A 57,671-nucleotide genomic window follows, 5' to 3' on the forward strand; every position below is an offset into this window, starting at 1 on the left:
GCGCAGCAAAGCGCAGCTTGTGCACGACGAAGCCCTCGTGAGCGATGCCCAGGCTTCGGTCGAACGTCAGCCAAGCATGATCGAGGAAAGCAAGGCAGAGGCGGCGCGTATCACGGCTCAGCTTGTCTATGCCCGTCAGAACGCACAGCGCTATCATAACCTGGCCCAGACAGGGGCAGGCTCCAATCAGGAGAAGCAGCTGACTGACGCTTCCATGAGGGAGATGGAAGCCAATCTTCGCAGCATGAATGCACGTATCGCGGCGGCGGAAGCGATATTCCCATTCTGCGCGCGCGGCACGAAGCGTCGCTCAAGACGCTCGAGATCGACCGGGCCATCATCAGGCAGGACGAACTCAATCTCTCCTATACCGAGATACGGGCACCTTTCGACGGTATGGTCGGTGAAAAGACAGTGCAGTCAGGCAATTATGTGGCTCCCGGCGCGGCCTTGATGGCTGTCGTGCCCATGGATCAGCTCTGGATCATGGCAAATTATCGCGAAATCGCTTTGCGCCACATGCGGCCCGGTCAGCATGCACGTATCCATGTAGACGCCTATGACATGGATCTGGACGGTATTGTCGACAGTATTCCTCCGGCTTCCGGCGCGGCCTTTGCGCCTATCGCACCAGAAAATGCCACGGGAAATTTCACCAAGATCGTGCAAAGATTGCCGGTGAAGATCATTGTCGCTCCCAATCAGCCTTTGGCCAAGCTGCTGCGCATGGGGTTCTCGGTCGAAACGAGTGTCGATACGCATCTCGAGAACGTGGTTGATGAGCAGCAGCATAGTGCGTCGGGGATCACGGCCCGATGAGGCGCTCTAGGCGTGTTACTGCGGCGTGGTTCGCGACGGCCCTGCTTGCAGGGTGCACGATGGGGCCCGATTTCAGGCGCCCCGATGTCATAGCGCCAACGCATTATGGACAGGAGCCTCAGGGGCTGGCAGGTGCGACCTATGGCGGCCCAGTCGACACAGCCTGGTGGAAGCTTTTCAACGACGCTGAACTCAACCGGTTGATCGAACGCCTTGCGGTGCAGAATATCGACCTGCAACGCGGTATGCAGCGCATTCAGGAAGCCCGGTCGCAGACGCGTATCGCCGCTGCGCAGGGCCTGCCCAATATGAGCTGGGCGGGTTCGTACACGCGCACACATCAGAGCGAAACGGGATTCATCTCTCTCGTGCAACCGAGAACGGGTGCGCCCAACGAATATGACTTCTTCCAGAACACGCTGGGCGCCTCATGGGATCTCGATCTTTTCGGGCAGATCAGGCGAGCGGTCGAGGCACAGCATGCCACGCAGGAAGCCGCGGTCGAGGCGCGGCATGGTCTTGCTCTAAGCACGCTGCAACGCTCGTCACCTCCTATATGCAGCTCAGAGGCGTGCAGGACCAACTTGCTATTACTGAACGCCATCTGGCAGTGGCCGACCATGATGTGGCGCTTGTCGCTCCCGCTTCGGCAATGGTGCTGCAACTACGCTTGACCTGGCGCAGGCGCGCACCGAACAGGCCAACACGGCATCGGCCCTGCCTACTCTGCGCAATTCCGAGAGCGCGTTGATCAATGCCATCGGGTTATTGCTCGATGAGCCGCCGCGCAGTCTCGCTATCGAGCTGGCGCGCCGTGATGGCACGATGCCGATTGTCGTCCCGGCAGCCCCTATCGGGCTCCCCTCGGCGCTTGCGCGCAGGCGTCCCGATATCCGCGAGGCCGAGGCACGCCTTCATGCAGCCACTGCCGGGGTTGGGGTGGCGATTGCAGCGTTCTATCCTGACATCACCCTGACCGGACAGATGGGCACCCAGACTCTTTCAGCGGCCAATTTCTTTTCGCTTCCGTCTCGCCAGTTTGCCACTGGTCCAACGCTCTCCGTACCGCTTTTTGAAGGGGGGCGCCTGCGCGGAACGCTGGCCCTCAGGAAAGCCGAGCAGAAAGACGCGGCACTGGCTTTCCATCAGACGGTCATGACAGCGTGGAACGAGGTGGACAACGCCTTGACGGCTTATGCGCAGGCCCAGAAGCGCCTGATCCAGACCGAAATAGCCTGGCAGGAAAGCCGGAATGCTGTCGCGATTGCCCAGCAGCAATATCGTGAGGGCGCCGTTGACTTTCTTCAGGTGGATATGGCCGAGAGCACGGCGCTGGAAGCCGAAGCAAATTTCTCCGCCAATCGCATTCAGATAGCGACGTCTTTCGTTTCGCTCTACCGGGCACTCGGTGGTGGCTGGGAATACCCCGCGTTCACAGAGAAAAATTCTTTAAAACCAACTGGATAAAGCGATCCTCTCTTATGAAATGGGAATTCTGCTTCCCTTGGGTAATATCTTAGAATTCCATTTCAATTATTTGTTTTTAAACGATTATACTATTTCAGGCGAAGTCTGTCCGGGCATAACCACGCTCGGGAGAACTCAGACATAGAATCAAAGGGATAGACGAGAGAGTCAAGGTGATGTCATAAGGCGGCATGATCGGACGTTCTCATATCGTTCTTGGTGTTGCCTCCGCCATCACGGCGTCGTCAATGGGGTATCTACCTCTTTCATTGATGAGCCTTTGCGCAGCCGGGCTCGGTAGTCTTGCGCCTGATCTCGATACGGAAAGATCGCTCCTTGGCTGCCGTATGATCTGGATCTCGCGACCGCTTTCCCGCCTGTGCGGACATCGCACGCTTACCCATTCCTTTTTCGTGCCGGTTCTCGCCGCTTGGGCGCTGCTTCACTTCGAAGGTGCGCCGTCGCTATACTCTGCGTGGGGTGCGTTCCTCGTCGGGTATCTCAGTCACATTGTCGCTGATCTGATGACCGGGGGCTGTTGGGCGCTTTATCCTTTATCGAAACACAGGGTTTCGCTCTGGCCGTATGCAAAGACCGGCAGTTTCAGGGAATATCTCCTTCTCGTCTGCTGCCTGGGTCTGCTGAGTTGCGTCACCTATCACTATCTTTCCCGTAATCTGCTTCATGACGGGTACAGAGTGCAGCGCCACGCCTTCATTGCCTAAACGGGCTCAGGCAACTAAGAGCAGCACTGAAAATCAGCCATTCCGGAGCCCGTCATGTCCTCTCCCGATCGTCTGCCCATTCGCCGGGCACTTCTCTCCGTCTCAGACAAGGCGGGGCTGATCGCGCTCGGCAGGGCGCTCGTCGCGCAGGGGGCGCAGCTTCTCTCGACCGGCGGCTCAGCCAAGGCGCTGCGCGATGCCGGGCTCGATGTGACCGATGTGTCCGACCACACCGGTTTTCCTGAAATTCTGGACGGTCGCGTCAAGACGCTTGTACCGCAGATTCATGGTGGCATTCTGGGGCGTCGCGACCTTGCGGCGCATCTTGCCCAGATGGACCAGCACAACATCGTTCCGATCGATCTTGTCTGCGTCAACCTCTATCCTTTCGCTGCAACAGTAGCGTCAGGTGCAGGCGTTGAGGACTGCATCGAGAATATCGACATCGGCGGCCCCGCCCTTATTCGCGCTGCGGCCAAGAACCACCATCACGTCGTCATTCTGACGGAGCCGGCACAATATGCAGCGCTCATTGAAGCACTGAACCAGGGCGGTTCTACCCTGCAGAGCGTCAGCTTTGGGCCGGTGCCGCCTACGCCCATACTGCTGCGTATGATTCCATGATCGCGGCATGGTTTGCCGGTCAGCGCGGTGACGCGTTGCCCGAGACCATGACGGTGAGCGGCGCCCGCCGCGAGTTGCTGCGCTACGGCGAGAACCCGCATCAGAATGCGGCCTTCTACGTCACGTCAGAGAAGCGTTACGGCATTGCCACTGCGACCCAGATCCAGGGTAAGGCGCTGAGCTATAACAATCTCAATGATACCGATGCTGCTTTCGAGGCCGTCGCCGAGTTCGACAAGCCGAGTGTCGTGATCGTGAAACACGCCAATCCCTGCGGCGTCGCCAGTGCCGAGACGCTCGAAGCCGCCTGGAAATCCGCGCTGAAATGCGATTCGGTTTCGGCTTTCGGCGGTATCGTGGCGCTCAATCGCCCGCTCGACGAGGCGACAGCAGAGCAGATCGCGACGATTTTCACCGAGGTGATCGTCGCACCCGATGCGACAGAGGGCGCAAAGACCGTTCTGAGCCGCAAGAAGAATTTGCGTCTGCTGCTGACGGGTGGTGTGCCTTCGGCGATCTCCGAGGGGCTGACGTTCAAATCGGTTGCTGGCGGTTTTCTCGCCCAGAGCCGTGACGCGGGGCAGGTGACGGAGGCCGATCTGCGCGTCGTTACCAAGCGTGCGCCGACCGAGGCCGAAATGGCCGATCTGCTTTTCGCGTTCCGTGTCGCCAAGCACGTCAAATCCAACGCCGTGATCTACGCCAGGGATCGCGCGACGGTCGGCATCGGCGCCGGTCAGATGTCGCGCGTTGACTCAGCCCGTATCGCAGCGCGCAAGAGCCTGGACGCTGCCGAAGCCGCAGGGGAGGCCGTTGCTTTGACGCAGGGTTCCGTCGCAGCTTCTGATGCGTTCTTCCCCTTCGCTGACGGGCTTGAGAGCGTGATCGCTGCGGGTGCCGTCGCTGTCATTCAGCCGGGCGGGTCGATCCGTGATCAGGAGGTGATCGATGCAGCCGATGCGGCCGGCATAGCGATGGTCTTTACCGGTATGCGCCATTTCCGTCACTAACGGTCAGGGCGACGGGTCGAAAACAGGAGGCAGAATGGGTAATCGGGTGCAGAGTCTTTTCGCATCGATAGGGCTTGCAGCTCTTATTGGCGGCTTTACAGGTGCGGCCTCGGCCGCAACGACACTGCCAGCCGATACCGTCCTGCCCGGTAATTGCGTGTTCGATCTTGCCAGTTTGCCGCGCTTCTCCGGCAAGATAGAGCGCCTGCTGCCCGGCACCCAGGGAGATGCCGTTGGTGCCCTTCTGACGGATGGCACCGAAGTCGAAATGCCGCCTGGTCTCGCCGCGCAGGACCATCATCTGCGTGCAGGGGTCACGCTCGTCGTAAAGGGATTGGTCGCGCCGTCACTGCATCTGGTGCGTGCCTTCGCGCTGAGTGGAAAGGCGGATCTCTGCGCTTCTCCGATGCCCGAGTTGGTCACTTCAGCGCCCCCAGCCAATGCAGAGGGTCGTATTGTGAGGTTGCTTCATGATGGTGACGGCGCTCTTAACGGCGCGGTGCTGAACAACGGCACTGTGTTACGCGTACCCGCCTCTGGCGCACGCACCAGTTTTCTGACTCTAGGGGCGCCTATCTATGCCGATGGCTATGGTTATCAGACCGCTTTCGGCAAGCTGGTAGTGGCTCGTCGTCTCGGGCCGGATCGGTTGCAGGCAGTTCATGTTTCCGACGAGCCGCTCATTCCGCGTGGTGCTCCACCGGGCTCTGCCGGTTACGATCAGATCGACGCGCCTGGCGGCGGGGAATAGGGTTGAAAATACCCCGCCCTATCTTGGGCGGGGTATCTCGATTCAGACGATGTCTGATTCGCGCAATGCCAGAGTGAGGCAGGGCGAGAGCGGGAGAATGGGCGCGACCGTAGCCTGAAACGCGTGATAGAGATCGGCTTTGTCAGGATAGACCTCGGCCGAGATACGTCCCTGTGCATCGACCTCGTTACGCCAGCCGCCATGTTCCTGGTCGATCAGCGTCTCAGCGATATAATCCCAGAGTTTGCGGTACCATGTTTCATAGGCGGGGCTCCCCGTTCGTTTGAGAAGGTTGACCGCAGCAGTGACGGCTTCGGCCTGCACCCAATGCGCACGTACCGTCACATGCGGTTTGTGATCCCAGTCTATCGTATAGATCATGCCCGGCCTGCCATCAGGCGCCCAGCCGTAACGCAGGGCAGCATCGAGCAGTGCCCGCGAATCATGCAGCATCCATCCGGGGGCAACGCCCTCGCGGCGCAGGAGGGCGGCTTCGACCTTGACCGTCAGATGCGCCCATTCTGCGAAGTGCCCCGGTGTCATGCCGTAGGGACGCAATGAATCCGTTGGCTTGTCTTTGTTGTAGTCGCGCAGCAGCACCCAGTCGCGGCTGAAATGCTCGGGCATGCAATAGTCGTGACTGCCCGCAATCTCGTGCACGAAGCGATGGACGATGCGATGGGCGCGCTTGAGCCATTCATCATTGCCGGTGATGTCTGCAAGAGCGAGGCAGGCCTCGGTCGAGTGCATGTTCGCGTTCGCCCCGCGATAATCTTCCTCATCGCTCCAGTTACGCGCGAAGCTCTCGCGCATGACGCCTTCTTCTTCCGACCAGTAATGCGTCTCTAGAATTTCGGTGGCGAGGGAGAGGAGTTTCTCGCCCCCCTCGACGCCGAGCAGCGTTGCAGAGGACCCGGCGAGCGCGACGAAAGCGTGCAGATAGGCCTGCTTTCGATTATCAGGCGCCGAGGGCGTTTCGAACCAGCCGCCATGATCCTTGTCATGAAGCGGGCCGAGCAGGGCGGCGACGCCATGGCGCACCAGCGGCAGACAACCGGGAATGCCCTGCAAGGTCGCCATCGAGAACGCATGGACCATACGAGCCGTCAGAATGCCGTCCGGCTGGGCATCATTGGGCAGGGAGCCGTCACGCCCCAGAGCGCCGAAGCCACCCTCCATGCGCGAGGCCTGGGCAAAACGCAGGAGACGACGCCCTTCAGCGGCGAGCCAGAGGCGATGGGCAGAGCGTCGGACCCAGCTTGTTTCGGGCAGGAGCATGGGGGAGAGGAGATCGGTCATTGTGCCATCCTGTCGAGTAATCGTTTTGATCAACACGCAGGGAGAGGGACGGGGTTGCGATTTAGCTGTGTGATTGCCGTGCTTCCGCCTCGCACGGGTTATTTACCATCAATAAGTCACAAGAATTCACTGTCGCTCTTGAAGGGGTAAACTTAAGATGGGCAATGCTGCACCAGCGAAGCAAAAATTTTTGGCCCGAGAATATCGGGTCGACTCAAGGACCACAGACTAGAAGAGTCTCTCGAGCAGGATGATCAGAAGAACAATGCCGCCGTCAAAATCTGCCAATGCTCAGGATCTCGCGAGCTTCGGCAAGCTTCCTCTTGCCGTCGCCCGAAACAAGGGTATCTGGCCGCGGCCAAGCCATCAGCATGTCCTGGTCGCGTGTGCCCGTTGGGAGACCGATAGCGTTGTCGAATGGCTCGGCTATCATCGGTCGATCGGTTTCGATCACGTCTATCTTTACTGCAATGACGATGATCCCTCGGCGCTCTACGAAGCGTGATGCCCTTCATGCAGGGGTCTACGCCCTTTGTGACCTTTCATCATTATCGCTACCAGGGCGAGCAGTTGCAGATGTATCGCCATTTCCTCAGGCATTATGCCCATGAGACGAAATGGCTGATGTTTCTCGATCTGGACGAGTTTGTCTGCCTGCCCGGCAGCAATGATATTGCCAGCGTCAGCGCCCGTTTCGGAGCGGACCACGACGCCATTTATCTTAACTGGTGCGGTTACGGTCATTCAGGCCACAGCAAGAGACCCGGAAACGGCATCCTGCGCAATTACACGAAGCGTGAAATCGGGGCGTCGCCTTTCACCAAGATTCTGGCCAAGACGGGGGCCGTTTCCTACCGCTTGTCCTATGATAACCCTTTGGTCGCCATCCATCACGATCTCTTCGCTTTGGGCGCGCCTTTGCGCGCCTGCAATATGCTCGGTGAGTCGATGGAGGGATATTATGAGAATTTCCCCGCTAATGCCTGGGCATTTCTGAATGCCGATAACCGACGTGTGAGGCTGGTCGAGGCAGGGTATGTTGCTCACTTCAACATCCGTTCGGATCAGGATTTTGCCCGACGGGTCGAGCGCGGTTGCAAGGGCGATTTCGGCGCACAGGTTCATTGGCGTGAGAGAAACGCCGATGAGCGCAAAGCCTACCACGCCGACACCAACGCCGTGACCGATCTCTATCTGAGCGAATACTGGAAGTCGCTCATAGGCAAGGGCATCGAGACGACCCTCATTCCGGGCTCGATCTGGCCGTTACTGTCTGTCGGCAAGCGCGCAACGCAAAGTTCTACCCTCCATGACGGATCACGCGACGAAGATGCCTGTCGCGCCGTTTCCGGTCGCCTGACAGGCGCCCGCAGCACCATACCGCGCTGGGCGACAATCCCTGGTGGATGGTCGATCTGGGTGCGCTCAGCCATATTCATGAGATCATGATCTTCAACCGCCTTGATGGCGTGCTGGAGCGGCTGTCAAGCTTCAAGGTTGAAGTGTCGCATGACCGTTTTTTCTGGAATACGATTATCGACCGTCGGAATGGCCCGGTTTTTGGTGGTCTCGATGGCACGCCATTCGACTGGCGCGACGAAGCGGGGGTTCTGGGGCGCTTCGTGCGTGTGACCGTGCCGGGTACGCAGGTCTATCTTCAGACTGACCAGATCGAGATTTATGGGCGACCGTTTTCGATTGCCGAGTTCGAGAAGCAGCGCAAGCCGAGCGCGGCCCTGACCTGATTGCGCGATACCCGTACCGTGTCGTCCGTCCATACGGAGGGGCGACACGCCACGACGCTTCACCTATAGTCGGGCCGATTTTTGCCCGTTATTTCTTCTACGCTCCCTTGGCATTCGAATAAACGCTCCCATCTTCAAATCATGACATTGCGAGGACTGCCATAACGGGGTTCGCGCCGTCGCAACTGGCCGCCTTCACGGGGCATAGGAGCATTGCGAAATCATGAATATTGAGAAATTTACCGAACGAAGCCGCGGGTTTCTTCAGGCGGCATCAACGATTGCCTTGCGTGATTACCATCAGCAGCTGACGCCTGAGCATCTGCTCAAAGCCCTGCTCGATGACCCTGAAGGCGCTGCCTCGGGTCTTATTCGCGCCGCAGGTGGCGATCCCGAAATCGTGCGAAAGGCGAATGACGCCGCGCTTGCTCGGCTGCCAAAGGTGCAGGGTGGTGGCGCTGGTCAGCCACAGGCAACACCCGATCTCGTGCGTGCGCTCGATACCGCCGAGCAGGATGCCCAGCGTTCGGGTGACAGTTTTGTCGCGCAGGACAGGCTCCTTGTTGCGCTTGCTGGAACCAAATCAGCGGCAGGACAGGCTCTGACGGAAGGCAAAGCAGACGCCAAGGCGCTCGAACGTGCTGTTGTCCAGCTACGCAAGGGCCGGGTGGTTGATAGTGCGAATGCTGAAGCCGGTTTCGATGCACTCAAGAAATATGCACGCGACGTCACGGCTGTGGCGCAGTCTGGCAAACTCGACCCGGTGATCGGGCGTGACGAGGAAATTCGCCGCGCCATTCAGGTCCTGGCTCGCCGTACCAAGAACAACCCTGTACTGATCGGTGAGCCGGGTGTGGGCAAGACGGCCATCGTCGAAGGTCTGGCCCTGCGCATCGTCAATGGCGATGTGCCCGAGGCACTGCGCAACAAGAAGCTGCTTTCTCTCGACATGGGGGCGCTCGTCGCCGGAGCAAAATATCGCGGGGAGTTCGAGGAACGCCTAAAGGCGGTTCTGAAAGAGATCGAGAGCGCCGAAGGGCAGGTGATTCTGTTCATCGACGAGATGCATACGCTTGTCGGCGCGGGGCGCTCCGATGGCGCCATGGATGCCTCGAACCTCATCAAGCCTGAGCTTGCGCGCGGTGTGTTGCACTGCATTGGTGCGACGACACTGGATGAATATCGCAAATATATCGAAAAGGATGCGGCGCTTGCCCGTCGTTTCCAGCCGGTCTTCGTCGGTGAGCCCTCGGTTGCCGACACGATCTCGATCCTGCGTGGCATCAAGGAGAAATACGAGCTGCATCACGGTGTGCGGATTACCGATGGCGCGCTCGTTGCGGCCGCCACCCTCTCCAACCGCTACATCACCGATCGTTTTCTCCCCGACAAGGCGATCGATCTGATGGATGAGGCGGCGAGCCGCCTGCGCATGCAGATAGACAGCAAGCCTGAGGCGCTGGACGAACTCGACAGGCGCATCATCCAGCTCAAGATCGAGCGCGAAGCGATCCGCAAGGAAGATGACAGTGCGAGCCGCGAGCGTCTGGTAAAACTTGAGGTCGAACTGGCTGATCTGCAGGAACAGTCCGATACGCTGGGTGCTGCGTGGCATGCGGAGAAGGATCGCGTCAACGCGATCCAGAAGCTCAAGGAGCAGCTCGACCATGCCCGCTCAGAAGTCGAAGTCGCCCAGCGCAAGGGCGATCTCGGCAAGGCGTCTGAGCTTATGTATGCGACCATCCCCGGTCTTGAACGCCAGATCGAGGAAGCCCAGCAGCGTGAACAGAAGGAGGCCGATCAGGCCGGTCTGTTCAGCGAGGCCGTGACCGATCAGGGCATTGCTTCCGTCGTTTCGCGCTGGACCGGTGTGCCGGTGGACCGGATGCTCGAAGGCGAGCGTGCCAAGCTGGTACGTATGGAAGACTCGTTGCGTGAACGCGTGGTGGGTCAGGAGCCCGCGCTCAAGGCCGTGTCGAATGCCGTTCGTCGCGCGCGCGCCGGGTTGCAGGACCCCAATCGTCCGATCGGCTCTTTCCTGTTCCTTGGTCCGACCGGCGTGGGCAAGACAGAGCTCGCCAAGGCGCTCGCCCAGTTCCTGTTCGACGACGATCGCGCCATGCTGCGCGTCGATATGAGCGAGTTCATGGAGAAGCACGCGGTGTCTCGCCTGGTAGGCGCGCCTCCGGGCTATGTCGGTTATGAGGAGGGCGGTGTGCTGACCGAGGCCGTGCGTCGCAGGCCGTATCAGGTGATCCTGTTTGACGAAGTCGAGAAGGCTCATGAAGATGTTTTCAACATCCTGCTGCAGGTGCTGGATGACGGGCGACTGACCGATGGTCAGGGTCGTGTGGTCGATTTCCGCAACACGATCATTATCCTGACGTCGAATCTGGGTTCGGATATCCTGGCCAACCAGCCGGATGGTGAAACGACCGATCTGGTTCAGGCGCAGGTCATGGCGGTCGTGCGTAATCACTTCCGTCCTGAATTCCTTAACCGACTGGATGAGATCGTTCTTTTCTCGCGCCTGCAGCGTGTCGACATGAATCGTATCGTTGCGATTCAGCTCACGCGACTGCGTAGCCTGCTTGAAGAGCGTAAGATCACGCTCGATCTGGATCAGGCAGCCGATGACTGGCTGTCTGAGGCTGGCTATGATCCGGTCTATGGCGCCCGTCCGCTTAAGAGGGTCATCCAGCGTAGCCTGCAGAACACGCTGGCCGGGCTTATTCTTGATGGTTCGGTTCTCGATGGCCAGACTGTGCATGTCTCGGCCAACGACAGGGGACTGGTCATCAACGGCCAGCAGGCCGATTTCGACTGACGGTGCACCACGCCCCCGATGTCATTCGGCAGCGGTGGAGTGATTGAAGAAGGCGTGAGATCTCAGGGTCTCACGCTCTTTTTCTGACCGTCATCCAGGCCGGCTCTTCCCCCGGATCTCCTGACGCGGCGCGCGCTAGGCCTTATCGAGATGGGGCAGGAGACCATTTGTTGACCGCCAGAGCGCTCGGATCTTGATACGCGCCCGTTATCAGGGGAAGATAAAGGAGCTCAGGAACCGGATTGCGCAAAAGGCTGCGCCGCAACGCCCTAGCGGTAGAGGGGCAGACCGGTTATGTTAGGCGCTTGTTGCGAGTAGGAGCGTCACGCCAGCATGTCCGAACAGATCCGTCCGACCGAGTTGCCTGAGAACCTCGATGGCGAAGCGATTATGGCGCCTCATCCATCTCGGTTCTCAAGGGGCTCGATGCGGTACGCAAACGCCCCGGCATGTATATCGGTGACACGGATGACGGCTCGGGCCTGCATCACATGGTGTTCGAGATTATCGATAACGCGGTGGATGAAGCGCAGGCTGGCCATGCCACACGCTGCGTTTTGACGATGAATGGCGATGGGTCGATCAGCGTACGCGATAATGGGCGTGGTATCCCGACCGACCTGCATGAGGAAGAGGGTGTCAGCGCGGCTGAAGTCGTTCTGACCAAACTCCATGCTGGCGGCAAGTTCAACCAGAATTCCTACAAGGTATCCGGCGGTCTGCACGGCGTGGGTGCTGCCGTGGTCAACGCGCTCTCCGAGTGGATGGAAGTACGCATCTGGCGTAACGGCACAGAGCATTTCATCCGCTTCCAGCATGGCGAGCGTGACGACGCTCTTGCCGTTATCGGTGCCAGCGATGAACCGCGCGGCACGCTGGTGACGTTCAAGCCGAGCAAACAGACCTTTACCAAGGTCGATTTCGAGTTCGGCATTCTCGAGCGCCGCATGCGTGAACTCGCGTTTCTGAACTCCGGCCTCGAAATCGTGCTGCGCGACGAGCGCCATGCCGAGAACAAGGAAGTCGTGTTCTGCTACGAAGGTGGTCTGAGCGCCTTTGTCGAATATCTCGATGCCAGCAAGACCTCGATTGTCACCCCGCCGATCGTCGGGTCCATCGATCATGCCGAGAGCGGCATCAAGGTCGAGTTCGCGCTCACCTGGAATGACAGCTTTCATGAGACGATGCTGTGTTTCACCAATAACATTCCGCAGCGCGATGGCGGCACGCATCTGGCCGGCTTCCGCCAGGCCCTGACACGCATCGTCGGCAAATATGCCGAGACGGGATCGTCGAAAAATTCGGCCGCACTGACTGGCGAAGACATGCGCGAAGGCATGACGGCCGTCCTTTCGGTCAAGGTGCCCGACCCCAAATTCTCGTCGCAGACCAAAGATAAGCTCGTTTCGTCAGAAGTGCAGCCGGTAGTGCATGTGACGGCAGCTGACTCGATCGGTCACTGGTTCGAGACTCATCCGCGTGAGGCCAAAGCCATCATCGCGAAGGTGAACGAAGCGGCAGCCGCCCGTGATGCCGCCCGTCGTGCGCGTGAGCTGACACGCCGCAAGGGTGTGCTCGACGTTTCTTCGCTGCCGGGCAAGCTGGCGGATTGCCAGGAGCGTGACGCGAGCAAGGCCGAAATCTTCATCGTCGAGGGTGACTCCGCGGGCGGGACGGCCAAGCAGGGGCGCGATCGCCGTTTCCAGGCCATTCTGCCGCTCAAGGGCAAGATCCTGAATGTCGAGCGTGCGCGCTTCGACCGTATGCTCGGCTCGGCCGAAGTTGGCACGCTGATCACCGCGCTCGGTACCGGCATCGGCCGCGGCGATGTGGAGCAGGGCGGTTTTTCGGTCGAGAAGCTGCGTTACCACAAGATCGTCATCATGACCGATGCTGACGTCGACGGCTCGCATATCCGCACGCTGCTTCTGACTTTCTTTTTCCGCCAGATGCCGGAGCTGATCGAGAAGGGCTATCTCTACATTGCGCAACCGCCGCTCTATCGTGCCAAACGTGGCAATGAAGAGCGTTATCTCAAAGACGATGCCGCTCTGGAGCAGTATCTGCTCGACAAGGCGCTGAACAACGCCACGCTGACTCTGGCCGATGGTCAGGTGCTGGCGGGTGACGCGCTCATGGAGCGCGTCAAGGCGATGGGACAGGTGGCCAAGACGCTCACGGCGCTTGCTTCCAAGATTCCTGTATGGGTGCTTGAGCAGGCCTATGTCGCCAAGGCTCTCTCGCTTGGTCATGAGCAAGCGCAGGCGTGCGCTCCTGCGCTTCAAGCCCGCCTTGACGCGGCGTCACCGGTCAATGAGCGCGGCTGGATGGTTGTCCCGACCGAAGAAGGCGGGCTGCGTCTGGCGCGTACCGTTCGTGGGGTAGGCGAGGTCTATACGCTGGATGCGGCCCTGCTTCGTTCCGCAGAAGCGCGCTGGCTGGCTGGTGAGGGTAGTCGTATTGCCGATGATTTCGACGGCGTGGTCAGGCTCGCTCTCGATAGCCAGGCGACTGAACTTACAGGCCCGGCGATGGTTTTCGATCGCGTGGTACAGCAAGGTCGCAAGGGCCTAGCCATCAACCGCTTCAAAGGCCTTGGCGAAATGAACAACGAGCAGCTGTGGGACACGACACTCGATCCGGCCACGCGTATTCTGCTTCAGGTCAAGGTCGGAGATGTTGAAGAGGCCGGACAGGTCTTCTCGACGCTTATGGGCGACGTGGTCGAGCCCCGTCGTGACTTCATCGTAGGTAATGCCCAGAAGGTCGCCAATCTTGACGTATAAGGCACTCGGCGCCCTCCTGCTTCTGGCTGCCACGGTGCCGACCGGGGGCGCGGCTTACGCGGCAAATGTCGGCGAGGGCAGTGCGGCGACGACCGCCGTCAATGCCGGGCAGACGACGGCGGTGTACCGAGTATACAATCACGGGCTGCACGTAGTGGATGCGACCGCCGATTACAAACTGACCGACTGGGGCTATGGTATCCGCACGACCATTCATGCCGGTGGCTTTCTGAGTATGTTCCTTCGTATGGATATCCAGAGCACCGCACAGGGTCGCTTCGATCATGACCACGTTCAGCCGACCGGGTATGAGAGCACTGGCTATTCCCGTGGCAAGCATCGCAACGTGGTGCTGAATTATGCCAATGATATGCCGCAGATCGTGACGCTCGATCCGACGGAAAGCGATCGGGAGGCGGTGCCACAAGGCGATCTCTCTCACGCCATGGATACGTTGAGCGCCATGGCTTATCTGCTCGAAAATGTGCGTCACACCGGCAAATGCGATGGGAGCGCGCAGGTGTTCGACGGGCTCAGGCTGAGTGCCATGACGTCGCACGGTCCCTTCAAGGGCGAGGTGCCGTCTTCATTCGGTCAGAAATTTACCGGCACGGCGCTTCGATGCGACTTCGTAGGGCAGCAGGAGGCGGGGTTCATCAAGGACTCATCGCATCTCGAGGTCATGAAAGCTCCACATCCCGGCGCTGCCTGGTTTCAGGACCTGCCAGGCGTTGGATTGACTGCCGTGAGGATCGAATTCGAGCACCCCAAGCTAGGCCCGATGATTGCAGTGCTTGATCGGCAGCCGACGACGCAGCAATAAGTCGCTCAGTTCGGGCGTGACAGATCGTAGATCAGACGCGGTAGCTCTGCGACGCAACCGGCAATCGCCGTGGCATGTGCTGCCATGCTGCGGTCGCCATAGCCCCAGCTTGCGAAAAGCGAGGGCATCGGTACGCCCATAGCGGCCCTGATATCGTTCTGATGGTCGCCAATCATGATGGCGCGCGTCGGCTCACCACCAATCAGGCGCACGGTCTTGCGAATATGATCGGGATCGGGCTTGCGCGTGGGAAAACTGTCGCCACCGCCAATGGCGTCGATCAGCGGGGCGATACCCAGCTGTTCGGCAATCGCCTGAGCGGCCTTGACCGGCTTGTTCGTGCAGATCACGCAGGCAATGCCTCGTTCACGCAGTGTCTCCAGTATTTTCACCGTATCGGGGAAGAGCCGGGTCTTCTGCGTCGCACGGGGCTCGTAGATGTCGAGAAAGCGCCTGGTCGCTTCGTCTCGGTCGATCCTCTTCTCATCGCCGCCATAAATGAGCAGGCGGTCGACGAGACGACGTACCCCGTCGCCGATCATGGCCCTGACGGCCGCTTCATCCGGAGATGGAAGATCGTAGGATTTCAACAATTCCGCGCCGCTTTCGGCAAGGTCTGGCAGGCTGTCGATGAGCGTGCCATCCAGATCGAAAACAGCGGTTTTGATTTCGGTGCTCAACGAAGTTTCCCTTTGATCGAAGGCGGATGCAATAATCGGCAACCGGAAGTGACAGCGGTGGCGTTTGACAGGGCTCGGCTGGGTTGGCTACGCCACGTAATGATATGACATCACTTTCCTTTTCCGACGGCCAGACCGTCCGCCATCACAAACCCACGACTGCCGTCATCCTGGCTGCCGGCCTCGGAACGCGCATGCGCTCATCGCTTCCGAAGGCGCTGCATCCGCTTGGCGGGCGCCCGATGATTGCCCATCTGATCGAAACGGCCAGATCTGTTTTTGATCGTATCATTGTGGTGGTCGGCCCCGATATGGCAGTGCTTGAAAAAGCTGCGTCTCCTTGGCCCTGCGTCGTGCAGACGGACCGTCTCGGCACGGGGCACGCGGCGCGTATGGCAGAGGATTTTTTCGGCGAGGGCGATGTTGCGATCCTTTACGCCGATAACCCGCTTATTACCGCCGAAACCATGCGTGCCCTGCTCACGACACGCCGCCAGGAGGGTACGTCACTGGCGTTACTGGCCATGCGCCCCGCTGAGCCAGGTCGCTATGGACGTGTAATCGAGCGCGATGGCTGCGTGCAGGAAATCGTGGAATGGAAAGACGCCACAGAGGCTCAGCGCGCTGTCACCCTGTGCAATGCGGGTGTGCTGTGTGCCGACTCTGCCGATCTGAGGCGCTGGCTCGGTGCGTTGCGCAACGAAAACGCCCAGGGTGAATATTATCTGACAGATGTGGTGGCACAGGCAGCCTCAGAGGCGAGCGTACATCATGTCGAGGCCCCGGCAGAGGAACTGGCGGGTATCAATTCGCGTGCCGAGCTTGCCGTGGCAGAGGCCAGTCTGCAAAAGCGCCTTCGTCTGGCTGCGATGGAGGCAGGGGTAACCCTCGTCGCACCCGAGACGGTATTTTTCAGCACCGACACGCTGCTTGAGGCCGACGTTGTCGTCGAGCCCAATGTCGTGTTTGGACCCGGTGTGACGGTGCGTAGCGGCGCGCGTATCAGGGCGTTCAGCCACCTTGAGGGTTGTGTTGTCGGTAGCGACGCCTTGATTGGTCCCTATGCCCGCCTGCGCCCCGGTACGACATGCGGCAAGGGCGCGCATGTCGGCAATTTCGTTGAACTCAAGGCGACACAGCTGGGCGATGGGGCCAAGGCCAATCACCTGTCCTATCTGGGCGACAGCAGCATCGGTGCACGCACGAATGTCGGCGCAGGAACCATCACCTGTAATTATGACGGTTTCTTCAAGCATCGTACCGTGATCGGTGAGAACGTGTTTGTGGGTTCTGACGCCATTCTGGTGGCGCCGGTCACGATCGGTGACGATGCCCTGATCGCGGCAGGAAGCGTGATTACCGAGGATGTGGAGCCCGGCGCGCTTGCCCTGGGCCGGTCAAGGCAGACGAATAAACAGGAGCGCGGGCGCATGATCAGTGACTCGCTGCGCGCAAAGAAGGAACAGGCTGATGTGCGGAATTTGCGGCGTCGTCGGGCATCGGAATGCCACTCCGCTTATCGTCGAGGCGCTGCGTCGCCTCGAATATCGTGGCTATGATTCAGCCGGTATCGCCAGCCTCGTCGACGGGCAGATTTCCCGTCGCCGTGCGGCAGGAAAGCTGGATAATCTTCAGGCCGTTCTCGATGTGCAACCGCTTTCCGGCGTGACGGCCATTGGTCACACACGCTGGGCGACGCATGGACTGCCCAATGAAACCAATGCCCATCCGCATGCAACCGATCGCGTGGCGATCGTGCACAACGGCATCATCGAGAATTACGAGGAACTCAAGGCCGAGATGCTGGCTGTGGGCCGTCAGTTCTCGTCCGAAACCGATACGGAGTGCGTGGCGCAGCTCGTCGATTTCTACCTCGATCAAGGGATGTCGCCGCGTGACGCTGCCAGCAAGACGCTCGGCCGTCTGCAAGGGGCCTACGCGATTGCGATGATCTTCGCCGGGCATGAGGCTGATGATCGGCGCTCGTCACGGCGCACCTCTTGCTGTCGGTTTCGGCGAAGGAGAGATGTTCCTCGGGTCGGACAGCCTGGCTCTGGCTCCTCTCGCTCGCAAGATTGCCTATCTCGATGATGGCGACTGGTGCGTGTTGCAGCCCGATAGCGTCGAGTTTTTCGACTCAGCCAATCTGCGGGTTCAGCGTCCTGTCCAGACCATCGCACTTATGGCCGGTACGGTCGGCAAGGACGGCTATCGCCATTATATGGAGAAGGAACTCCACGAGCATCCGGTGGTCATCGGACAGACGTTGCAGCGCATCATCGACCCGGTGACGCGCGCGATCAATCTGCCGGCATTTCCCTTCGATCTGGCCGAGCTGCCGCGTGCAGTGATTACGGCCTGTGGCTCGGCTTTCTACGCCGGTCTGGTTGCCCGATACTGGCTCGAGGCCGAGGCACGTCTGCCGGTCGATATCGATGTCGCGTCGGAGCTGCGCTATCGCAACCCGCCGCTTACGCCCAAGGGCATGGCGCTGATGATCTCGCAATCGGGCGAGACAGCAGACACGCTGGCCGCCATGCGCAGCCTGCGCGAGCGCGCGCAGCACATCGTCTCGATCCTCAATGTCGAGGGCAGCACCATGGGGCGCGAAAGCGACGTGGTGCTCGGTGTGGTCGCAGGTCCCGAGATCTCGGTCGCCAGCACGAAGGCGTTTACGGCACAGCTTTCGGTTCTCGCGGTGCTGACCATCGCTATTGCACGCGCCCGCGATACGATGTCGGCCAAGCGGGAGGGCGAGCTGCTGGCCTGCCTGCTCGATCTGCCGTCACGCGCTGCCGAGGTCTTTTCGCGGGCTGGGGCAATTCAAGCCATGGCCGCAGCCGTCGCCGAGGCGCGCGATGTGCTCTATCTCGGGCGCGGCATCTGCTTTCCTGTCGCTCTCGAAGGGGCGCTCAAGCTCAAGGAAATTTCCTATATCCATGCGGAAGCCTATGCGGCTGGTGAGATGAAGCACGGGCCGATCTCGCTGATCGACAAGGATGTACCGATCGTCGTCATCGCGCCCTCGACCATCCTGTTCGACAAGACGCTGTCGAACATCCAGGAGGCCAAGGCCCGTGGCGGTCGCATCATGGCTTTTACCGACGAGAAGGGCGCCCAGCGCCTGAGCGGTATCGCCGAGCATATGGTCATCCTGCCTGATGTCGATCCGTTTGTGGCACCGATCCTTTACACAATTCCCGTGCAGATGCTCGCTTATGAAGTGGCGCTGCGTCGCGGTACGGATGTCGATCAGCCCCGCAACCTCGCCAAATCGGTGACCGTGGAGTAATCTGCCGTCATAACAGGGCAGGGAAGATCGACATGGTGGGAACGGGACCGACGATACTCATCCAGGGCGCTGGAGTGGCCGGGCTCGTGACCGCCGTAACCCTTGCCGAACGCGGCGCGCAGGTAACGCTTTACGAAGCGGGGCCGCGTATCGGCAGCGGCGCCTCGTGGTTTGCTGGCGGTATGCTCGCCCCCTGGTGCGAAGCAGAAGCGCCCCGGAAGAAGTGACCCGTGACTCGCTCGCGTCACTCGCGTGGTGGGCAGATCATGTGCCCGGTGTCATCCGTAATGGCAGCCTCGTTGTCGCACCGCCGCGCGATCAGGTGGAGCTTACGCGTTTCGGCAAGCGGACCAGCCATTTCGAAACGCTGGGCTCAGAGGCCATCGCCGCACTCGAGCCCGATCTCGCCGGCCGTTTCGACCGGGCGCTGTTTTTCGCTGAAGAGGGACATGTCGATCCGCGTATCGCCCTTGGGCGTCTTAAGGAGCGTCTTCTGATGCTGGGCGGTCATATCAGGCTCGATACGTCGGTGGTTGAGGGCAGTTTCGACTGGGTGGTCGATTGCACCGGCATTCAGGCGCGCGGTACCGAGCCGGACCTGCGGGGTGTGCGCGGCGAAATGATCCTCGTGCGCTGCCCTGATGTCACGCTTCATCGCCCCGTGCGTATGCTGCACCCGCGTATCCCGATCTATATCGTGCCGCGTGAGCACGGTATTTTCATGGTGGGCGCCACGATGGTCGAGAGCGATGACGGGCGTGAGATCACCGTGCGTGCCATGAGCGAGCTGCTCAATGCGCTTTATACGCTGCACCCGGCCTTTGCCGAGGCGGAAATCATAGAAGCCAATGCGGGTATCAGGCCGTCTTACCCGGATAATGTGCCGCGCGTTCATCGTGAGGGCCATCACCTGTCGGTCAATGGCATGTATCGTCACGGTTTCCTGCTTTCTCCCGCGAGAGCTGCGGAAGTGGCGGAGATCATCTTTACACAAGCTGCCTGATCCTCGCCACAACAGGGGCGTTTCATGCGGTGCGAGGGAGCGTCGGGCTGTTTCAGTCAGGCAGCCCGACGCAATCAGAAATAGGAGAGAACTGCCATGCAGATCATGGTGAATGACGAGACGAAGCTCATTGCGAGCCGCTTCCTCTCCGAAGCGCTGATCGAGCTCGGCTATGGCGAAACGAAAGTAGCGACAGCAGTGGACGGCGTTTTCGTGCCTCGTTCGGCGCGGGGAGGCAAGGCGCTGGAAGAGGGGGCAAGGCTCGAAATTCTTGCGCCGATGCAGGGGGGCTGACCCATGCGTGTTTACGACGTCGATTTCTCATCGCCGCTCATGCTGGGCACCGCGCTGTATGACAGCCCCGCCATTCTCGCAGACTCCGTACGGCGCGGTCGCCTGGCGCGGTAACGGTTTCGCTGCGGCGGGAATCTGCCGGTCTGCAGGCAGGGCAGGCCTTCTGGGAGCTTGTACGTGGTTTCAATGTCCCTGTTCTGCCGAATACCGCCGGGTGTCACACGGTGCGCGAGGCGGTGACAACCGCCCAGATGGCCCGTGAGGTATTCGACACCGACTGGGTCAAGCTTGAGGTTATCGGTCAGGGCGATCTGCTGCAGCCCGACGTCTTCGCTCTTGTCGAGGCAGCGCGTATCCTGAACGAAGAAGGCTTCAAGGTCTTTCCCTATACGACGGAAGATCTCGTTGTGGCCGAGCGTTTGCTGCGTGCCGGCTGCGAGGTGCTCATGCCCTGGGGTGCACCGATCGGGTCCGGCAGGGGGCTGAACAATCTCTTCGGGTTGCGCGCCCTGCGCGCCCATTTCCCGGAAATTCCGATGGTGATCGATGCCGGAATCGGGCGTCCATCCCATGCGGTGACGGCGTTCGAGCTGGGCTATGACGCTATTCTGATCAACACGGCGGTCGCAAAGGCGGGTGATCCTGCCGCGATGGCCGAGGCTTTTCGTCTAGCCTGCGAGGTCGGGCAGTTGGCAAAAGCGGCAGACCCGATGGACGAGCGCGACATGGCCGTTCCTTCGACGCCCACTTTAGGCAAGGCAAGTTTCGCATCATGAGTTCATTGCTCCCATCCCCGATCTATCCGGTCGTCGATCATCCGCGCTGGGTCGAGCGTCTTGGTGCTGCCGGTGCACGGTTCATCCAGCTGCGCCTCAAGGACCTCGAGACCGAAACCTTGCGAGCACAGGTAATTGAGGGTCAGGAAGCGGCTGCGCGTCATAACGTGCGTCTTGTTCTCAACGATTACTGGCAACTCGCTCTCGAACTCGGCATCGACTATATTCACATCGGGCAGGAAGATCTCGATACAACCGATCTCGACCAGATAAGAGCAGCCCGTATTGCCTTCGGTATCTCGACCCATTCCCATCAGGAACTCGAACGCGCCTTGTCTGTCCGACCCGACTATGTCGCTCTCGGCCCGATCTGGGAGACGAAGCTCAAGAAGATGATCTGGGAACCTCAGGGCGTCGAGAAGCTGGCAGAATGGCGTCGTATCATTGGCCCCGACATGCCGCTGGTCGCGATTGGGGGCATTACCAGGCCCGCGCGCCGTCCTGCATCGCGGCGGGTGCCGATAGTGTTGCGGCGGTTTCCGATTTCATCGCATCGGAGGATCCCGAAAATCAGGTGGAGGCTTGGTTGAAGGCATGTTCGGGCTGAAAAGCGGTAATATTTCCTTTAAATCGGGGTGTCGCCCTCGCGGAGTCGTGAGGATTCGCGTATAGAGTTTTCATCTTGCAGGAAATAGGGGAGAACACGCGCGCATGATGGTGACGGGACTGGCTGCCATTATTCTGGCGCTGGCGCTTTTGATGGTGCTCATCAGCGCAGTGCAGCCTTTGGCCCGTCGGCTCGAGGTATCGGAGACCGTTCTTCTTGCCCTCGCCGGTATCGGCATTGGCGCGGCAGCCGACCTTCTGCTGCGTTCTTCCCTGACCGAGATTTTTGACGGCGCCGCCGAGACGCTGCTCTATTTTCCGATCAACAGCGAAGCCTTTCTCCTCATCTTTCTGCCCATACTGGTTTTTCAGGGCGCGTTGGCAATCGACGTGCGTCGCCTCGCACATGAGACAGCGACAGTACTGCTCCTTGCCGTCGTGGCGGTGCTTGTCTCGACCCTGACCATTGGCGGTGCGCTTTATCCCTTTGCTGGTCAGTCCATGGTGGTCTGCCTGCTTCTGGCTCGATCGTTGCGACCACCGACCCGTCAGCCGTGGCCGGGATCTTTCGTGAGATCGGCGCCGCATCGCGTCTGACCAGACTGGTCGAAGGGGAGGCGTTGCTCAATGACGCTGCAGCTATTGCCATATTCTCCATTCTTCTGGCTTCCGTCACATCGCATCGTCATATCGAGCTCGGCGAGACAGTTATCGACTTCCTGGCCTCATTTGGCGGGGCAATCGTGGTGGGTGTCGCGGTCGGGCGGCTAACGCTGCTGATGATCGCAGGGCTAGGCGGCTCTGTGGCGGCCGAGATCACGCTCACGCTCGCTTTGCCTTATGTCGTGTACATCATTTGCGATGAATTTCTCGGTTTCTCCGGTGTGGTGGCAACGGCAGCATCCGGGTTGACGCTCTCGGTTTATGGGCCTTCCACGTTCCGGCCGCAGGTCTGGCGTTTTCTCAACGAGCTCTGGGTGCAACTCGTCTTCTGGGCGGGCTCACTCGTTTTCGTGCTGGCTTCGATGCTTGTGCCGCGTCTGTTGATTGGTATGACGCGCTGGGACTGCGTGCTTATTCTCATTGCAACGGTCGCCGGTCTTCTCGCCCGAGGGGCGGTAGTGTTCGGGCTGCTGCCGATCCTTGCCGCTGCCAAGCTTTCGCCCCCAGTACCCGCACCGTTCAAGACCACCATGGTCTGGGGCGGGTTACGCGGCGCCATCACGCTCGCTCTGGCACTGGCGGTTACTGAAAATCAGCGCGTCTCGACCTCGACGGCCCATTTCATCGGGATCATCGCGACTGGTTTCGTGCTGATCACGCTGCTCGTCAATGGGACGACGCTGCGCTATCTCGTGGTGTTTCTCAAGCTCGATCAGCTTCCGGCCATCGATCAGGCCATGCGTCATCAGGTGTTGAGCAGCGGTCTCGCTCAGGTGGCCGAGCGCACCCATGCGCTCGCCGATGAACTCGGTTTCGGTTCTGGCACACAGCAGACCATTATCGGGCAGATCGAGCGTCGCGCGCAGGAAGAGAGCGAGGCCAATACATTTGATACGGCACTTGGAGACAGGCAGCGTGTGACGCTCGCCCTGATAACCATTGCCAATCGGGAACGCTCGCTTCTGCTTGACCTGTTCCGTATTCGCGGGCTGTCGCGACGCGTTATGGAAACGCTTCTGCGCTCGTCCGAGGCGATGGTAGATGGGGCGAGGCTTGAAGGGCGCTATGGCTATGTGCGTGCCCTGCGTCGCCGTTTGCGTCCGACGATGCGCTTTCGCGTGGCCCAGATGCTGCATCAGCGTTTTCATATCGACAAGCCGCTGATGTACTGCATGTCGGAGCGCTTCGAGATGCTGGTTATCGCCCATCTGGTCTCGCTCTCGCTCATGCGCTTCATGCATGAGCGTCTGGAGCCGACGCTGGGCAACCGTATTGGTGAGATTGTCTCCGAGGTTCTGGGGCGTCAGCGTCGCATGCTAGACGATGCGCTCGAGATGATGCGTCTGCATTATCAGGGATATTCCGAGGCGCTCGAAAGCCGCATTCTGCATCAGATTGCACTGCGGCTTGAGGAAGAGGAATACGACGAACTCCTTTCCGATAATCTCGTCAGTGAAGAGCTGTATCGTGAGCTGCTGAAAGATGTCGAAAAGCGTCAGGAGCGCCTCGAGAAGCCGCTACGCTTCAATATCAAGAGCGGCATCGAGCAGCGGCTTCGTTCTTTTCCGGCTTTTCGTGGCGTGCCCGACGGGGTGTTGCACGATCTGGCGATGAATATTTCCCTGCGTTTTGCGTCACCCGGTGAGGTGCTTCTGCGCCGCAACGGCAAGATCAAGGTGATTTATGCCGTGGTGGCGGGTCTCGCCGAGGTGCACATCGCTGAGCAGGATGTGCAGTTCGGGGCAGGGGATCTGATCGGGGCAGCGTCGCTCATCAACCAGACGCAGTCGCGTGGCACGGTTCGGACGATGCAATTCTGTCATCTCTTGGCCATCCCGTCGAATTTGTTCATGCGTCTGGTCGAGGAATATCCGATTGTGCGCCGCACGATCGATGAGCGCGCAGAGGCGCGTCTCGTTGAAGGGCACAAGCTGTCTCTGGTGCTCGGCGGAAACAAGGAGCCTTTCATCCCGGCGCGTGAACTCATCAGATCAGGCGATAAGGACGCCAAACCCGACTGATCACGAGCAGTAGAACGGATGCGCCGCATCTGCACATATCTCGCCGCGAAAAACGTCATGATCACTGGCGATGTAGTTTTACCTTCATGAACCGATGATCTTGGCCAGTCTGCTGGCTCGACCGACTTCTGCTGGGCGGAGCGGGGCGAGAATTTTGGACATCTGAGCGTCTGCAGGATCTACGGGTGTTGATCGGCTCGAAACGACGGTGAAAAAAAAGGGGCCACTCATCGTCCACACCGGGCCCAATCGCATGCTCTGGCTGTGTTGAGAGTTGTGTCGGAAAGACTCTGCTTGTGGATAATTCCTGTCGTCTGATCTGGAGCCAGGACTGCCGCACGGCAGGCAAACTCCCTTCTGAAGCGAATAAATAAAAGTTCGATAAGATATATTATGCCAACTCGTGTGTGGGGATCATAGACAGCCCGAAAGCTGTCTATGGCGTTTGTCATCAATTTTGGCTTCCGCGGTCACGCCAGCGCGTAGCTTCCAAGCTCTGCGCTTGTCTGGCTGTCGACTTCCTTCAGGATCACACCGTAGCCCCACAGAGCGCCCAGATGTTCCAGCGTCAGCCTTGCATCCGTAGGTTGCAGAAGCTTGCCGGGTCTCGTGCGATGCTCGAGGCGCAGAATGCGGTCGCCTGTCAGATCGGCGCCAACAATTTCGATCTCCTCGGCCAGCAACCCTGGATCGTATGACGAAGCGACCGAACGCCGTATGTCACGATAGCCCGCCTCATCGTGAATCGCGTCAACCAGCAGATAAGGCTGAGACAGATCGTCTTCGAGGCGAAAAAGACGAAAATCGCGCATGACCTTGGGAGAGAGAAATTGCTGCACAAAACTCTCATCGCGATATTCTGCCCAAGCATGATGCAACGTACCGACCGGATCGAGATTGCCTGCGTGGTCGGGAAACCACAACCTGTCCTCTTCCGTAGGATCGGTGCATACACGGGCGATATCGGTCATCATGGCGAAGCCAGCGCATAGGGATTGAAGTTCGGCCCTCCCCCCTCATCGAAGCCCCTCTGGGTGATGACGTTACTGGTGGAATGGATAACCTCCAGTATCGCGGCATCGTCGATCAGTTTTTTGTCGTGCAGGCGATGCATGATGAAATTATGCACCCATGTGGCGCAGCCTTCATTCATCAGCTTGGCCTGAGGCTGCGGGTAGAAATATTGTGAGATCAAGCGCACGATACGAATAATCTCGCGTTCCCAGTTCGCCAGTCTGGGCGCATTTTTTTCCAGGAAATAGAGAATATTCTCCTCTGGCAGGCCGAGAGCCGTGATCTGGTCGCCTGAATCCGCGGTGTCATGAGCTGGTTTCTGCCCCTCTGGCAGGGTACGCCAGAGATCATTGAATTGCTCATCCTCATAAGCGCGTCGCTCGCGGGCGCGCTCTTGCTCCTGACGCAGATCGAGACGCTTGCTGCCAGTGTGCCGGTCGACCCCTTGGTTTTGCAGGGCATGAGCAGCGTCCAGAATGCGCTCGACGGCTTTGATGCCATATCTCTCCTCGCAACGGGCGACATAGCCACGAGCAAATTCGAGATAATCCAGAATCTGCGTTGAATCCGTCCACTCGCGGAACAGGCGGTTGTTCTTGAAGAAATGATTATGGCCGAATGCTGCGTGAGCAATCACCAGCGCCTGCATGGTCGCGGTGTTTTCTTCCATCAGATAGCTGATGCAGGGGCTCGAATTGATCACGACCTCATAGGCCAGACCCATCAGCCCGCGCTTATAGGCGTTCTCATGCGAGACAAAGCGCTTGCCCGCTGACCAGTGCGGATAGCTGATCGCATGCCGTGTGAGGTATAGACGTCGAGCATCTGCTCGGAGGTGATGATTTCGATCCGGTTGGGATAGGTGTCGAGTTTGAGCTCCTCGCTCGCTATGCGGTCGATTTCGCCATAGCAGTCGCGCAGGATCGGGAAACTCCAGTCGGTGCCTGTATAGAGCATGCTCACTCCCCTGCCCGTTCGGTTGTCCGACGGGCAAAAAGATCTCTGAAGACCGGAAAAATATCGCGTCGGTCCTGCACCTGACGCATGGCGAGGTGGGGCGTGCTATCGGCAATGATTTTATAACCGCGCCAAAGATCGGTCTCGCTACGCAAAAGTGCCCCGCTGATACTGACCTCGACATAGGCGAAATACTGCACGACCGGCAGGATAGCTTCGGTCATCAAGCGGTTGACCTTGCTCATATCGGATGAAATATTGTCGCCATCCGACACCTGCGCGACATAGATATTCCATTTATCGGCGGGATAGCGTGCGTGCTGCACGTCATGCATGAGGTCGAGTGCTGTCGAGACAACGGTGCCGCCGGTGCGCGGATCTGTGAAAAACACGTCTTCATCGACCTCCTCCGCAGTTTCGGCGTGGCGGATGAACACGATTTCGAGCTTTTCGTAGCGTTTTTCGAGAAAGACATGCAGCAGCATGAAGAATTGCTTGCCCAGCTCCTTCATTTTCTCGGTCATGGAACCCGAGACGTCCATGATGCAGAAAATTACCGCCTGAGTGGTCGGCTTGGGCACTGGCGTGAAGCGGCGATAACGCAAATCGACCGGGTCCACCCAGGGAATACGTGCCAGTCGCTGACGCAGAAGGTTTCTGCTCTCGCGCAGCTCCTGCAGACGCAGGAATTGCGTATCCGATAACGGGCGTTCTTCCTCAAGTGCCGTAATTTCGGTTTCTATCTCGATCAGTTCCTGAGGTTTCGGGCGCTTGAGCCCGATGCGCCGCCCCATGGAGCGTCGCATGGTGCGCCCGAGATCAATCTGCGAGGGAGAGCCGTCGCTCGTCAGGCCAGAGCGACTTGTAGCGAGCGATGAGGTCGCGGCGACTTCACGTTTGACGAGATCGGGAAGCTCCAGATCGTCAAAAAACAGATCGAGAAACTCTTCGCGTGAGAGAACAAAACGATAGGAATCCTCGCCGCCGCCCTGATCGCCGGCACCGCTCCCCTCGCCGCCTCCCTCACCTGCGCCTCCCGGCGGGCGGCGCAGGCGATCGCCCTTGACGAACTCCTTGTTGCCGGGCAGTACGAAACTACGGGCTCCAGCACTGAAATACCTGTGAAAACTGGGCTCGTGCAGCACATCTGCCGGGATCGAGACCGCGCTATCCTGCCCGATCTCGCGAATGCGCCCTGCGCCGCGGCGTCTCGCACCGCTGTCTGTATGGCTTGGCGCGCCCTCGTCAGGACGCGCTGGCGGTTTTCGGTGTTCTTGCCGTGCGGGTTCGGGCGCCTGTCTATGATTTCCATGAAACGCTCCGTTATCGAGAGATCAGGCAGACTGCTTGACGCGCATATACCATTCGACCAGACGCCTGACCTGACGCTCGGTATAGCCACGCGCGGCCATACGGCTGACGAACTCGTCATGTTTGCGTTCGCTGGTGCTGTCTTTTTTCGAGCCGAAGCTGATGACCGGCAGCAGATCCTCGACCTGGCTGAACATGCGCTTCTCGATGACGTCGCGGATTTTCTCGTAGCTCGTCCATGAAGGGTTATGTCCTCCATTTGCAGCTCTTGAGCGAAGCGAGAACTTGACGACCTCATTTCTGAAATCCTTCGGGTTCGCGATGCCCGCCGCTTTTTCGGTCTTGCTCAGTTCGGCATTCAGCAGGTCGCGATTCATCAACTGACCGGTATCGGGGTCCTTGAAGTCCTGATCCTCGATCCAGGCATCGGCGTAATCGAGATAGCGATCAAAGAGATTCTGACCGTAGTCATTATAGCTTTCCAGATAGGCTTTCTGGATTTCATTCCCCAGGAACTCGGCATAACGGCGAGCCAGATCGGATTTGAGTGATGCCAGATAGGCGGCCTCAATCTCTGCAGGAAACTGCTCGCGACGCACGGCCTGCTCGAGCACATACATCAGATGCACGGGGTCGGCCGAGATCTCGGAAGGGTCATGATTGAACGTGGCCGAGAGCACCTTGTAGGCGAAGCGGGTCGAGATGCCTTCCATCCCTTCATCGACACCGGCGCTGTCCTTGTACTCCTGCATGGCGCGCGCCTTGGGGTCGGTCTCGCGGATGTTCTCGCCGTCATAGACGCGCATCTTGGCGAATTGCGTTGAATTGGGGTGTGATTTGAGGCGCGACAGAACGGCAAACTGGGCGAGCATTTCCAGCGTATGCGGCGCACAGGGCGCTTCCCCGAGGGCTGAAGACTGAATCAGCTTTTCGTAGATTCTGGATTCTTCGGTGACGCGCAGGCAGTAAGGCACCTTGATGACGCAGACACGGTCGAGGAAAGCCTCATTGGTGCGGTTATTGCGGAAAGACTGCCACTCGGCTTCGTTCGAATGAGCCAGAATTACGCCGGTAAAGGGGATAGCGCCGATATTCTCGGTACCGACATAATTCCCTTCCTGCGTTGCCGTTAGGAGAGGATGCAGCATCTTGATCGGCGCCTTGAACATCTCGACAAATTCGAGAAGTCCCTGATTGGCCCGGTTCAAACCACCTGAGAAGCTATAGGCATCGGGGTCGTTCTGGCTGAAATGTTCAAGCTGTCGGATATCGACCTTGCCGACCAGCGCCGAGACATCCTGATTATTGTCGTCACCCGGCTCCGTCTTGGCGATGGCAATCTGGCGCAGTTTCGACGGGTTAAGCCTTACGACCGTGAATCGCGAGATATCGCCGTCAAAATCCTCGAGGCGTTTGAGCGCCCAGGGGCTTGCAATGCCGGTCAGAACGCGACGGGGAATATTATATTGATCGAGCAGGGATGCCCCGAAACGCTCCGGGTCGAACAGCCCGAGCGGACTTTCGAAGACGGGGCTGATTTCCTTGCCCGCCTTGAGCACATAGATCGGCTCGCGCTCCATCAAGGTCTTGAGACGTTCGCCAAGTGAGGATTTGCCGCCGCCGACCGGGCCGAGCAGATAGAGAATCTGCTTGCGCTCCTCCAGCCCCTGAGCGGCGTGGCGGAAGAAGCCGACAATCTGCTCCACCGCATCTTCCATACCGTAGAAATCGGCGAAGGCAGGATAGGTGCGTACGGTGCGGTTCATGAAAATGCGGCTCAGCCGCGGGTCACGTGAAGAATCCAGCATGACCGGCTCGCCGATGGCCTTGAGCATGCGCTCCGCGGCGCTCGCATAGCTGCTGGGGTCTTCACGGCAGAGAGACAGGTAGGAAGCCAGCGACATCTCTGTTTCCCGACGTTCCTCACGAAAGGAAGAAGCCAGCGTAAAGACGTCCGAGAATGAACTCATGACTCATATGCTCCGATGGAAGCCTGCCACTGGGCCGGGGGGCGAAACGGTCATACCCACCGAAAGACATGCAGGCGATAAGTCGGGAAGTCAGGCTATGGGAGACGACAATAGGTGCGGAGGCATGGGCTGCTCCGACATTAAAAAGACTGGCCCGGTAATACCGGAATTTCAGGGAATTCACGCGATGTCTAAAAGGACCGGACTGACCCGATACGATGACGCTATCGCGATGTTGAACTGCGCTTCAACAAAAAACTGGTTAATCGGAGAAATATTTAGAGGCTGAGAACCATGCCGTCATATCCGGGCTCGATGCCCTCGGGTAGCACGCGGCGCAGCGTCTGATAATCGAGACCGGGCCCCATATGAGTCAGGATCGTCCGCTCGGGCTTGAGCCTTTTGCACCATTCGATCACCAGATCGACCCAGGCATGGGCCACATGCGGCTCGTATTGAAAGCAGCCGACGACCCAGGTCCGGATGCCTTCCAGACAGGCCAGCGAGTCTTCGCTCAGATGCTCGACATCGGTAGAATAGGCGAAATTGCCGCAGCGGATTCCCACGGTCGGAATGCGATAATGCCTTTGTTCGAAGAGCTGGATATCGAGATCGCAAACGTTGAGTCGGTCGGTCAGGGTAATCGGGTGCGGGTCAGGCACGGGCCGGAAAAATCCGGTCCCGCTCCAGGGCCGAAAAGCGTAACTGTAGCGCGCTTCGAGCTCTTCCATGACCGTCTCGGTGGCATAAAGCGGCAATGGCGCATCAAGCATACGGTTGATGGCGCGCAACTCGTCCAGCCCGGCAACATGATCGGCATGTTCATGGGTATAAAGCACCGAATGAACGATACCGATCTTCGCACGAAGTAGCTGGGCCCTCAGATCAGGCCCTGAATCGACCAGAAGCCGCTTGCCGCTATCGGCCTCGATGACGATGGACGAGCGTGTACGCTCATTGCGGGGCTCGGATGGGTCGCAAGCGCCCCAGATCCCTGCCCCGTCTGCGCCCCCGACCATGGGCACACCGCCAGATCCACCGCAGCCGAGAATCGTGACTTTCATGCGGCGCGCCTGAACAGCGTGTAGAAATTGGCTGTGGTCAGATCGGTAAGGGCCTCGATTTCCATGCCGCGCTCCTGCGCCAGACGCGCGGCGGTGTAGGCGACGTAGCCCGGCGTATTCGGTTTGCCGCGCTTGGGCACAGGGGCGAGAAAGGGGCTATCCGTCTCGACGAGAATCCGGTCCTGCGGCATGGCGCGCGCCACGTCGCGTATCGTCTCGCATTTCGGAAAGGTCAGCAGCCCGGAGAAGCTTATATAACCACCAAGTTCAATGGCCGCCCGCGCGAGAGCCATGCCGGACGCGAAGCAATGGAGCAGGAACGGGAAAGCAGCTTTTTCATGCTCGTCGCGCAATATGGCCGCAACATCGTCATCGGCTTCGCGTGCGTGGATGACGAGCGGCAGTCCGGTCTTGCGTGCCGCCGCGATATGCACGCGAAAGCTCTCCGCCTGGGCCGCGCGCATCGGCAGGGCACCATGCAGATAATCGAGGCCAGATTCCCCGATGCCGATGACACCATCAGGCTCTGCCAGTCGCTCGATGGTCGCGACATCCGGCAGGGTCTCTTCATCGACATGATCGGGGTGGGTGCCGATGGCGCACCAGACACGCAGATCGGATGTATCGAAACGCGTGAGATCGATCTGGGTCTGTGCCCGCGACAGCCGCGTTCCGATGGTCGTCATGCCCGAAAGCCCATGCTCTCTTGCCAGAGCAAGGGCGGCGGGAACGTCATCTAGACGGTCGAGATGGCAATGGGTGTCGATCAGACCGGTCATGCGGTGTTCCCTCACGCAGCGCTTTCAGGCTCGACATAACGCGGGAAGAGACCCTGTGGTGCGGGTAGGGCAATGCCAGCTTCGAGACTCTCGGCGAGGGAGGCGAAATCGCGCTTGTCCTGTGCGACCCCAAGCTGGATCAGCAGCTTGTCCATCGTACCCGGCATATAGGGCTGAAGCAGGATGGCGATGTGGCGCAGCGCCTCATGCAGAACGCGCAGCACCGTTGCCATACGCACGAGATCGGTCTTCTTGAGCGCCCACGGAGCCTGACGGTCGATATAGGAATTGCAGGCGCGGATAAGCTTCCAGACTTCCTCAAGCGCATCGGTCAGGGCAAAGCGTGCAAGCTGGCCGCGCATGAGATCGGGCAGAAGCGAGGCACTGGCGAGCAGGGTCGTGTCATCCTCGCTGAGCGTATCGAACGCAGGCAGACTGGCGTCGCAGTTTCGGGCGATGAGGCTCAGCGTGCGCTGCGCCAGATTACCGAGATCATTTGCCAGTTCGACATTCAGACGGTTGATGAGCGAGCGTCGGCTGAGATCGGAATCTCCGCCAAACGGCACTTCACGCAGCAGGAAGAAGCGCACAGGGTCGAGGCCGAAGCTCTGCACCAGATCGCGTGGGTCGATCACATTGCCGACCGATTTGCTCATCTTCTCGCCTTCGATCGTCCACCAGCCATTGGCATAGACCGACTGTGGCAGGTCGATCTCGGCGGCCATCAGGAAAGCAGGCCAGAACACGGCGTGAAAGCGGATGATGTCCTTGCCGACGATATGCGCCGAGGCGGGCCAGTATTTCATGTGCTCGGCGTTTTCGTCGGGATAACCTAGTGCCGAGAGATAATTGGTCAGAGCGTCGAACCACACATACATCACGTGGCCCGGATCATTAGGGACAGGGATGCCCCATTTGAAGCTCGTGCGGCTGATGGAAAGATCTTTCAGCCCCTGTTTGACGAAGCTGACGATTTCATTGCGTCGGCCGGACGGGCCGAGAAATTCCGGGTGCTGCTCATAGAGCCCCAGCAGGCGGTCTTCGAATGCAGAAAGACGGAAGAAATAGGAGGGCTCGCGCACCCATTCCACCGGCGCGCCGGTAGGGGCCGTCTTGCGGCCGTCAGCGTGTGAGGTCAGCTCGTCTTCGGAATAGAAGCACTCGTCACGAAGGGCGTACCAGCCTCGTAGGCATCGAGATAGATATGGCCGTTCGCAGCGACCTTCTCCCAAAGAGCCTGAGCCGCTGCTTGTGACGCGGTTCGGTAGTACGAATGAAATCGTCATAGGAGATATCCATGGCGTCGGCCATGCTTCGGAAATCTGCGGCAATGCCATCCGTGAAACTCTGTGTATCGACACCGGCAGTCTGCGCGGCCTGCTCGACTTTCTGACCATGCTCGTCCGTGCCGGTCAGAAAGAATACATCCTTGCCATCCAGACGATTGAATCGCGCCAGAACATCGGCAGCGACAGACGTGTAGGCATGGCCGATATGCGGTGCGCCATTCACGTAATAGATGGGGGTGGTGACGTAATACCGTGAAGTCATGGGGCACTCGCTATGGCGGCTGCCTGTCTGACAGCCTGATTCTTGTCCAGATTGAACCGTTCGGTCTCGCGCTGAAGCGCCTGAAGGGATGAGAACGCCTCTGCGGCCTTGCTGGCCCCGATCAGCTTCCCCTGCCCGGCCAGTTCTCTGGCCCGGTTCGCAAGGCCTTCTCCTAGCAAAGAACAGAGCACGGCAAAACCATCATCGTGACGCAACAGGCTTGCCAGAGCTTCCGGGTCTGCGCTTTCGCCGGTCTCCAGCATGGCATCGGCCAGATGGCGAGCGGTTCTGTCCGTTCCCTGATCGGTTGCCAGTACGCGCCCCGGCGCGCCATGCGCCTGATCGGCCAGCGTGTCGAGTTCGGCACCGCTCCGGCCATGGTGTCTGAGCACCTGCCTTGTCTGTTCCGTTGAGAGCGTATCGAGCGCCAAAAGGCGACAGCGGCTTCTGATCGTCGGCAACAGCGCCGCGGGTGTCGGGCAGGTCAGAAAGAAGACGGTCTGGTTGGGCGGCTCCTCAAGCAGTTTGAGTAGCGCATTGGCGGCATTACGATTGAGCGTTTCGGCCGCATCGACGATCACGACGCGCCAGGCACCGTCAGCAGCGGTATGATGCAGGAAATCCTGCACCGGGCGCACGTCGTCTATGACGATCTCTTGGCGCATGCGCTTGCGTTTCTCATCCATGCGTCGGGTGATCAGTAGCAGGTTGGGATGGGTGCCTGCGCTGATCTGGCGGCCCGCCCGGCTCTGGAGATCTACGCCGTTCAGCAGAAGGCGCGCGCAGGCAAAGGCAAAGCGTGTCTTGCCGATGCCAGTCTCCCCGTGGATCATCCAGCCATGATGAAGCCTGCCTGACTCATAGGCCTTTCTGAACAGGGCCAGCTCGGCCTCGTGGCCGAAAAGAGGCAAGGCGGCAGGATGGTCCGATGCCGTCATGACGGCAGATAGGGCGTGACGATAGAGAGAATAGCGTCGGCCACCTGATCGGGCGCGCGGCGCGCATCGACACGTTTGACGCGCTGAGGTGCTTCGCGCGCCACCTTGTCGAAACCCTCGGCGATGCGTTCATGAAACGCCGCCTCTTCCTGCTCGTAGCGGTCGAGCTTGCCCCCTCTTGCCGCTACGCGAGCCGCTCCGAGTTCGGGCGGTACATCGAGCATCAGCGTCAGATCGGGCTCGCAAGCCAGCAACCCACGCAGCGAGCGAATGAAATCGAGGCTCGCTGCATCGCCGCGTGCCAGACCGTAGCCTTGATAGACGAGCGTCGAATCATGAAAACGGTCGCAGATCACGATCTCGCCACGCGCAAGTGCCGGCAGGATGAGGCTGTCGAGATGGTCGGCTCGCGCTGCCATATGGGCAAGCGCCTGAGCACGCTGGGAGAGGGGCGCCTCGCTGAACAGGATCAGCTCACGCAGCGCCTCTGCACCGGCTGACCCGCCGGGCTCACGTGTGAGATGCACCATGTGACCCCTCTTTGTGAGTGTCGCATGGAGCAGGCGGGTCTGGGTCGATTTGCCCGCCCCTTCTCCGCCCTCGAAGGTAATGAAAAGCCCGCTCACGCCTCAGCTATGCGGCACGGGTTTGGGGCCATGGCCAAGACGCGCCAGAGCCCGCCCGACCAGACCGAGGCGCGGCACGGCGCTGGCGGCAACCAGATCGAGACGGATATCAGGCATGCCCTGATTTTGGAGCACGAGTGCGCCGATGGTCTGACCCGCCATGACAGGCGCAATGGCAGGAGACGGATATTCGACGCTGATCCTGCTGCGCTGCTGCCAGCCATGCGGCAGGGTCAGTACGATATCGCGCGTGCCAACCAGGGCAACCTCGGCGGCCTCACCCATATAGACCGGCATGTGATCGACTACCTGACCGTGATGGAACAGGGTGACATTCTCGAAATTGGCGAAGGCCCAGCCGAGCAGGCGCTCGCCCTCATGGGCACGTTCATTCATCGAGCTTGTACCGTTGATCGTCATGATGATGCGTCGGCCATCACGCTTGGAACTGGCACAGAGTCCGAAACCACCAGCGTCGGTATGGCCGGTCTTGAGACCATCTGCGAGGCCCTTATCGACCAGGACGTTGCGATTGCCCTGCTTGATATTGTTGTAGGTGAACTCGGTGGCCGAGAAGAGATGATAGAATTCGGGGTAGTCGCGGATCAGATGCATGGCGACACGGCTGACGTCGCGTGCGCTCATATATTGCGATTCATCCGGCAGGCCGGTGCAATTCATGAAATGGGTGTTCGTCATGCCAAGCTTGGCAGCGGTCTGGTTCATCAGATTGACGAACTGCTCTTCAGATCCGGCAATGCCCTCAGCGAGCACGATACAGGCGTCATTGCCCGACTGGATGACCATGCCCTCGATCAGATCGGACACTGTGACGCTCTGACCGAGCGGCACGAACATTTTCGATCCCTGCGTGCGCCATGCCTTTTCGCTGACCGGCAGGGACTGGGTGAGCGTCAGATGTCCGGCGCGCAGCATGCCGAACGTCACATAAGCCGTCATCATCTTCGTCAGTGACGAAGGCGGCATGTGTTCATCGGCCGCTTTTTCGAGCAGGGTTGCGCCTGTGTCGAAATCGATGATGCACGCCCAGCGGGCAACCGTATCGAGCGGGCCGATCGGGGTGGTGGCAGGCGAGGCACTCGGCATGCTGGGGCTGCCGGATGAGGCTGCCGCCGCGCTCGCCGCGACTTTTCCGCGTCGCGGGCGTGCGAAAGCAAACTGAGTTGAAACGGCTAACCCAGCCGCACCCGAGAGCAGAAAACGTCTTGTCCGCACGTCAACACCTTATTTGGCCACGATATGTGCGCCCGTACCACCGCACTGGCGCGCCTGAGCTAATGCCCTATCCGCCTCGGGCACGGTTGTGAAGGGGCCGAGTGAAACCATCCACGGCAAAGTGCCCGCGCCGCCAGTCTCCTGGGTGATCTCTGCCCCGCATTGTGCGGCAACACGTGCGGCTGCGGCATGACCCGAGAAACTGCCGAGTTCGATATGATAGAGCGGCGTCTCTGCCACGCCCTGCATGATCGTTTGCGGCATTTCAGGCAAAAGCAGAGTTCTTGCGCCTGTCTGGGTGTCGCCCGGTTTCATGCCCAGCGTGCGTGTGCTGCCATCATCGAGCGATTGCGCGACGATCGCCTCACGCGGGGCTGCCGCGATGTCAAGTTTCGGTGCATCGGGATTGGACTCGGCAATCTGACGGCTGAGCGCTTCATCCTCGATGATCTCAACGGGGGTTGGCGCATCACTCATGCCGAGCAGGCTCGCAACGCGTGGAGTTACCGCCAGCATGCGCCCTGCCGCTGCAGGCCCGCGATCGTTCAGCCTGATTTTCACAATCCGGCCATTGGCAAGATTATGTACGCTTACAATCGAAGGAAGCTGCAATGTCTGATGTGCGCCGGTCATGGCCTGTGCCGACCAGATCTCGCCATCAGCAGTGAGACCGCCCTTTGGAGGAGGCTGGATGACAGCCAACCCTGTTTCCGTTATGCCGAAACGCTCGGCGGGATAGAACCACGACTCACTGCCCTGCCAGGCCTGTCCCACGATGTAGTGAGGGCTGGCTTGCCTGGCCACTTCCTGATGGTGGCACCCGGCGAGGCCCGCTCCTGCTGCGAGAAAAGAAACGAACGCCTTAACCGATTTCATAGCCGAGCAATCCCACACCGAGCGCATAAAAATCTGACGGGTTATAGCGTCGGATCACATCGAAGTTACGATAGACCATGAATGATTCCGTGCCAGGCCCATCCGGGCGCAGCACGGCACCCGTCACATCCCGACGGGAGAAGGTCGAGCCGTCTGCACGACGCACACCGAGCGCCGACCAGGCAGCGAGACTTTGCTTGTTTCCACGGCCGAGCTGGGTCTGGGGAATATCCTGAGTCAGTTTGACCGGCTGGCCCCAGGGCTCGTCGGCTTGCCAGCCCGAGCCATGCAGATAATTGGCGACCGAAGCGAAGACATCCTGCTCGCTCGACCAGATATTGCGCCGGCCATCATGATCGGCATCGACCGCATAGCGCAGATAGGCGCTGGGCATGAATTGCGGCTGACCCATCGCCCCGGCATAGGAGCCCAGCATTGCCTCGGGCGCGATATCGCATGATCGAGAATTTGAAGCGCCTTGAACAGTTCGCCGCGGAAGAAGCTGGCGCGGCGCCCGTCATAGGCAAGGGTCGAGAGTGAATCGATAACCGAGAACGTGCCGATCTTGCGACCGAAACCCGATTCAAGCCCCCATATCCCCATGATGGCGCGCGGGTCGACACCATATTGCGCCCCTGAGGCGTTGAGGAGCTTGCCATATTGTTGCAGCGCCGCCTTGCCTTGGCTGATGCGCGTGCCGCTGATCACGCGCTCGCGATACTGCGCCCAGGTCAGCGTGAATTCCGGCTGATGCCTGTCGAGCTTGATAACTTTCGCGTTAGGTTCAGTCGTGAGCGCGAAAGCGCGTGAGAGCGTGCTGGCGGAAATGCCCTTGCTCAGGGCCTCGGCGCGAAGCGTGTTGAGAAAGACACCGTAGCTGCCATGGGCAGCAGGCTTTGCCGGATGGCTGAGCGTTCGCGCAACACTGCTCCCACAGAGAGCGGGAGCGGCCGCAGCAGCGGCGGCCATGAGCGAGCGTCGAGTCAGCACGATGTCATCCTTGCCTGTTCGGTCCTGTTGGTCACCAGAAGGCCGCCTCAGCGGCGAAGCGGACGACCTTCAGCGGCACCATGCATGATGAAGTGCAGGAATGGTTGATCGTCAAGGGAATGTCGGGATTTGCCGCGATATATTCGGAGACACTGAAAGCGCCATTCGGGTCACGACCCTCAAGATAACCATGGGTCATGAAATGCTCGACCGCATCGATCCCGCAAGCCCCTACATCTGGATAGGTCGCCAGATACCATGTCGCGTCGAAATAAAGTGCCTGGACCGGGTAAGGAGATGAGGTCGACCTTGTATCTTCATCTGCCTTTGCGGACCCGTCTTCATGCGGCGCCTCGTTCTGCGCGGGCAGGCTTTCTTCTGAAGATATTGCCGTCTCCTGCTGTGGAGACAGAACGTCCTTTTCTGCGTCAGACTGCGCGGTAGACGGTTTTCTTTTTCTCGCGGAGGTCGCTCGCGGTCGTACTGTTTTCGCCAAGAGTGGATTCCCTAGATGCGATGTAAAGCATGGTGGCCGATCGGCCACTCTCGGGAAGATAATCCCTCGAAGCCCATCGATGTTGACTGAATTATGCGGGTCGTAGCGTTGCTATATTGCTGTTTCGCCTGAGTTTATACTTAAAAAACAGACAAAATGATCACGTTACAGCGCTGCGATGTGACATTGTGACATATTCGGGTTTGGAACGTTGGGGCCGGTTCTAGGCTCCAGCCCGAAAAGCGTCCAGTGACAAACTATGGGCTGACCCAAGGATTAACGAATATTTCGTGGAAGAATAACGGTGCGATCCCAAGACCAGCAAGTGGCGGGTCTGAAACATACCTCCTGTTTGAAGATATGGCGCCAAGGATTGATGAAGCGTGACAGCAGGGTCTTTGCCGATAGCCACAGGAAAAGGATAGGGTACGATTTGCTTCACTATGATCTGGCTTGTTCGTGATCATATCCCCTGTTTAGTTGGCGTCATCGTATGAAAAAACCCGCTGCCTCTACCGCGGTCAGCCTGCTCGCCGTTGCGAAAGAGGCCGGTGTCTCGCGCGCGACGGCGTCTCTCGTGCTGCGCAACAGTCCTCTCGTGGCTGAACCGACACGAGAGCGCGTCAAGGAGGCCATGCAGCGGCTCGGTTACATCTATAATCGCGGCGCCGCTAATCTGCGACAGAACCGCACCGGAACCATAGGCCTCGTTCTATCGAATATCGCCAATCCGTTTTTCAGCACGCTGACAGCGGGGGTGGAACAGGCCAATGACACGTCGGAGGCGATTTGCCTGATTGCGAATACGGCGGAATCGCCCGAGAGGCAGAACCGTCAGATACGGCGTCTGCGCGAGCATAATGTCGACGGGCTGATCATCTGCCCTGCCATCGGCAGTGACCAGGCGCTTATCGACGAGCTTGAGAGGCTCGGCCTGCCCTACGTGCAGGTGCTGCGTGAGATTCCCAACGGCCGGGGCGACGTCGTGACCGCCGATTATGCGGCGGGCATCGAGCAGGCGATGGCTCATCTCGTCGAGACGGGCCGAAAGAGAATTGTCTTCATCGGTTCGATGGAAATGCATTCTGCCGCATTGGCCCGTCTCGATGGATACACAACAGCCATCAGGCGCCTCGGGCTGACCTCCATGCCTGTGATCGCGGGTACCCGCGATAATCGCTATGACGAAGAGGCGCTTGATCGCCTCTTTGCCTCAGGCGATCCCCCGGATGCTGCCATTTGCTACAACGACATCATCGCCCTCTCGCTTTTTCATCATCTGGGTCGGCGCGGCATGATCGTCGGAATTGATTTTGCCGTAATCGGCATGGATGACCTGCCTCAGGCTGCTGCTGCCTTTCCCTCTCTCACCACAATCGCCACCATGCCTCACAGGATCGGTTCTGTGGCTGCAGGGCTGCTGCAACAGCGTCTGGCCAGGCCCGAGCGGGCCTCTGAGCGTCATGTCATCACACCCGAGCTTGTATTGCGCGACAGTACGCGGGCTTAGGCTGGTCAGGTGTAAATGGGCCATCACATAAGAGTGACATTTGCATCACATAAAACATGTGACTTTTGTTTCAAATGAGCGTTTTGTTGTCATTACAGTTTGTTTAGATCTGTTCGCCAGCCTTCTTTCCTTCCCTGCCCTTTTGCGCCGTATACTTCTTCGGCACATTTCTCCGGAAGGCTTTTAGATCGATCTAATTACTCAAGCAGAACCTGACTGTCCCGGGTTCAAGGCGGTTTGTGATGATGGTTGATACGGTTCTCATGGCGGTCAGGCGCTTCGCCTCCCGTTCACACGGTACACCGCTACGGTGCTTTTCCGCTCTTTCTGAGACGAAGGTGTGGTCATGATCTCACTCGTCATGAACAAGGGACAGAACGATCTGCGCGGACAGAATCCCCGTGGTGGAATCGGCGCTTGCGAAGCCGCTGCCGAGGCCGCTTCACGTCCCGAAATGCCCGTGTCCGAGCTGCGTCGTGCCGCATGGACCTGCTCTATCGGCAGCGCGATGGAATACTATGATTTCGCGCTCTACAGCCTCGCTTCTGCCTGATCTTCGGTCCGCTCTTTTTCCCCAGCAATATTCCCGGTCTCGGTCTGGTTGCGAGCTTTGCTACTTATTTCATCGGGTTTGCCGTGCGCCCCATCGGCGGCATCTTCTTTGGGCGTATGGGCGATCGCTACGGCCGAAAGAGAGTGCTCCTGCTGACCGTCACCCTGATGGGGCTGGCCAGTGCGCTGATCGGCTTTATTCCGTCCTATGCCAGTATTGGTATCGCGGCGCCGCTGCTGCTGGTCTTTCTGCGCATGGCCCAGGGCTTCGGAGCAGGTGCTGAACAGGCCGGTGCGGCCGTGATGATGACCGAGTCAGCCCCGAGAAAGCGCCGGGGCTATTATGCAGCCCTGCCCTTTCTCGGCATCCAGATCGGTACGGTTGCGGCTGGGCTGATTTATTATTCCATGCTGACCGGTGTGCCCGACATCACCCAGACCATGCTCTGGCGCGTGCCTTTCATTGGCAGTGCGTTGTTGCTGGTCATCGCGCTCTACATGCGCCTGCGACTCAAGGAGTCACCGACTTTCGCGAAAATTCAGGACGACGAGCGTCATGAAGAGGTAATGTCCATTCGTGAGACACTCACGACCTCATGGCGTCCGATCCTCGCCGGGCTCGGGCTTCGCATGGCGGAGAATGGGGGGTCGTCCATCTATCAGGTGCTGGCAATCAGCTATCTGGTGCACACCGTCGGTATGAGCAGCCAGTGGGGCACTCTCGTGTTGATCGGGGCCGCTGTGGTGGGTGGCGTGACCATTCCCGTTGCGGGATTGCTGAGCGATCGCTTCGGTCGCGTGCGTGTCTATCGTGGGTTTGCCATTCTCCAGGCTGTGAGCGCGCTGCCAGTCTGGTACGTGTTCAGCCAGGGTAATCCTCTGGCGTCGTCCATCGCCCTGTCGTTTGCGCTTGGGGTTGCGACATGGGGCATGTTCGGCACGCAAGGCGCATTGCTGCCGGAGATGTTCGGGCTGCGCCATCGCTATACGGCTGTCTCGTTCACCCGCGAATTCTCTTCCGTGATTGCGGGGGGGGTGTCTCCGATGGTCGGGCAGTTTCTGATCGCGATGTTTGCCCGCTTCCATATTGGTGGGGTGAGCAGCGGCAAATATGCCTGGATCCCGCTCGCAACCTACGTGGTGTTCCTAGCCTGCCTTGCCATCGTCGCGACTTTCGCCATTCCCGAGACCAAGGGGCGTGATCTCATGGCGCAGGAAGACGCGCTTTGAGCCTTGCCTCGTTTTCCTGTCCTGACTCGCGGATCTCGGGGCAACTTCCTTCACTTCCTGCACAAGGCGTTGCCGTCATGAGCTATCTCGACTGCCCCAATTCGACGGGTGATGCCCCCACCGGCTTTCCCCCCCTCGCCGATCGTCTCCTGGCCGTGCGTCATGGCGCGTCCCCTCTCGCAGGGCTTGAGCCAGGGCTCGTTCCGCAAAGCGAAGCCGAAGCCTATGGCGTGCAGGACGAGGTCGCGCGCGGTCTGCGATCAATGCTCGGAGAGGTAACGGGGTGGAAGATCGGCGCCCCTTCCCATGAGGGAACGCCTTTCGCCGCGCCTTTGCATGAAGCAACGCTGTTTTTTGGCGATACCCGAATTCCTGCCGGGACATTGCGCCATTACGGCGTCGAGGCGGAAATCGTCTATCGTTTTGCGCGCGATCTGCTGCCACGTGAACGCCTGTGGTCGCTTGACGAGGTGCTGGACGCCGTCGGGTCAGTGCATACTGCAATCGAGATCATCGACACGCGGTTCGAACGCCCAAACTCCCAGCCGCGTCTGGCGCATCTTGCCGATCAGGGAAGCCACGGGGCTCTCATCATTGGTGAGGGGCAAATGGCATGGCGTCGCCTCAGCCCGGTTTCCGAGACGGTGCATCTCGTCCTGAGCGATGGCCGCGTGATCGAGCATATCGGGGGCAATTCTGCGGGCGACCCAAGGCGTCTGCTCGTCTGGCTTGCCAATCATGCCAGCGCGCGCGGCATGCCCCTCAAGGCCGGATGCGTTGTTACGACCGGCTCGATGACTGACACGATTTTCGTACCCCCCGGCACGACAGCTACCGCGCAGATCGCCTCTCTCGCCCCGGTTTCCGTCATCCTGCCCTGACCCGACACTTTCCTGAAAAGAGATTATCTTCATGAAGCCCCATCTTCTTCTGATCGAACCTATGATGACCGAAATCGAGACTGCGCTCGATGCGGCTTACACGGTGCATCGCTGGCAGAAAGACACGCTTCCCGGCGATGTGGCCATTCGCGCCATCGCGACGGGCGGTGGAACAGGCGTGCCGCGTGCGGTGATGGATGCGTTGCCTGATTTGGAGGTGATTGCCATCAATGGTATCGGTACTGACGCCGTCGATCTGGTAGAGGCGGCCCGACGTCGTATCGCCGTGACGGTTACTCGTGACGTGCTGACCGATGATGTCGCCGATCTTGCGATGACGCTTATGCTCGCCGCCTTGCGTGACCTGCTGCCAGGAGATCGCCTTGTGCGTGACGGCTTGTGGGGCAAGCAGGCTCTTCCGCTCGCCCGCAAGGTCTCCGGGGCGAAGCTTGGCATTGTCGGCATGGGACAGGTCGGTCAGGCTATTGCCCGGCGCGCGCAGGCATTCTCCATGCAGGTCTCATATTTTAGCCGACGCAATCTCGATCTGCCCTTCACTCCTTTCGTTAACGATCTTGTGGCGCTTGCGGCACAGAGCGATATTCTGGTGGTTGCGGCTTCTGGCGGTACCCAGTCGCGCAATCTGGTCAATCGCGAGGTGATCGAGGCGCTGGGGCCGAACGGGCTTCTGGTCAATGTCGCCCGCGGCACCGTTGTGGATGAGGAGGCGCTGGTTGCTGCCCTTCAGAAAGGGCAGCTGGGTCGGGCCGCGCTCGATGTCTTCGTCGATGAGCCCAACGTGCCCGATGCACTCAGGACAATGAGCAATGTCGTGCTGCAGCCGCACAGGGCTTCGGCAACGCTCGAAACGCGCCAGGCCATGGGCAAGCTTGTTCTCGACAATCTTGCCGCTCATTTCGCAGGTCGGCCGCTTCTGACACCTGTGACGATCTAACTTTTGGGGGATTGACCCCCGGTGTTCTGGCCTTCCGGCCAGACGCCCTGACGCAAGAAGTGCATTTCAGGGTTAACTGACCATGAAAAACAGGCTTTCCATTACGGCCCTGACCACGTTGGGCGCCTTATGCGCCCTCACGCCTGCGGCACGGGCCCAGTATCGCGGGCCGATTTCGGAGACGGCGCCGCTTTTCGCGCTCGATACGCCAACTTCCTACGCCAATACACCGTTCACCCCGCCTGTGGAGAGCATGATCCCGGCCTGGGACCGGCTGGTGAAAAAGCTCAACCGCAAGGGCGTCGGTATCGTTGTCGACTATACGAGCGAGAGTGCATGGTGCTTAATGCTGGCCACGCCGGCGATGCCGGGTATGCGCATCAGATCGGTGTCGAACTTGATCTCGACTGGTCCAGGCTGGTCGGCTGGCGCGGTTTCATTACCCATGCCGTAATTGTCAATCGCGCCGGGCATAATCTTGCTTCCGATCTTGGCGAGCGGTCTCTGAACGGGTTTCAGGAGATTTATGGTGGTGGAGGCAATGTCGGCGTGCATCTCGTCTATGTCTATGGCACGCAGGACCTGCTCAAGAACCGTATGCAGATCGCGCTCGGCAAGATGCCGGTGAATATCGATTTTGCAAATTCGCCGCTGTTCTGCACGTTTATGAACAAATCGAATTGCGGCATCCCGAAATCGCTCACGCGCACTGCGGCAGGTTACGGCACTTATCCGGGTTCGACCTGGGGGACGAGGCTGCGCTACTGGCCGCTCCACGGCGTCTATGTTCAGACCGGGCTTTACGGGGTCAATCCTTATCTCAATACCAATCAATATGATCGTACCGGTTTTCGCATGGGTACCGAGCTTTATACGGGCGTGTATATCCCGACAGAAATTGGTCTCATTCCGTCATTCGGCAGGAATAACCTTGTCGGGCACTATAAATTCGGCGTCGCGTATGATTCATCCAACTACCGCGACCTGTATCGCGACATGAACGGCAACCCCGCTGCGGCGACGGGCCTGCCCTATGGCTGGACCAACGGCAAGACACAGATCTGGCTTCAGGGTGACCAGATGCTGGTACGCAACGGGTCAGGCCCGCTGCAGGGCCTGTATGCCCTGGCCGGAGCGACGAAGAGCCAGGGGGAGAACAGCCCTTATGACTGGCAGGTCTATGCTGGCATCGTCGATCGGGGGCTGATCAAGGCGCGGCCCAAGGACACATTCGGCGTCGAATGGTCGGAAACCTTTGCCAGCCGCGATCTCGTCGCATCGCAATGGATACGCTACCGCAAGAATCTCTCCCTGCCCGGTAATGCGACCTATCCGCAGAGCCATCTCATGACGTTTGAGCTGACGTATAATTTTCATGCCTTTCGCGGCGTATCGATCCAGCCCGATTATCAGCATATCTGGCGCACCAATTTGCAGGCTGACAAGCCGCAGGTAGACGCCATAGGTCTGAAGATTCACGCTGTGCTTTGACAGACGTGAAGTGACAGGCGCGTCGATCGACGCCACCATCGGGTCATGACCGACAATCTGATATTTCGCCTAAAATTCAGGCAGTTGCTTTTGCTACGCCAGATCGATCTGGAACCCTCACTCAACAGGGCAGCGCGTTCGCTCAACCTATCGCAGCCGACTGCGTCGAAGCTTCTGCAGGATATGGAGACGGATCTTGAGGCGCAGCTTTTCGAGCGTCACGCCCATGGACTGACACCCACGCGTGCCGGGTCGGTCGCTATCCGTCACGCGAGGCAGATACTGGCCGATCTGGGTCGATTGCGTCATGATCTCCAAGCCGTTCGACAGGGTCTGTCTGGGACGGTCTCGATCGGGGCAATCAGCGCGCCCCTTCATGAAATCATCCTGCCTATTCTCGCCGATCTCGCCGAGGCCCAGCCCGATATAAGCGTGACGCTGCACGTCAATACCAGTCATGATCTCATGGAGATGATGCAGGCGGGGCGCATCGATCTGGCCGTGGGCCGCCCCGTAGACGGGATTGCGGCAGATCTGCTGATTGTCGAGGAACTGGCTCCGGAACGGCTCGTCATTGTGGCGGGTGCACAGAATCCTATCCTGCAGAATCCTCCTACGAGCCTCGCCCAACTCACCGAAGCGCGATGGATCGTCCATACGACGCCAAGTCCGATGCGTCAGGCGATCGAGGCGGCATTCACGATGCGAGATTACCTCTGCCACTTTTTCCGGTCGAATTGACGTCAATCTATGCAACAATCGACCTTCTGCAGCAATCCACACTTCTCGCAGTACTACCGAGATCGGTCTTCAATCTGTTGGCAAAGACCGAGATATTGCGGGAATTGCCTGTAATCCTGCCCGATCTTCTCTCTCCTTATTCCTTGATGCGTCTGCGTGACAGGCCTCCTACGCCCGCAGTAGCCTATCTTTCTGACGAAATAAAAATACGGGCTATCGGGTTATCCGATAGCGTCATCAAGTAAGTCTCATCGACTTTACTGCTCCCCTCGTCCTTCCTCAGCGCATCGATCATGTAACGACAAGGAGAAAGAGCAATCATGCGCGTTCTCATCCTTGGTGCAGCGGGTATGCTGGGCCGAAAGCTGACAGAGAGTTTTGTTGAGAAGCCCGGCGGAACATTTCCCGGGCCTTCGCAGCTCATTCTTGCCGATCTTGTGGCCCCTGCGATGCCTCAGGGAGTTGGCGGTACGGTCAGTTGTGTCGCCGCAGATCTCTCCGCGGCAGGCACTGCCGAGACGCTGCTCGCAGAACGACCTGACGTCATCTTCCATCTCGCCGCTGTCGTATCGGGCGCTGCCGAACGGGACATGCAGTTGGGATATCGGGTCAATCTCGATGCAACGCGCGGGCTTTTTGAAGCCATACGGACCTACATGAGCGGGAAGGCTACAAGCCGCGCCTGGTCTTTGCCTCGTCCATAGGTGTGTTCGGGCGCCCCTTGCCAGACATGATCTGCGACAGTCAGATCCCGACGCCGGAAAGTAGCTACGGCGTGCAAAAGGCAATGGTCGAGCTACTGCTCAGCGATTATGCGCGTCGTGGCATTTTCGATGGCCTGGCCCCGCGCATACCCACGATCTGCGTGCGCCCAGGTACGTCAAATGCCGCGGCTTCGGGTTTTTTCTCAAGCATAATCCGAGAGCCGCTGATCGGTCGGGAAGCCGTGTTGCCGGTGCCCAGAGAGACACGTCACTGGCTGGCGAGCCCGCGTGCCGCTGTAAAAGCCCTGAGACATGCTGCTGAAATCGATTACGAAGCTATTCGTCATCGTCCTGTTTTCACTCTTCCTGCTCTGAGTGTCACGGTGGAAGAGCAGATCGAGGCGCTGCGTTCTGTGGCGGGTAACCGGGCCGTGGCCCTCATTCGAGACGAGCCCGACCCTTTTGTTCAGCATTTCGTTTCGAGCTGGCCCAAGGCGTTCGACACGCATTGGGCGTTGAGCCTCGGTTTTACCGCCGATGAATCGTTTGAAGACATCATACGGGCTCATATCGATGATGATCTGGGCGGAAAGATGCATGATGCCTCACCCGCTTCGATCGCGGCTGGGCGGGTCCGGGCGGCACCGATCGGGCACGATGAGGCAACCCGGCGTGACGGGATCGTTCCCCGGACACTGCCCTGGACAGCCCAGAGCTGGCCTATTGCCGCCGCCATGATCCAGTATCCGGCGATCCTGCCCGATGGCAGTTCTGTGCAGGACCAGAAGGCCGAGGCTGGGCGACAACGCTTGCCGAGGTGCAGCGCGCCGGGTTCACCGAACTCGATCCGACCGATTGCTGGTTGCGTGTGGCCGATCTCTCTGCGTCCCGACGGCTTGAATTCCTATCGGTCTGTGCCGATCATGGATTGAGCATTCCGGCCATATCGACCTCTCGTCGCTCGGTGATCGATCCCGATCCTGAAAAGGCAGATGCTCGATGGCCTATATCCATCGGGTAATCGATACAGCAGCAGAAATTGGGGCCCGTGAAATCGCCGTTGGTTTCGCAGCTGCGCTGAGCGAAGCACAGAGAAAGGCGCTCTGGTTCTGGACGGCACCCGGCCATTGCGATCCTGACGACCCGGAGGTGTGGAAAAAAGCGGTGTCGCGTATGCGCGAACTGGCCGATCATGCCCAGAGCGTCGGGGTGGTGCTCTCGCTGGAGATGTATGAGGACACCTATCTCGGCTCGGCAGATTCAGCGGTGCGCTTCGTGCGTGACGTCGATCATCCTGCCTGCGGCATCAATGCCGATATAGGCAATCTGGTGCGGCTGCACCGCCCGATGGAACATTGGCGCGACATGATGGTCAAGCTCGCCCCCTATCTGCGCTACTGGCACGTAAAGAACTATCTGCGCACCGAGGACGCCACGACCGGCATGGTGGTCACAGCGCCTGCGCCAATGGAGCAGGGCGTGATCAGCTATCGCGCCGCCATCGCGATGGCTCTGGAACATGGCTACGCGAGCCCGTTTCTGGTCGAGCATTATGGCGGCGACGGGTTGAGTGTTGCCGCCCGTAACCGGGACTATATTCGCAGGATCCTGCCGCTATGAGCTATCAACCCTATAACGAGGCGCCCGTTCGCATGCGCTTCGACCAGAAGCTGGCCCGGATGAACGCAGGCACGGATGGCCCTGCCGATTTCATCATTGCCGATGCCAAGGATGCCGATATGGCAGGAGGCCTTTCGGCGCTCGGCATCAACCCGGTTACCCAATGTCCCGCAACGCTGGCCGAATTCGACGCCGCGATTACAGAGATCGTGCGTCAGGATCTCGTCGATATTCTTCTGGCCTCGGTATCGACGCTGGGGCGTCTCGGCAAGCAGGGCTTGTTCGAGGGAAGTGCGATCAGGCAGGCTGTGAGGCTCAACGATACGACGGATCTATGGCGCATACGCGGCGCGGACTATGGCAGGCAGCCTTCCATTCCGTTCAGAACCGCCCGCCCCGATCTGGTGCCGGTGAAATTCGGCCTTTACTCCATGACGTTCAGTGGCGACGCGCGTGAAGATGCCGATACGCTTTTCCGGTACCGTGACTTCCGGGCTGAGGCGCAGGCGGCAGGAATTTCGCATTTTCTCGAAGTCTTCAATCCGACGCATCCGTTGCTCGACAAGGCCGATTACGGCAGTTTCCTCAACGATATGGTCAGTCGTGCCCTGGCAGGCATGCATGAGAGCGAGCGACCGGTTTTTCTCAAGCTCGCCTTCAATGGGGCTTATGCGCTGGAGAGTTTCTGCCGCTACGACCCGTCTCTCGTCGTCGGCATCATGGGCGGAGGCAGCGGCACGACACGTGACTGCCTCGAACTCCTGCATCAGGCGCAGCTTGGCGGTGCGCGCGCCGCGCTGTTCGGGCGCAAGATTCTGGACGCGGAAGACCCGCCTGCCATGGTGGCGATGATGCGTGCGGTGGTCGAGCGCCGTCTGACGCCGTCAGAGGCAGTCAGCATCTATCATGAGGAACTCCTCTCGCGTGGCCTGGCCCCGAGGCGTTTGCTCGAGGCAGATCTCCAGGTCACGGACCCCCTGCTGCAATAAGCCCGTAAGGGCCGTCATACGGAACAGAAAATCATGGTCGATATCTGCGGTAATGAAGACGATTTTGCCACGCATGGTCTTCGCGCCTTTAATCACGTCTTTCAGGATATTGTGCGTCCCGTGCGCAGCGGAGCCCTGCGCGCCCAGCCCGGCCCCGACGGCAAGGTAACGGTTCTGGTGGGGGGCGGGTCGGGTCATTATCCGACATTCTGCGGCTTTGTCGGGGCGGGCTTTGCCGACGCCGTGGTCATGGGCGGCATTTTTGCATCACCCTCCATTCAGGCCGTGGCCAATATTGGTCGTCTGGCGCATCGTGGCGGCGGCATTGTCATGGGGTTTGGCAATTATGCGGGCGATAATCTCAATTTCGGAATTGCGGCAGAGCGCCTGCGTGCCGAAGGCATCGATACGCGTATTGTGGTCACGACCGACGATGTGGCGAGCGCCCCGGCTGAAACACCCGAGCGTCGACGTGGTGTGGCGGGCGATATCATCGTCTTCAAGATCATGGGCGCCTCTGCCGATGCTGGTTATGATATCGACGCGGTCGAGGCGGTTTCTCGCAAGGCCAATGCCCAGACGCGTTCGTTCGGTATCGCCTTCGATGGCTGCGCTCTGCCCGGTGCGCCCGAAAAGATCTTCACTATCCCCGAAGGCCGCATGGCGCTCGGGCTCGGCATTCATGGTGAGCCGGGTATCGAGGAGCGTGTCCTGGCGGCGCCCGAGGCGATCGCTGCCGAACTCTATGCGCGGGTGATGGCAGAAAAGCCGCCTGAAGCGAGAAGACTTGCCGTATTGCTGAACGGCGCGGGCGCCACCACGACCGAAGAGCTTTTCGTGTTGTGGAATGAACTCGAAGTCCTGTTCGAGCGCGATGGACTGACGCTGATCGCGCCGCTGCTCGGTTCCTATGCGACCAGCCTCGACATGTATGGCTGCTCACTGACGATCACCTGGCTCGATGACGAACTGGAGCGTTTCTGGCGTGCGCCTGTCATCTCCCCCGCCCTGTGCCGTCATGAGGTGAAAGGTGACTGGATCGCCGCTTCCAGACAGGAAGTTGCCGAACTGCCTGTGCGCTACGAGCCCGCAACGAGCGTCGCAGGCCGCGATGCGGGTGGCTGCGTTGCCAGGGCTATGGCCTGTCTGGCAAGGACGATGCGTGATGAAGAAGCCATGCTCGGCCGCATCGATGCCATTGCGGGTGACGGGGACCACGGACAGGGAATGGCGCGCGGCGCGCGGGCCGCGTCACGTGCCGCTCAGGCTGCTGCCGAAGCGGGTGCCGGAGCCCGCACGGTAATGGAGGCTGCCGCCGATGCCTGGGGAGATCGGGCGGGCGGTACGTCCGGTGCGCTTTGGGGAGAAGCACTTTTCGCCTTCTCTACCGTGCTCGATGACGAGAGTGCCTTCGACGCCTCGCGGCTGGTTCAGGGGATCATCAGGGGCGGCCAGCGCATCAGAGCGATAGGCAAGGCCGAGATTGGCGACAAGACCATGGTCGACGCGCTCGCCCCTTTCATCACCACACTGGGAAACGAGAGGCTTGCCGGGCAAGGTTTGGCCGAAATCTGGTTGCGTGCGGTGAAAGAGGCGCATCGTGGCGCAGAGGCGACGAAGCATTTTGCCGCCAAAAGGGGGCGCGCCAAGACCCATGGCGATCATAGCAAGGGCTATCCCGATCCAGGCGCCCTTTCCTTTGCCCTTGCCATGCAGGCTCTCACGTCCCTGATCGGGGATCTGACCTAAGGAACGGTGGTAAACAGGACGTCGGAAGAGCGCGACGACACGGGGCGCAGTGCCAAGAGCGTGAAAGTGGGATGTATGGAGACTATCGATTTCGTCGACCCGCATGTGCATCTGATCGATATTGATCGCCTGCATTATCCCTGGTTGTCACCGCCTTTCAGCCATGATGCGGCGCTCGGTAGCACAGAGGCCATAGCGCGCTCCTACAGCCTGTCGTCCTATCTCAAGGATATGCACGGGATGCGCGTACGCGGGGTGGTTTATGTCGATTCAGGCGTCGTTGCGGATGAAATCCTGAGTGAAGTGCGTTACGCGCATCACGTTCTGCAGGCAGCGCTGGCGCCATCTGACAGCGCGCCAGCCCATCTCGATGCCGCAGCAATCGTGGGTTTTGCGCGGCTCGATTCAGCCGATCTCGACCAGGTCCTGACCCAGCACAAGATGACACCGCTCTTTCGCGGTGTGCGTCATATCGCCAACTGGCACAAGGATCGGGCCGTCGCCTATCCTGGCCCCGATCTGACGCGTGACCCGTCGTGGCTGGACGGTCTGGCCGTCGTGGCGCGTCATGGGCTTACATTCGACCTGCAATGCTTTCCCGATCAGGTGCCTAGTCTCGCCCCTGTCCTGCAACGGCATGAAACCATGCCGGTCGTCATTGATCATCTTGGCATGCCGCTTTTCGACAATGAGGGCGGTCGGGAAAGCTGGCGCAGCGGAATGAGGGCCTTGGCGGCCTGCCGCAACGTGCATGTCAAACTTTCGGGCTACGGATTTATCAGGCGTGACTGGCGTTTTGAAGATGTGGCGCCAGTTCTGACCGAGGTGATCGATCTCTTCGGTGTCGAGAGATGCATGTTCGCGAGCGATTTCCCGACCGATCTGCTTTGCGCCCCGGCAAGACAGACGATCGAGACCTGGCTGCGCTTTATCGAGCCGTTCAGCATCGCAGAGAAACGCGCCCTTCTGGGCGGTGTTGCCGCGCGATTTTATCGTCTCGATCTCGACTTCTGACAGGTTACTGCCCCCAACAGAAGCCCTCTGGGCGAGTAAGAGAATGACAGGTCAGGAGTCCAGCATGCTGTTGAAAGACAAGATTTTCGCTATCACTGGCGGTGCGTCGGGTATCGGTCGCGCCGCTTCGCTCGAAGCGGCGCGTCAGGGCGCGGATGTGGCGATAACCGATATCGTTAAGCCGGAAATCGCTCAGCCCGTCCTTGAGGCGATCAGGGCGCAGGGCCGGCAGGCTGTCTATCTGCAGGGTGATGTTTCTGCGCCCGAAACTGCGAGCCGTTTCATGGAGGTCATTGTCGAGGGGCTGGGTGGGCTCGATATCTTCGTGAGCAATGCGGGCATCTGTCCGTTTCATCCCTTCCTTGATTTGCCGCCCGAGACCCTGACCAAGACCGTAGGGGTCAATCTGCTCGGTGCGTATTTTATGGTTCAGGCTGCGGCCAATCAGATGGTCCGGCAAGGACGAGGTGGTGCGATCATCGCTGTGTCTTCCATTTCCGCGCTGGTTGGTGGCGCGTATCAGACGCATTACACTCCCACGAAGGCCGGGGTTCATTCCCTCATGCAATCCACTGCCGTAGCACTCGGGAAATACGGAATAAGATGCAACTCGGTTCTGCCCGGTACGATACGCACCGCGATCAATGAAGAAGATCTCTCCGACGAGGTCAAAGCGCAGGCCATGATCGGACGCATTCCCCTCGGGCGACTGGGGGTTCCGGAAGATCTTGCCGGGCCGATTGTTTTTCTTGGTTCCGATATGGCAGGCTATGTCACAGGGGCGTCGCTGCTGGTCGATGGCGGGTGTTTCGTCAATCTGCAATAGGGGCGAGATTCTCTGTCCTGCCTGAGTGCGTATGTACCGCCCGGATCGGGGAGCAGAATCCGGGCTCAGAGTCGGTTGCTGCGGGTTGGCGTTTTTCTGCCGACCGTGGCACATGGAGCGCCATGTCAAACGGTGCCCCTTTTCATAGCAGCTCGCTTTATCATCTTCTGTCGGTTGCGGGAGCGGCCTGGTGGTCGAAGGGGCTCGCCGTTATCCTTGGCACGTTCATCCTCGAAGATGCCACGACCATGATTGCGGCGATGGCGGTCGATGACGGGCGCATCACAGTGACCCTGGCCCTGATCTCGCTTTATATTGGCGTCGCTGTTGGCGACCTCGGCCTCTACGGGCTTGGCGCCATCGGCGCAAAATGGCCCCCTGCACGGCGCTGGCTGACGCTGCCCCGCCACGACAAGGGGCGCAACTGGTTCCACCGCAATGTGGTCCGTACCGTGGTCATCAGTCGCTTCATCCCGGGTGCGCGGCTGCCGCTCTATACGGCCTGCGGTTTTTTCCGCGCGCCGTTTGGCTCTTTTGCAGCAAGTGCGGTTGTCGCTACACTGATCTGGACATCGCTCCTTTTCAGCGTTTCTCTGCATGTCGGGGGGTGGCTGTCGGCCCATATGGCGAGCTGGCGTTGGTTCGGTATAGCGGGATTCATTCTGACCATTCTTTTCGTCGGACGCCTCATTGCGCGCTTCCAGACCTTCAGTGACTGATCGATCAATGCTCCAGATTTCGCCTGACCTGTCTTCGCAGCCCGAAATGCCCGACGAGGATGGCAAGGCGCCCCACCCGCTTTCCCTGTTTGAGTTCTGGCCGGGGTCGATCTTTTATACGCCTATCGTGCTCTACTGGATCGCACTCGGGCTGCGCTACGGCGATTTCAGCATACCGAGCGCGGCCAATCCCTGCATCGAGACGGGCGGTCTATGTGGTGAGAGCAAGAGCGGTATTCTCGACCTTGCCGGACCTGTCGCCAATCGATGGATCGCCCCTTATGTGACGCAGATGCTGCGCAAGGGGCAGCGAGAGCAAGACGCCGAGGCGGTCATTGCCGCCCTGGGCGAAAAGGGCATTGCCTTCCCGGTGGTGGTCAAGCCTGATATCGGCTGTAACGGCACCGGGGTGAAGCTCGTGCAGAGCCCTCAGAACCTCCTGCAGGTCCTGAGACAATTTCCTTCAGGCGTGCGTATTCTGGCCCAGGCACTGGCCGAGGGTCCCGTTGAGGCGGGGTTGTTCTATATTCGCGAACCTGGTGCCTCGTCGGGACGTATCACTTCAATCACCTACAAGGAATCCCCGGTTCTCGAAGGCGATGGCCTTGCGACCATCCGCGAGCTGATCACACGTGACACGCGCACCAATCTTCTGCCCGATATCTATCTGCCCCGTCTCGAGGGGCGGCTTGACGATGTTCCGGCACCCGGCGAGCCAGTGCAGCTCGTTTTTACCGGTAATCACTGCAAGGGCTCGATTTTTCGCAATGGCTGCAAGGATGCGACCCCTGCCCTGACGCGTCGCCTGGACGAGATCATCGGGGATGTTACCGAGTTCCATTTCGGTCGTATCGACGTCAAGGCTGCTTCCATAGAGGCCCTGCGTCGAGGCGAGGATTTCGAGATTATCGAGTTGAATGGCGTAGGGTCGGAGGCGACCCATATCTGGGATTCCAGAACCACGCTCTGGGAAGCCTATCGCGCACAATTCTACCACTATCGTGAGGCATTCCGCATTGGGGCCATGAACCGTGCGCGTGGCCGCAAGACTTGTGGCGCCTATACGATGCTACGCTACTGGCGCAAGCAGCGGCGCCTGCTTGCACTCTACCCGCTCAATGACTGAGCAAAGCGTGTGACTGAGTAAAGCGTGGCGAGGAGAGCGCGAAGGACAGGGTCAGATCGATAGCCTGCCTGCCGCTGTGCGATTCCTACTGTATACCTGAACCGAAAATATAATTGCTGACCTGCTGCTCGAGCGAGCTGGGCGCCTCGGTGTTGGTGATGGTCCCGTCGCTCGGCAGGCGTTCCCGTGACTTGCCGGGCGCGATGGCCAGCGCGTTTTCTGACGTCATGCTGGGGGCGGCGATCGACAGGATCGTATCCTGCGGCAGGGAGAGATGGCGATCGATCGAAAAATCGACCTGGGCCATCTGCGTCTGCGGGTCGAGAGCGATACGCGAAACCGTGCCCACCCGCACTCCGGCCAGGACGACCGAAGCGCCCGGGTTCAGCCCGTTGGCTGAAACAAAGCGGGCATGAAAGCGCTGCGTGTCGCCAGAAGGCCCATGACGCTGGGCCACGGCGTAGAGGGCGAAGCCTGACGCGAGGGCGAGCACCATTGCACTCGCCAAAATCGCGCCGCCCCGGTTTTTTGCCGCCATCTTCGCTTCACCTGCCTGTTATAACAGCGGAACTCTTCGCCTGAGTTGCGGTCATGGTCAAGCGCGGGCTTGCGGTCTGTGCCGCGCTGAGGCAGGAGATAGAAACATTTCTTTCATACTGAGCTGACATGACGTTGCTTCAAGCACTGGTTCTGGCGATCGTCCAGGGACTGACCGAACTTTTCCCCGTGAGCAGTCTCGGTCACGCGGTACTGCTCCCGGCCTTGCTTCACTGGAATCTGGACGAACGCAGCGAATTGTTCCTGCCGTTTCTGACCATGCTCCATTTCGGCACGCTGGTGGCCTTGTTCTGCTTTTTCTGGCGCGACTGGCTGGCCATTTTTACTGGCGCTATCGGACGACATGGCCCCGCGCGTCGCGAAGAAGCCATTCGCATTCTGGTTCTGCTCGTCGTTGCGACCATTCCGGTAGTGATTTTCGGCGCAGCTTTCGAACATCGTCTGAAGGTAATTTTCGGCACGCCGGTCGCGGTGGCGCTTTTCCTGATCCTGAACGGACTCATCCTGCTCGTGACGGAGTGGATGCGCTCCTACAAGGGCCGTCGTCCGCAGCGCGCCATTGCGGACATGTCGGCCAGGGACGCTCTGGTCATCGGCTGCTGGCAGTGCCTTGCCCTGTTTCCCGGTATCTCGCGCTCTGGCTCTACCATCAATGCCGGTCTGGTTCGCGGGCTCGATCATGAGACGGCGGCGCGCTTCTCGCTTCTCATGGCTCAGCCTGCCGTTCTGGCAGCAACGGTGCATGAGGCATGGCAGCTGCGCCATATGACAGTCAGCCACGAGATGGCTCAGATCTCGGTCATTGCGGCCATCGTCGCAGGGATCACGGCGCTGATCAGCACGGCGGTGCTGCTCAAATATTTCCGCAATCACGACCGCTGGGCGCTGTCGCCTTTCGCCTTCTATTGCATCGGCGCTGGCCTGTTCTCGCTGCTGGTACTCGTTCTCTTCTGATAACGAAATAATTTCCACTTTGACGGCCGATCCGGCATGATCGGCTTTTTCGAGCATGGGCGATTTTTACCATTCCTGACCTGGCTGCACCTCCACCTTCGCCCTCTCCTGTCGGGAGCCGTCGCAAGACGCTCGAGCAGGTCACGGCTGATTATGAGACGAACGGGCTGAAACGCTCTCTGACGGCAACCCAGCTTGTCATGCTGGGTGTCGGCTCGACCATCGGTGCCGGTATCTATGTCATGACCGGCACGGCGGCGGCGGAATATGCGGGGCCGTCGATCCTTGTTTCTTTCGTTATCGCCGCTCTTGCCTGCCTCTTCACGGCTTTTTCCTACGGCGAGCTATCTTCGAGCCTGCCAGTATCGGGCTCGGCCTATTCATACGCCTATGTCTCGATGGGTGAGCGCGCTGCCTGGACGGTAGGTTGGCTGCTCTTGCTCGAATACGGCATATCCTGCGCAGCAGTCGCTTCGGGGCTTTCAGGCTACGCGACCAGCCTGCTATCGAGCTTCGGGTTTCATATCCCTGCCGCGCTCAGTCAGGCGACGTTTCAGACTGTTCCGGGCAGTGGTGGCATGGCCATCACCTCGGGGTGGCGTTTCGATCTGGTCGCGACGATTGCCATTGCCATTGTTACTGCCTGTCTGGTGCGGGGTGTGCAGGAATCGGCGCGCGTGAACACGATCATCGTTTTTATCAAGGTCGGTGTTCTTTTCCTCTTCGTGGCCTGCGGGTTGTTCGCCCTGCATCCGTCGTACTGGCACCCGTTCATTCCTGAATATCGTGGCGGTTTTCAGTATGGTATCCCCGGCATGTTTCGTGCCGCCTCGATCATTTTCTTCGCGTATGTGGGGTTCGAAGCCGTCTCCACAGCGTCGGCGGAAGCCCGCAATCCGCGTCGCGACGTGCCTATCGGCATTATCGGCAGTCTCGTGATCTGCACCTTCGTCTATGTATGCGTCGCGTCCATCCTGATCGGAATCGTGCCTTATCAGCAGCTCAATGTCGCGGACCCGCTTTCGATTGCCGTGCGCGCGATGCACCAGCCGTGGCTCGCGCTTTTCGTCAATCTCGGTGCGACCATCGGTCTGTGCTCAGTGCTGCTCGGTCTGCTCTACGGTCAGACACGCATTTTCTTTGCCATGAGTCGTGACGGGCTCTTGCCGCCCATCTTCTCTTACGTGCACAAGCGCTATCACACACCCTGGACGGGCACGATCCTGCTCGGCATCATCGTCGCTCTTGCCACGGCGACTTTGCCGATCGATGTCATCAGCGATCTTGTCAGCATCGGTACGGCGGCAGCGTTCGGTATCGTGTGCTTCACCGTGATCTGGCAGCGCAACATGCATCCTGACATGCCGCGCAGCTTCAGCGTACCGCTGGGCGGTTTCAGGGTCAAAGGCTGGTGGATCGGCATTACCCCGCTTCTGGGTATTCTCTTTTGCGTCGTCATGATTGCCCCGCTTTTTGCCGATATGGCGCGGGCGCTCATGCATGGTAACCCGGTGCCTGCGTTGCTGCTGCTCGGTTATGCCGGGCTCGGGTTTGTCACCTACTGGTATTACTCACGCCATAATTCCAGCTTTGCCAACAAGCGCGACGTCTGAGGCCCACCTAGTCACGGCTGTATGAATTACCCACAGATTTCGTGGATGTGTTCGTGGGTAAGGTTGTGGATAAGGGGCGCACAAGAATCAGAAAGGGGGGAGCGTTCGGCTCCTCCCTTTTTTATGCGCTGACAGGCTGGGTATTTATTTGACAGCTCTTTCGGAAAGCTCGCGGGCGATGACGCGGGCGCAGAGTGCCATTGAGATAGCGCCTGCATCGGGATGGCCCTTGCTGCGCTCGCCATGGGTGCGAGCACGACCGAGACGGGGGAGCAGATCCTTTGTGGCCTCTGCGGCAAGGGTCGAGGCTTCTGCGGCCTGAGCCCAGGCTTTTGTGATGGAAAGTCCCTGCCTGAGGCCGCCCTCGAAACCCTCGACCAGGGGTTCGAGCGCGTCCATGAGCGTCTTGTCTCCTTTTTT

The 57,671-nt window shown here is 59.5% G+C and carries 46 protein-coding genes and 9 pseudogenes (1 of these 55 only partly in view); 38 read left to right on the forward strand and 17 right to left on the reverse strand.

Annotation, left to right across the window (positions count from 1 at the left end; all coding sequences use genetic code 11):
• Window positions 1–324 precede the first annotated feature (324 nt).
• The 6 genes and pseudogenes from JCM25414_RS24845 to JCM25414_RS08075 all read left to right on the forward strand — a co-directional run bounded on the left by JCM25414_RS24845 (window position 325) and on the right by JCM25414_RS08075 (window position 5,396).
• Window positions 325–819, forward strand: coding sequence for an efflux RND transporter periplasmic adaptor subunit (locus tag JCM25414_RS24845; protein ID WP_408734881.1), 495 nt, complete (start codon window positions 325–327; stop codon window positions 817–819).
• Window positions 816–1,493: a TolC family protein gene (locus JCM25414_RS24850; protein ID WP_242403440.1), complete on the forward strand. Its 678-nt coding sequence runs from the start codon at window positions 816–818 to the stop codon at window positions 1,491–1,493. Before JCM25414_RS24845 ends, JCM25414_RS24850 begins: the two co-directional genes overlap by 4 nt.
• Window positions 1,494–1,566: 73 nt before the next feature.
• Window positions 1,567–2,286, forward strand: coding sequence for a TolC family protein (locus tag JCM25414_RS24855; RefSeq protein WP_242403441.1), 720 nt, complete (start codon window positions 1,567–1,569; stop codon window positions 2,284–2,286).
• A gap of 191 nt (window positions 2,287–2,477) precedes the next feature.
• Window positions 2,478–3,011: a metal-dependent hydrolase gene (locus JCM25414_RS08065; RefSeq protein ID WP_025841296.1), complete on the forward strand. Its 534-nt coding sequence runs from the start codon at window positions 2,478–2,480 to the stop codon at window positions 3,009–3,011.
• Between the two features lie 54 nt (window positions 3,012–3,065).
• Window positions 3,066–4,645 (forward strand): annotated as a pseudogene (gene purH, locus JCM25414_RS18425) (bifunctional phosphoribosylaminoimidazolecarboxamide formyltransferase/IMP cyclohydrolase).
• 34 nt (window positions 4,646–4,679) lie between these two features.
• Window positions 4,680–5,396: a hypothetical protein gene (locus tag JCM25414_RS08075; protein WP_025841297.1), complete on the forward strand. Its 717-nt coding sequence runs from the start codon at window positions 4,680–4,682 to the stop codon at window positions 5,394–5,396.
• Between the two features lie 42 nt (window positions 5,397–5,438).
• Here the strand turns inward: JCM25414_RS08075 and JCM25414_RS08080 are convergent, their stop codons facing one another.
• The gene (locus tag JCM25414_RS08080; protein ID WP_025841298.1) at window positions 5,439–6,695 is read right to left on the reverse strand and encodes an AGE family epimerase/isomerase; all 1,257 of its coding nucleotides are present in this window, start codon (window positions 6,693–6,695) and stop codon (window positions 5,439–5,441) included.
• 265 nt (window positions 6,696–6,960) lie between these two features.
• On the opposite strand from JCM25414_RS08080, the gene JCM25414_RS21650 reads away from it, so the two are divergent.
• The 6 genes from JCM25414_RS21650 (at window position 6,961) to JCM25414_RS08100 (ending at window position 14,876) form a co-directional block, all read left to right on the forward strand.
• Window positions 6,961–7,200, forward strand: a complete 240-nt coding sequence (locus JCM25414_RS21650) for a glycosyltransferase family protein (RefSeq protein WP_051535772.1) — start codon at window positions 6,961–6,963, stop codon at window positions 7,198–7,200.
• The gene (locus JCM25414_RS18430) at window positions 7,200–8,144 is read left to right on the forward strand and encodes a glycosyltransferase family protein (protein WP_051535773.1); all 945 of its coding nucleotides are present in this window, start codon (window positions 7,200–7,202) and stop codon (window positions 8,142–8,144) included. Before JCM25414_RS21650 ends, JCM25414_RS18430 begins: the two co-directional genes overlap by 1 nt.
• Window positions 8,102–8,440, forward strand: a complete 339-nt coding sequence (locus JCM25414_RS21655; protein ID WP_051535774.1) for a discoidin domain-containing protein — start codon at window positions 8,102–8,104, stop codon at window positions 8,438–8,440. The genes JCM25414_RS18430 and JCM25414_RS21655 overlap by 43 nt, the downstream gene beginning before the upstream one ends.
• A gap of 223 nt (window positions 8,441–8,663) precedes the next feature.
• A complete protein-coding gene (clpB, locus tag JCM25414_RS08090; RefSeq protein ID WP_025841299.1) occupies window positions 8,664–11,267 on the forward strand; it encodes an ATP-dependent chaperone ClpB in 2,604 nt (867 codons plus the stop codon).
• A gap of 404 nt (window positions 11,268–11,671) precedes the next feature.
• The gene (gene gyrB, locus JCM25414_RS08095; RefSeq protein WP_051535775.1) at window positions 11,672–14,053 is read left to right on the forward strand and encodes a DNA topoisomerase (ATP-hydrolyzing) subunit B; all 2,382 of its coding nucleotides are present in this window, start codon (window positions 11,672–11,674) and stop codon (window positions 14,051–14,053) included.
• Complete coding sequence (locus JCM25414_RS08100; RefSeq protein ID WP_025841301.1) at window positions 14,043–14,876, forward strand: DUF3108 domain-containing protein; 834 nt, start codon at window positions 14,043–14,045, stop codon at window positions 14,874–14,876. The genes gyrB and JCM25414_RS08100 overlap by 11 nt, the downstream gene beginning before the upstream one ends.
• A gap of 5 nt (window positions 14,877–14,881) precedes the next feature.
• Here the strand turns inward: JCM25414_RS08100 and JCM25414_RS08105 are convergent, their stop codons facing one another.
• On the reverse strand, window positions 14,882–15,556 hold the full coding sequence (locus tag JCM25414_RS08105) for an HAD family hydrolase (protein WP_242403442.1): 675 nt from the start codon (window positions 15,554–15,556) through the stop codon (window positions 14,882–14,884).
• 104 nt (window positions 15,557–15,660) lie between these two features.
• Between JCM25414_RS08105 and glmU the strand changes: the two genes are divergently transcribed.
• From glmU to JCM25414_RS18455, 7 genes and pseudogenes are all read left to right on the forward strand, one after another.
• Entirely contained in the window at window positions 15,661–17,115 is a 1,455-nt protein-coding gene (gene glmU, locus JCM25414_RS08110) for a bifunctional UDP-N-acetylglucosamine diphosphorylase/glucosamine-1-phosphate N-acetyltransferase GlmU (protein WP_025841303.1), read from the forward strand.
• A pseudogene (glmS, locus tag JCM25414_RS18435) lies at window positions 17,027–18,848 on the forward strand (glutamine--fructose-6-phosphate transaminase (isomerizing)). The gene glmU and the pseudogene glmS overlap by 89 nt, the downstream one beginning before the upstream one ends.
• Window positions 18,849–18,880: 32 nt before the next feature.
• A pseudogene (thiO, locus tag JCM25414_RS18440) lies at window positions 18,881–19,851 on the forward strand (glycine oxidase ThiO).
• A 96-nt stretch (window positions 19,852–19,947) separates the two neighbouring features.
• Window positions 19,948–20,145 (forward strand): sulfur carrier protein ThiS, encoded by a 198-nt coding sequence (gene thiS / locus JCM25414_RS08125; RefSeq protein ID WP_025841304.1) that lies wholly within the window; start codon window positions 19,948–19,950, stop codon window positions 20,143–20,145.
• Between the two features lie 3 nt (window positions 20,146–20,148).
• Window positions 20,149–20,921 (forward strand): annotated as a pseudogene (locus JCM25414_RS18445) (thiazole synthase).
• A pseudogene (thiE, locus tag JCM25414_RS18450) lies at window positions 20,918–21,528 on the forward strand (thiamine phosphate synthase). The pseudogenes JCM25414_RS18445 and thiE overlap by 4 nt, the downstream one beginning before the upstream one ends.
• Before the next feature lie 104 nt (window positions 21,529–21,632).
• Window positions 21,633–24,211, forward strand: a pseudogene (locus JCM25414_RS18455) (cation:proton antiporter).
• Between the two features lie 470 nt (window positions 24,212–24,681).
• Here the strand turns inward: JCM25414_RS18455 and JCM25414_RS27095 are convergent.
• The 13 genes and pseudogenes from JCM25414_RS27095 to JCM25414_RS21660 form a co-directional block, all read right to left on the reverse strand.
• On the reverse strand, window positions 24,682–24,894 hold the full coding sequence (locus tag JCM25414_RS27095; protein ID WP_456303451.1) for a hypothetical protein: 213 nt from the start codon (window positions 24,892–24,894) through the stop codon (window positions 24,682–24,684).
• Between the two features lie 66 nt (window positions 24,895–24,960).
• A pseudogene (locus tag JCM25414_RS18460) lies at window positions 24,961–26,182 on the reverse strand (SpoVR family protein); the annotation flags it as partial.
• A gap of 2 nt (window positions 26,183–26,184) precedes the next feature.
• On the reverse strand, window positions 26,185–27,327 hold the full coding sequence (locus JCM25414_RS18465; RefSeq protein WP_369346028.1) for a YeaH/YhbH family protein: 1,143 nt from the start codon (window positions 27,325–27,327) through the stop codon (window positions 26,185–26,187).
• Between the two features lie 189 nt (window positions 27,328–27,516).
• The gene (locus tag JCM25414_RS08155; RefSeq protein WP_025841305.1) at window positions 27,517–29,463 is read right to left on the reverse strand and encodes a PrkA family serine protein kinase; all 1,947 of its coding nucleotides are present in this window, start codon (window positions 29,461–29,463) and stop codon (window positions 27,517–27,519) included.
• 278 nt (window positions 29,464–29,741) lie between these two features.
• Entirely contained in the window at window positions 29,742–30,527 is a 786-nt protein-coding gene (locus JCM25414_RS08165; RefSeq protein ID WP_025841307.1) for an MBL fold metallo-hydrolase, read from the reverse strand.
• The gene (locus tag JCM25414_RS08170; protein ID WP_025841308.1) at window positions 30,524–31,306 is read right to left on the reverse strand and encodes a TatD family hydrolase; all 783 of its coding nucleotides are present in this window, start codon (window positions 31,304–31,306) and stop codon (window positions 30,524–30,526) included. Before JCM25414_RS08170 ends, JCM25414_RS08165 begins: the two co-directional genes overlap by 4 nt.
• Before the next feature lie 11 nt (window positions 31,307–31,317).
• Window positions 31,318–32,857, reverse strand: a pseudogene (gene metG, locus JCM25414_RS18470) (methionine--tRNA ligase).
• Window positions 32,854–33,795: an AAA family ATPase gene (locus tag JCM25414_RS08180; RefSeq protein WP_025841309.1), complete on the reverse strand. Its 942-nt coding sequence runs from the start codon at window positions 33,793–33,795 to the stop codon at window positions 32,854–32,856. The pseudogene metG and the gene JCM25414_RS08180 overlap by 4 nt, the downstream one beginning before the upstream one ends.
• A complete protein-coding gene (gene tmk, locus JCM25414_RS08185; RefSeq protein WP_025841310.1) occupies window positions 33,792–34,421 on the reverse strand; it encodes a dTMP kinase in 630 nt (209 codons plus the stop codon). Before tmk ends, JCM25414_RS08180 begins: the two co-directional genes overlap by 4 nt.
• Window positions 34,422–34,424: 3 nt before the next feature.
• Complete coding sequence (locus JCM25414_RS08190) at window positions 34,425–35,657, reverse strand: D-alanyl-D-alanine carboxypeptidase family protein (protein WP_025841311.1); 1,233 nt, start codon at window positions 35,655–35,657, stop codon at window positions 34,425–34,427.
• 9 nt (window positions 35,658–35,666) lie between these two features.
• Entirely contained in the window at window positions 35,667–36,533 is an 867-nt protein-coding gene (locus JCM25414_RS23690; protein ID WP_025841312.1) for a septal ring lytic transglycosylase RlpA family protein, read from the reverse strand.
• A pseudogene (locus JCM25414_RS18475) lies at window positions 36,520–37,502 on the reverse strand (lytic murein transglycosylase). The gene JCM25414_RS23690 and the pseudogene JCM25414_RS18475 overlap by 14 nt, the downstream one beginning before the upstream one ends.
• 52 nt (window positions 37,503–37,554) lie before the next feature.
• A complete protein-coding gene (locus tag JCM25414_RS21660; protein WP_051535777.1) occupies window positions 37,555–38,019 on the reverse strand; it encodes a hypothetical protein in 465 nt (154 codons plus the stop codon).
• Window positions 38,020–38,512: 493 nt separating this feature from the next.
• Here JCM25414_RS21660 and JCM25414_RS08210 point away from each other — a divergent pair, with 493 nt between their 5' ends.
• The 17 genes from JCM25414_RS08210 (at window position 38,513) to JCM25414_RS08275 (ending at window position 54,126) form a co-directional block, all read left to right on the forward strand.
• Window positions 38,513–39,529, forward strand: coding sequence for a LacI family DNA-binding transcriptional regulator (locus JCM25414_RS08210; RefSeq protein ID WP_025841313.1), 1,017 nt, complete (start codon window positions 38,513–38,515; stop codon window positions 39,527–39,529).
• Between the two features lie 346 nt (window positions 39,530–39,875).
• The gene (locus JCM25414_RS24860; RefSeq protein ID WP_242403443.1) at window positions 39,876–40,082 is read left to right on the forward strand and encodes a hypothetical protein; all 207 of its coding nucleotides are present in this window, start codon (window positions 39,876–39,878) and stop codon (window positions 40,080–40,082) included.
• 83 nt (window positions 40,083–40,165) lie between these two features.
• A complete protein-coding gene (locus JCM25414_RS18485; protein WP_242403444.1) occupies window positions 40,166–41,311 on the forward strand; it encodes an MFS transporter in 1,146 nt (381 codons plus the stop codon).
• A gap of 77 nt (window positions 41,312–41,388) precedes the next feature.
• Complete coding sequence (locus JCM25414_RS08220; RefSeq protein ID WP_025841314.1) at window positions 41,389–42,192, forward strand: 2-keto-4-pentenoate hydratase; 804 nt, start codon at window positions 41,389–41,391, stop codon at window positions 42,190–42,192.
• A gap of 31 nt (window positions 42,193–42,223) precedes the next feature.
• A complete protein-coding gene (locus JCM25414_RS08225) occupies window positions 42,224–43,147 on the forward strand; it encodes a 2-hydroxyacid dehydrogenase (RefSeq protein WP_025841315.1) in 924 nt (307 codons plus the stop codon).
• 82 nt (window positions 43,148–43,229) lie between these two features.
• Window positions 43,230–43,601: a hypothetical protein gene (locus tag JCM25414_RS24865; protein ID WP_242403445.1), complete on the forward strand. Its 372-nt coding sequence runs from the start codon at window positions 43,230–43,232 to the stop codon at window positions 43,599–43,601.
• The gene (locus JCM25414_RS18490; RefSeq protein WP_242403446.1) at window positions 43,484–44,638 is read left to right on the forward strand and encodes a carbohydrate porin; all 1,155 of its coding nucleotides are present in this window, start codon (window positions 43,484–43,486) and stop codon (window positions 44,636–44,638) included. Before JCM25414_RS24865 ends, JCM25414_RS18490 begins: the two co-directional genes overlap by 118 nt.
• 45 nt (window positions 44,639–44,683) lie before the next feature.
• Window positions 44,684–45,379 (forward strand): LysR family transcriptional regulator, encoded by a 696-nt coding sequence (locus JCM25414_RS18495; protein WP_051535778.1) that lies wholly within the window; start codon window positions 44,684–44,686, stop codon window positions 45,377–45,379.
• A 320-nt stretch (window positions 45,380–45,699) separates the two neighbouring features.
• Window positions 45,700–46,083, forward strand: a complete 384-nt coding sequence (locus tag JCM25414_RS24870) for an NAD-dependent epimerase/dehydratase family protein (RefSeq protein ID WP_242403447.1) — start codon at window positions 45,700–45,702, stop codon at window positions 46,081–46,083.
• 26 nt (window positions 46,084–46,109) lie between these two features.
• A complete protein-coding gene (locus JCM25414_RS23695; RefSeq protein ID WP_369346031.1) occupies window positions 46,110–47,015 on the forward strand; it encodes a Rossmann-fold NAD(P)-binding domain-containing protein in 906 nt (301 codons plus the stop codon).
• Window positions 47,016–47,082: 67 nt separating this feature from the next.
• On the forward strand, window positions 47,083–47,703 hold the full coding sequence (locus JCM25414_RS23700) for a sugar phosphate isomerase/epimerase family protein (protein ID WP_199897607.1): 621 nt from the start codon (window positions 47,083–47,085) through the stop codon (window positions 47,701–47,703).
• Complete coding sequence (locus JCM25414_RS18510) at window positions 47,700–48,692, forward strand: beta/alpha barrel domain-containing protein (RefSeq protein ID WP_242403449.1); 993 nt, start codon at window positions 47,700–47,702, stop codon at window positions 48,690–48,692. The genes JCM25414_RS23700 and JCM25414_RS18510 overlap by 4 nt, the downstream gene beginning before the upstream one ends.
• A gap of 33 nt (window positions 48,693–48,725) precedes the next feature.
• Complete coding sequence (locus JCM25414_RS18515; protein WP_035442930.1) at window positions 48,726–50,441, forward strand: dihydroxyacetone kinase family protein; 1,716 nt, start codon at window positions 48,726–48,728, stop codon at window positions 50,439–50,441.
• Window positions 50,442–50,447: 6 nt separating this feature from the next.
• Window positions 50,448–51,455: an amidohydrolase family protein gene (locus JCM25414_RS08260; RefSeq protein ID WP_148301000.1), complete on the forward strand. Its 1,008-nt coding sequence runs from the start codon at window positions 50,448–50,450 to the stop codon at window positions 51,453–51,455.
• Between the two features lie 64 nt (window positions 51,456–51,519).
• Complete coding sequence (locus JCM25414_RS08265; RefSeq protein ID WP_025841317.1) at window positions 51,520–52,281, forward strand: SDR family NAD(P)-dependent oxidoreductase; 762 nt, start codon at window positions 51,520–51,522, stop codon at window positions 52,279–52,281.
• 122 nt (window positions 52,282–52,403) lie between these two features.
• Window positions 52,404–53,000 (forward strand): DedA family protein, encoded by a 597-nt coding sequence (locus JCM25414_RS08270; protein ID WP_025841318.1) that lies wholly within the window; start codon window positions 52,404–52,406, stop codon window positions 52,998–53,000.
• A 46-nt stretch (window positions 53,001–53,046) separates the two neighbouring features.
• On the forward strand, window positions 53,047–54,126 hold the full coding sequence (locus tag JCM25414_RS08275; RefSeq protein WP_025841319.1) for a hypothetical protein: 1,080 nt from the start codon (window positions 53,047–53,049) through the stop codon (window positions 54,124–54,126).
• Window positions 54,127–54,211: 85 nt separating this feature from the next.
• Here the strand turns inward: JCM25414_RS08275 and JCM25414_RS08280 are convergent, their stop codons facing one another.
• Window positions 54,212–54,664: an MlaD family protein gene (locus tag JCM25414_RS08280; protein ID WP_025841320.1), complete on the reverse strand. Its 453-nt coding sequence runs from the start codon at window positions 54,662–54,664 to the stop codon at window positions 54,212–54,214.
• 128 nt (window positions 54,665–54,792) lie between these two features.
• On the opposite strand from JCM25414_RS08280, the gene JCM25414_RS08285 reads away from it, so the two are divergent.
• Together JCM25414_RS08285 and JCM25414_RS08290 are read left to right on the forward strand one after the other, a co-directional pair.
• On the forward strand, window positions 54,793–55,638 hold the full coding sequence (locus tag JCM25414_RS08285; protein ID WP_025841321.1) for an undecaprenyl-diphosphate phosphatase: 846 nt from the start codon (window positions 54,793–54,795) through the stop codon (window positions 55,636–55,638).
• A 200-nt stretch (window positions 55,639–55,838) separates the two neighbouring features.
• Window positions 55,839–57,251 carry an amino acid permease gene (locus tag JCM25414_RS08290; RefSeq protein ID WP_081775845.1) on the forward strand — a complete coding sequence of 471 codons (1,413 nt, stop codon included), beginning with the start codon at window positions 55,839–55,841 and terminating at the stop codon, window positions 57,249–57,251.
• Between the two features lie 144 nt (window positions 57,252–57,395).
• Here JCM25414_RS08290 and JCM25414_RS08295 read toward each other — a convergent pair.
• Window positions 57,396–57,671, reverse strand: part of the annotated coding region (locus JCM25414_RS08295) for a DAK2 domain-containing protein (RefSeq protein ID WP_025841323.1) (this coding region is incomplete at its 5' end). 132 nt of the annotated region lie beyond the right edge of the window; 276 of its 408 annotated nt are in view.

Origin of the sequence: Asaia platycodi JCM 25414 (genome assembly GCF_000614545.1) — a bacterium.
GTDB classification, from domain to species: Bacteria; Pseudomonadota; Alphaproteobacteria; order Acetobacterales; family Acetobacteraceae; genus Asaia; species Asaia platycodi.

What these genes read in the sequence shown, in the direction of transcription:
- JCM25414_RS24850 (WP_242403440.1), top strand. Translation starts at nt 816, where the DNA reads ATGAGGCGCTCTAGGCGTGTTACTGCGGCGTGGTTCGCGACGGCCCTG.
- JCM25414_RS08065 (WP_025841296.1), top strand. Translation starts at nt 2,478, where the DNA reads ATGATCGGACGTTCTCATATCGTTCTTGGTGTTGCCTCCGCCATCACG.
- JCM25414_RS08075 (WP_025841297.1), top strand. Translation starts at nt 4,680, where the DNA reads ATGGGTAATCGGGTGCAGAGTCTTTTCGCATCGATAGGGCTTGCAGCT.
- JCM25414_RS08080 (WP_025841298.1), bottom strand. Translation starts at nt 6,695, where the DNA reads ATGACCGATCTCCTCTCCCCCATGCTCCTGCCCGAAACAAGCTGGGTC.
- JCM25414_RS21650 (WP_051535772.1), top strand. Translation starts at nt 6,961, where the DNA reads ATGCCGCCGTCAAAATCTGCCAATGCTCAGGATCTCGCGAGCTTCGGC.
- JCM25414_RS18430 (WP_051535773.1), top strand. Translation starts at nt 7,200, where the DNA reads ATGCCCTTCATGCAGGGGTCTACGCCCTTTGTGACCTTTCATCATTAT.
- JCM25414_RS21655 (WP_051535774.1), top strand. Translation starts at nt 8,102, where the DNA reads ATGGTCGATCTGGGTGCGCTCAGCCATATTCATGAGATCATGATCTTC.
- clpB (WP_025841299.1), top strand. Translation starts at nt 8,664, where the DNA reads ATGAATATTGAGAAATTTACCGAACGAAGCCGCGGGTTTCTTCAGGCG.
- glmU (WP_025841303.1), top strand. Translation starts at nt 15,661, where the DNA reads ATGACATCACTTTCCTTTTCCGACGGCCAGACCGTCCGCCATCACAAA.
- thiS (WP_025841304.1), top strand. Translation starts at nt 19,948, where the DNA reads ATGCAGATCATGGTGAATGACGAGACGAAGCTCATTGCGAGCCGCTTC.
- JCM25414_RS08155 (WP_025841305.1), bottom strand. Translation starts at nt 29,463, where the DNA reads ATGAGTTCATTCTCGGACGTCTTTACGCTGGCTTCTTCCTTTCGTGAG.
- JCM25414_RS08165 (WP_025841307.1), bottom strand. Translation starts at nt 30,527, where the DNA reads ATGAAAGTCACGATTCTCGGCTGCGGTGGATCTGGCGGTGTGCCCATG.
- JCM25414_RS08170 (WP_025841308.1), bottom strand. Translation starts at nt 31,306, where the DNA reads ATGACCGGTCTGATCGACACCCATTGCCATCTCGACCGTCTAGATGAC.
- JCM25414_RS08180 (WP_025841309.1), bottom strand. Translation starts at nt 33,795, where the DNA reads ATGACGGCATCGGACCATCCTGCCGCCTTGCCTCTTTTCGGCCACGAG.
- JCM25414_RS23690 (WP_025841312.1), bottom strand. Translation starts at nt 36,533, where the DNA reads ATGAAATCGGTTAAGGCGTTCGTTTCTTTTCTCGCAGCAGGAGCGGGC.
- JCM25414_RS08210 (WP_025841313.1), top strand. Translation starts at nt 38,513, where the DNA reads ATGAAAAAACCCGCTGCCTCTACCGCGGTCAGCCTGCTCGCCGTTGCG.
- JCM25414_RS24860 (WP_242403443.1), top strand. Translation starts at nt 39,876, where the DNA reads ATGATCTCACTCGTCATGAACAAGGGACAGAACGATCTGCGCGGACAG.
- JCM25414_RS08220 (WP_025841314.1), top strand. Translation starts at nt 41,389, where the DNA reads ATGAGCTATCTCGACTGCCCCAATTCGACGGGTGATGCCCCCACCGGC.
- JCM25414_RS08225 (WP_025841315.1), top strand. Translation starts at nt 42,224, where the DNA reads ATGAAGCCCCATCTTCTTCTGATCGAACCTATGATGACCGAAATCGAG.
- JCM25414_RS24865 (WP_242403445.1), top strand. Translation starts at nt 43,230, where the DNA reads ATGAAAAACAGGCTTTCCATTACGGCCCTGACCACGTTGGGCGCCTTA.
- JCM25414_RS18490 (WP_242403446.1), top strand. Translation starts at nt 43,484, where the DNA reads ATGGTGCTTAATGCTGGCCACGCCGGCGATGCCGGGTATGCGCATCAG.
- JCM25414_RS18495 (WP_051535778.1), top strand. Translation starts at nt 44,684, where the DNA reads ATGACCGACAATCTGATATTTCGCCTAAAATTCAGGCAGTTGCTTTTG.
- JCM25414_RS24870 (WP_242403447.1), top strand. Translation starts at nt 45,700, where the DNA reads ATGCGCGTTCTCATCCTTGGTGCAGCGGGTATGCTGGGCCGAAAGCTG.
- JCM25414_RS23695 (WP_369346031.1), top strand. Translation starts at nt 46,110, where the DNA reads ATGATCTGCGACAGTCAGATCCCGACGCCGGAAAGTAGCTACGGCGTG.
- JCM25414_RS23700 (WP_199897607.1), top strand. Translation starts at nt 47,083, where the DNA reads ATGGCCTATATCCATCGGGTAATCGATACAGCAGCAGAAATTGGGGCC.
- JCM25414_RS18510 (WP_242403449.1), top strand. Translation starts at nt 47,700, where the DNA reads ATGAGCTATCAACCCTATAACGAGGCGCCCGTTCGCATGCGCTTCGAC.
- JCM25414_RS18515 (WP_035442930.1), top strand. Translation starts at nt 48,726, where the DNA reads ATGGTCGATATCTGCGGTAATGAAGACGATTTTGCCACGCATGGTCTT.
- JCM25414_RS08265 (WP_025841317.1), top strand. Translation starts at nt 51,520, where the DNA reads ATGCTGTTGAAAGACAAGATTTTCGCTATCACTGGCGGTGCGTCGGGT.
- JCM25414_RS08270 (WP_025841318.1), top strand. Translation starts at nt 52,404, where the DNA reads ATGTCAAACGGTGCCCCTTTTCATAGCAGCTCGCTTTATCATCTTCTG.
- JCM25414_RS08275 (WP_025841319.1), top strand. Translation starts at nt 53,047, where the DNA reads ATGCCCGACGAGGATGGCAAGGCGCCCCACCCGCTTTCCCTGTTTGAG.
- JCM25414_RS08280 (WP_025841320.1), bottom strand. Translation starts at nt 54,664, where the DNA reads ATGGCGGCAAAAAACCGGGGCGGCGCGATTTTGGCGAGTGCAATGGTG.
- JCM25414_RS08285 (WP_025841321.1), top strand. Translation starts at nt 54,793, where the DNA reads ATGACGTTGCTTCAAGCACTGGTTCTGGCGATCGTCCAGGGACTGACC.
- JCM25414_RS08290 (WP_081775845.1), top strand. Translation starts at nt 55,839, where the DNA reads ATGCTGGGTGTCGGCTCGACCATCGGTGCCGGTATCTATGTCATGACC.